The 57,104-nt window shown below is 71.3% G+C and carries 60 protein-coding genes, 1 pseudogene and 1 CRISPR repeat array (1 of these 62 running past the window's edge); of the genes and pseudogenes, 39 read left to right on the forward strand and 22 right to left on the reverse strand.

The genetic code is table 11. The features are described 5' to 3' along the window. Window positions 1–317 precede the first annotated feature (317 nt). The 5 genes from mobC to ABZX67_RS20065 all read left to right on the forward strand — a co-directional run bounded on the left by mobC (window position 318) and on the right by ABZX67_RS20065 (window position 4,194). The gene (gene mobC / locus ABZX67_RS20045; protein WP_355361949.1) at window positions 318–842 is read left to right on the forward strand and encodes a plasmid mobilization relaxosome protein MobC; all 525 of its coding nucleotides are present in this window, start codon (window positions 318–320) and stop codon (window positions 840–842) included. A 4-nt stretch (window positions 843–846) separates the two neighbouring features. Further along, complete coding sequence (locus ABZX67_RS20050) at window positions 847–2,553, forward strand: mobilization protein (protein WP_355361951.1); 1,707 nt, start codon at window positions 847–849, stop codon at window positions 2,551–2,553. Between the two features lie 464 nt (window positions 2,554–3,017). Next, a complete protein-coding gene (locus ABZX67_RS20055; RefSeq protein ID WP_355361953.1) occupies window positions 3,018–3,440 on the forward strand; it encodes a hypothetical protein in 423 nt (140 codons plus the stop codon). A gap of 83 nt (window positions 3,441–3,523) precedes the next feature. Next, a complete protein-coding gene (locus ABZX67_RS20060) occupies window positions 3,524–3,997 on the forward strand; it encodes a hypothetical protein (RefSeq protein ID WP_355361955.1) in 474 nt (157 codons plus the stop codon). Continuing rightward, entirely contained in the window at window positions 3,973–4,194 is a 222-nt protein-coding gene (locus ABZX67_RS20065) for a hypothetical protein (protein WP_355361957.1), read from the forward strand. The genes ABZX67_RS20060 and ABZX67_RS20065 overlap by 25 nt, the downstream gene beginning before the upstream one ends. A gap of 506 nt (window positions 4,195–4,700) precedes the next feature. On the opposite strand, the gene ABZX67_RS20070 is transcribed toward ABZX67_RS20065, so the two are convergent. The 3 genes from ABZX67_RS20070 to ABZX67_RS20080 form a co-directional block, all read right to left on the reverse strand. After that, window positions 4,701–5,474: a DUF317 domain-containing protein gene (locus ABZX67_RS20070; RefSeq protein ID WP_355361959.1), complete on the reverse strand. Its 774-nt coding sequence runs from the start codon at window positions 5,472–5,474 to the stop codon at window positions 4,701–4,703. A 43-nt stretch (window positions 5,475–5,517) separates the two neighbouring features. Further along, window positions 5,518–5,808 (reverse strand): hypothetical protein, encoded by a 291-nt coding sequence (locus ABZX67_RS20075; RefSeq protein WP_355362136.1) that lies wholly within the window; start codon window positions 5,806–5,808, stop codon window positions 5,518–5,520. A gap of 67 nt (window positions 5,809–5,875) precedes the next feature. Continuing rightward, a complete protein-coding gene (locus ABZX67_RS20080; protein WP_355361961.1) occupies window positions 5,876–6,241 on the reverse strand; it encodes a DUF317 domain-containing protein in 366 nt (121 codons plus the stop codon). Window positions 6,242–6,545: 304 nt separating this feature from the next. On the opposite strand from ABZX67_RS20080, the gene ABZX67_RS20085 reads away from it, so the two are divergent. From ABZX67_RS20085 to cas3, 8 genes are all read left to right on the forward strand, one after another. Continuing rightward, the gene (locus ABZX67_RS20085) at window positions 6,546–7,130 is read left to right on the forward strand and encodes a DinB family protein (RefSeq protein WP_355361963.1); all 585 of its coding nucleotides are present in this window, start codon (window positions 6,546–6,548) and stop codon (window positions 7,128–7,130) included. Window positions 7,131–7,176: 46 nt separating this feature from the next. Further along, on the forward strand, window positions 7,177–7,995 hold the full coding sequence (locus tag ABZX67_RS20090) for an IS5 family transposase (RefSeq protein ID WP_355361965.1): 819 nt from the start codon (window positions 7,177–7,179) through the stop codon (window positions 7,993–7,995). 424 nt (window positions 7,996–8,419) lie between these two features. Next, window positions 8,420–10,399: a CRISPR direct-repeat array (repeat unit 29 nt; unit sequence CGGTTCAGCCCCGCGTGGGCGGGGCGGAC). Window positions 10,400–10,781: 382 nt separating this feature from the next. Next, window positions 10,782–12,326: a type I-E CRISPR-associated protein Cse1/CasA gene (gene casA / locus ABZX67_RS20095; RefSeq protein ID WP_355361967.1), complete on the forward strand. Its 1,545-nt coding sequence runs from the start codon at window positions 10,782–10,784 to the stop codon at window positions 12,324–12,326. A 78-nt stretch (window positions 12,327–12,404) separates the two neighbouring features. Continuing rightward, entirely contained in the window at window positions 12,405–13,022 is a 618-nt protein-coding gene (gene casB, locus ABZX67_RS20100; protein ID WP_355361969.1) for a type I-E CRISPR-associated protein Cse2/CasB, read from the forward strand. Further along, entirely contained in the window at window positions 13,019–14,326 is a 1,308-nt protein-coding gene (locus ABZX67_RS20105; RefSeq protein WP_355361971.1) for a type I-E CRISPR-associated protein Cas7/Cse4/CasC, read from the forward strand. Before casB ends, ABZX67_RS20105 begins: the two co-directional genes overlap by 4 nt. Further along, the gene (cas5e, locus tag ABZX67_RS20110; protein ID WP_355361973.1) at window positions 14,323–15,069 is read left to right on the forward strand and encodes a type I-E CRISPR-associated protein Cas5/CasD; all 747 of its coding nucleotides are present in this window, start codon (window positions 14,323–14,325) and stop codon (window positions 15,067–15,069) included. Before ABZX67_RS20105 ends, cas5e begins: the two co-directional genes overlap by 4 nt. Next, window positions 15,066–15,851: a type I-E CRISPR-associated protein Cas6/Cse3/CasE gene (gene cas6e, locus ABZX67_RS20115; RefSeq protein WP_355361975.1), complete on the forward strand. Its 786-nt coding sequence runs from the start codon at window positions 15,066–15,068 to the stop codon at window positions 15,849–15,851. Before cas5e ends, cas6e begins: the two co-directional genes overlap by 4 nt. 579 nt (window positions 15,852–16,430) lie before the next feature. Continuing rightward, entirely contained in the window at window positions 16,431–19,202 is a 2,772-nt protein-coding gene (gene cas3 / locus ABZX67_RS20120; RefSeq protein ID WP_355361977.1) for a CRISPR-associated helicase Cas3', read from the forward strand. 144 nt (window positions 19,203–19,346) lie between these two features. On the opposite strand, the gene ABZX67_RS20125 is transcribed toward cas3, so the two are convergent. From ABZX67_RS20125 to ABZX67_RS20205, 17 genes are all read right to left on the reverse strand, one after another. Further along, on the reverse strand, window positions 19,347–20,384 hold the full coding sequence (locus ABZX67_RS20125) for a SpaA isopeptide-forming pilin-related protein (RefSeq protein WP_355361979.1): 1,038 nt from the start codon (window positions 20,382–20,384) through the stop codon (window positions 19,347–19,349). A gap of 43 nt (window positions 20,385–20,427) precedes the next feature. Next, window positions 20,428–21,261: a hypothetical protein gene (locus tag ABZX67_RS20130; protein WP_355361981.1), complete on the reverse strand. Its 834-nt coding sequence runs from the start codon at window positions 21,259–21,261 to the stop codon at window positions 20,428–20,430. A 13-nt stretch (window positions 21,262–21,274) separates the two neighbouring features. Beyond that, window positions 21,275–22,111, reverse strand: a complete 837-nt coding sequence (locus ABZX67_RS20135; protein WP_355361983.1) for a DUF317 domain-containing protein — start codon at window positions 22,109–22,111, stop codon at window positions 21,275–21,277. Window positions 22,112–22,127: 16 nt separating this feature from the next. Further along, window positions 22,128–23,327 (reverse strand): hypothetical protein, encoded by a 1,200-nt coding sequence (locus tag ABZX67_RS20140; protein WP_355361985.1) that lies wholly within the window; start codon window positions 23,325–23,327, stop codon window positions 22,128–22,130. Between the two features lie 45 nt (window positions 23,328–23,372). Further along, the gene (locus ABZX67_RS20145; protein ID WP_355361987.1) at window positions 23,373–24,635 is read right to left on the reverse strand and encodes an MFS transporter; all 1,263 of its coding nucleotides are present in this window, start codon (window positions 24,633–24,635) and stop codon (window positions 23,373–23,375) included. 31 nt (window positions 24,636–24,666) lie between these two features. After that, window positions 24,667–25,083: a hypothetical protein gene (locus tag ABZX67_RS20150; RefSeq protein ID WP_355361989.1), complete on the reverse strand. Its 417-nt coding sequence runs from the start codon at window positions 25,081–25,083 to the stop codon at window positions 24,667–24,669. Continuing rightward, entirely contained in the window at window positions 25,080–25,982 is a 903-nt protein-coding gene (locus ABZX67_RS20155; RefSeq protein ID WP_355361991.1) for a helix-turn-helix domain-containing protein, read from the reverse strand. The genes ABZX67_RS20150 and ABZX67_RS20155 overlap by 4 nt, the downstream gene beginning before the upstream one ends. Before the next feature lie 47 nt (window positions 25,983–26,029). Beyond that, complete coding sequence (locus tag ABZX67_RS20160) at window positions 26,030–26,446, reverse strand: hypothetical protein (RefSeq protein WP_355361993.1); 417 nt, start codon at window positions 26,444–26,446, stop codon at window positions 26,030–26,032. After that, window positions 26,447–26,872, reverse strand: a complete 426-nt coding sequence (locus ABZX67_RS20165; protein WP_355361995.1) for a hypothetical protein — start codon at window positions 26,870–26,872, stop codon at window positions 26,447–26,449. Beyond that, window positions 26,869–27,312: a hypothetical protein gene (locus ABZX67_RS20170; RefSeq protein ID WP_355361997.1), complete on the reverse strand. Its 444-nt coding sequence runs from the start codon at window positions 27,310–27,312 to the stop codon at window positions 26,869–26,871. Before ABZX67_RS20170 ends, ABZX67_RS20165 begins: the two co-directional genes overlap by 4 nt. Window positions 27,313–27,399: 87 nt before the next feature. After that, window positions 27,400–27,591: a hypothetical protein gene (locus ABZX67_RS20175; protein WP_355361999.1), complete on the reverse strand. Its 192-nt coding sequence runs from the start codon at window positions 27,589–27,591 to the stop codon at window positions 27,400–27,402. 179 nt (window positions 27,592–27,770) lie between these two features. Further along, complete coding sequence (locus tag ABZX67_RS20180; protein ID WP_355362001.1) at window positions 27,771–28,469, reverse strand: hypothetical protein; 699 nt, start codon at window positions 28,467–28,469, stop codon at window positions 27,771–27,773. Window positions 28,470–28,606: 137 nt separating this feature from the next. Beyond that, entirely contained in the window at window positions 28,607–28,948 is a 342-nt protein-coding gene (locus tag ABZX67_RS20185; protein WP_058942148.1) for an SH3 domain-containing protein, read from the reverse strand. Between the two features lie 122 nt (window positions 28,949–29,070). Further along, window positions 29,071–29,751: a hypothetical protein gene (locus tag ABZX67_RS20190; protein WP_355362004.1), complete on the reverse strand. Its 681-nt coding sequence runs from the start codon at window positions 29,749–29,751 to the stop codon at window positions 29,071–29,073. A gap of 11 nt (window positions 29,752–29,762) precedes the next feature. Beyond that, complete coding sequence (locus ABZX67_RS20195) at window positions 29,763–30,416, reverse strand: DUF3631 domain-containing protein (RefSeq protein WP_355362006.1); 654 nt, start codon at window positions 30,414–30,416, stop codon at window positions 29,763–29,765. A gap of 496 nt (window positions 30,417–30,912) precedes the next feature. Continuing rightward, window positions 30,913–31,548 (reverse strand): DUF4913 domain-containing protein, encoded by a 636-nt coding sequence (locus tag ABZX67_RS20200; protein WP_355362138.1) that lies wholly within the window; start codon window positions 31,546–31,548, stop codon window positions 30,913–30,915. A 174-nt stretch (window positions 31,549–31,722) separates the two neighbouring features. After that, window positions 31,723–32,478, reverse strand: a complete 756-nt coding sequence (locus tag ABZX67_RS20205) for a site-specific DNA-methyltransferase (RefSeq protein ID WP_355362008.1) — start codon at window positions 32,476–32,478, stop codon at window positions 31,723–31,725. Window positions 32,479–33,186: 708 nt separating this feature from the next. Here ABZX67_RS20205 and ABZX67_RS20210 point away from each other — a divergent pair. From ABZX67_RS20210 to ABZX67_RS20250, 9 genes are all read left to right on the forward strand, one after another. Continuing rightward, complete coding sequence (locus tag ABZX67_RS20210; protein ID WP_355362010.1) at window positions 33,187–34,293, forward strand: C40 family peptidase; 1,107 nt, start codon at window positions 33,187–33,189, stop codon at window positions 34,291–34,293. A 138-nt stretch (window positions 34,294–34,431) separates the two neighbouring features. Continuing rightward, window positions 34,432–34,758 carry a DUF6112 family protein gene (locus ABZX67_RS20215; protein ID WP_355107238.1) on the forward strand — a complete coding sequence of 109 codons (327 nt, stop codon included), beginning with the start codon at window positions 34,432–34,434 and terminating at the stop codon, window positions 34,756–34,758. A 59-nt stretch (window positions 34,759–34,817) separates the two neighbouring features. Then, window positions 34,818–35,441: a hypothetical protein gene (locus tag ABZX67_RS20220; protein WP_355362012.1), complete on the forward strand. Its 624-nt coding sequence runs from the start codon at window positions 34,818–34,820 to the stop codon at window positions 35,439–35,441. A gap of 32 nt (window positions 35,442–35,473) precedes the next feature. Beyond that, window positions 35,474–36,811: an ATP-binding protein gene (locus ABZX67_RS20225; protein WP_355362014.1), complete on the forward strand. Its 1,338-nt coding sequence runs from the start codon at window positions 35,474–35,476 to the stop codon at window positions 36,809–36,811. 85 nt (window positions 36,812–36,896) lie between these two features. Then, window positions 36,897–38,357 (forward strand): SCO6880 family protein, encoded by a 1,461-nt coding sequence (locus tag ABZX67_RS20230; RefSeq protein ID WP_355362016.1) that lies wholly within the window; start codon window positions 36,897–36,899, stop codon window positions 38,355–38,357. 42 nt (window positions 38,358–38,399) lie between these two features. After that, on the forward strand, window positions 38,400–38,837 hold the full coding sequence (locus tag ABZX67_RS20235; protein ID WP_355362018.1) for a DUF6238 family protein: 438 nt from the start codon (window positions 38,400–38,402) through the stop codon (window positions 38,835–38,837). 21 nt (window positions 38,838–38,858) lie between these two features. Next, window positions 38,859–40,349: an ATP-binding protein gene (locus ABZX67_RS20240; RefSeq protein ID WP_355362020.1), complete on the forward strand. Its 1,491-nt coding sequence runs from the start codon at window positions 38,859–38,861 to the stop codon at window positions 40,347–40,349. 48 nt (window positions 40,350–40,397) lie between these two features. Next, window positions 40,398–40,985, forward strand: a complete 588-nt coding sequence (locus ABZX67_RS20245; protein ID WP_355362022.1) for a hypothetical protein — start codon at window positions 40,398–40,400, stop codon at window positions 40,983–40,985. Window positions 40,986–41,080: 95 nt separating this feature from the next. Next, on the forward strand, window positions 41,081–41,755 hold the full coding sequence (locus tag ABZX67_RS20250; protein WP_355362024.1) for a glycosyltransferase: 675 nt from the start codon (window positions 41,081–41,083) through the stop codon (window positions 41,753–41,755). Here ABZX67_RS20250 and ABZX67_RS20255 read toward each other — a convergent pair. Then, complete coding sequence (locus ABZX67_RS20255) at window positions 41,736–42,230, reverse strand: hypothetical protein (RefSeq protein WP_355362026.1); 495 nt, start codon at window positions 42,228–42,230, stop codon at window positions 41,736–41,738. The genes ABZX67_RS20250 and ABZX67_RS20255 overlap by 20 nt on opposite strands. Before the next feature lie 125 nt (window positions 42,231–42,355). Between ABZX67_RS20255 and ABZX67_RS20260 the strand changes: the two genes are divergently transcribed. Beyond that, window positions 42,356–42,856, forward strand: a complete 501-nt coding sequence (locus ABZX67_RS20260; protein ID WP_355362028.1) for a hypothetical protein — start codon at window positions 42,356–42,358, stop codon at window positions 42,854–42,856. A gap of 1,212 nt (window positions 42,857–44,068) precedes the next feature. On the opposite strand, the gene ABZX67_RS20265 is transcribed toward ABZX67_RS20260, so the two are convergent. Beyond that, window positions 44,069–44,794 carry a hypothetical protein gene (locus ABZX67_RS20265; RefSeq protein WP_355362030.1) on the reverse strand — a complete coding sequence of 242 codons (726 nt, stop codon included), beginning with the start codon at window positions 44,792–44,794 and terminating at the stop codon, window positions 44,069–44,071. Window positions 44,795–45,668: 874 nt separating this feature from the next. Between ABZX67_RS20265 and ABZX67_RS20270 the strand changes: the two genes are divergently transcribed. The 16 genes and pseudogenes from ABZX67_RS20270 to ABZX67_RS20345 form a co-directional block, all read left to right on the forward strand. Continuing rightward, window positions 45,669–46,166 (forward strand): hypothetical protein, encoded by a 498-nt coding sequence (locus ABZX67_RS20270; protein ID WP_355107025.1) that lies wholly within the window; start codon window positions 45,669–45,671, stop codon window positions 46,164–46,166. A 105-nt stretch (window positions 46,167–46,271) separates the two neighbouring features. Next, a complete protein-coding gene (locus ABZX67_RS20275) occupies window positions 46,272–46,682 on the forward strand; it encodes a hypothetical protein (protein WP_355362032.1) in 411 nt (136 codons plus the stop codon). An 89-nt stretch (window positions 46,683–46,771) separates the two neighbouring features. Beyond that, the gene (locus tag ABZX67_RS20280; protein WP_355362034.1) at window positions 46,772–47,644 is read left to right on the forward strand and encodes a relaxase/mobilization nuclease; all 873 of its coding nucleotides are present in this window, start codon (window positions 46,772–46,774) and stop codon (window positions 47,642–47,644) included. Between the two features lie 29 nt (window positions 47,645–47,673). After that, window positions 47,674–48,291: a hypothetical protein gene (locus ABZX67_RS20285; RefSeq protein ID WP_355362036.1), complete on the forward strand. Its 618-nt coding sequence runs from the start codon at window positions 47,674–47,676 to the stop codon at window positions 48,289–48,291. 28 nt (window positions 48,292–48,319) lie between these two features. Beyond that, the gene (locus tag ABZX67_RS20290; RefSeq protein ID WP_355362038.1) at window positions 48,320–49,087 is read left to right on the forward strand and encodes a hypothetical protein; all 768 of its coding nucleotides are present in this window, start codon (window positions 48,320–48,322) and stop codon (window positions 49,085–49,087) included. 230 nt (window positions 49,088–49,317) lie between these two features. Next, window positions 49,318–49,701, forward strand: a complete 384-nt coding sequence (locus tag ABZX67_RS20295; protein WP_355362040.1) for a hypothetical protein — start codon at window positions 49,318–49,320, stop codon at window positions 49,699–49,701. After that, complete coding sequence (locus tag ABZX67_RS20300; RefSeq protein WP_355362042.1) at window positions 49,698–50,474, forward strand: DUF317 domain-containing protein; 777 nt, start codon at window positions 49,698–49,700, stop codon at window positions 50,472–50,474. Before ABZX67_RS20295 ends, ABZX67_RS20300 begins: the two co-directional genes overlap by 4 nt. Window positions 50,475–50,592: 118 nt before the next feature. Then, the gene (locus ABZX67_RS20305; protein WP_355362044.1) at window positions 50,593–51,399 is read left to right on the forward strand and encodes a DUF317 domain-containing protein; all 807 of its coding nucleotides are present in this window, start codon (window positions 50,593–50,595) and stop codon (window positions 51,397–51,399) included. A 17-nt stretch (window positions 51,400–51,416) separates the two neighbouring features. Next, the gene (locus ABZX67_RS20310; RefSeq protein ID WP_355362046.1) at window positions 51,417–52,010 is read left to right on the forward strand and encodes a hypothetical protein; all 594 of its coding nucleotides are present in this window, start codon (window positions 51,417–51,419) and stop codon (window positions 52,008–52,010) included. A gap of 115 nt (window positions 52,011–52,125) precedes the next feature. Beyond that, window positions 52,126–52,743, forward strand: coding sequence for a hypothetical protein (locus ABZX67_RS20315; protein WP_355362048.1), 618 nt, complete (start codon window positions 52,126–52,128; stop codon window positions 52,741–52,743). 8 nt (window positions 52,744–52,751) lie between these two features. Beyond that, window positions 52,752–52,976: pseudogene (locus tag ABZX67_RS20320) on the forward strand (hypothetical protein); the annotation flags it as partial. A gap of 2 nt (window positions 52,977–52,978) precedes the next feature. After that, window positions 52,979–53,494 (forward strand): DUF317 domain-containing protein, encoded by a 516-nt coding sequence (locus ABZX67_RS20325; RefSeq protein WP_355362050.1) that lies wholly within the window; start codon window positions 52,979–52,981, stop codon window positions 53,492–53,494. 45 nt (window positions 53,495–53,539) lie between these two features. Continuing rightward, the gene (locus ABZX67_RS20330; protein ID WP_355362052.1) at window positions 53,540–55,333 is read left to right on the forward strand and encodes a TraM recognition domain-containing protein; all 1,794 of its coding nucleotides are present in this window, start codon (window positions 53,540–53,542) and stop codon (window positions 55,331–55,333) included. Window positions 55,334–55,554: 221 nt separating this feature from the next. Beyond that, complete coding sequence (locus tag ABZX67_RS20335) at window positions 55,555–55,782, forward strand: hypothetical protein (RefSeq protein WP_355362054.1); 228 nt, start codon at window positions 55,555–55,557, stop codon at window positions 55,780–55,782. A gap of 596 nt (window positions 55,783–56,378) precedes the next feature. Further along, the gene (locus tag ABZX67_RS20340; protein ID WP_355362056.1) at window positions 56,379–56,849 is read left to right on the forward strand and encodes a hypothetical protein; all 471 of its coding nucleotides are present in this window, start codon (window positions 56,379–56,381) and stop codon (window positions 56,847–56,849) included. Window positions 56,850–56,938: 89 nt separating this feature from the next. Continuing rightward, window positions 56,939–57,104, forward strand: the start of a protein-coding gene (locus ABZX67_RS20345) for a hypothetical protein (RefSeq protein WP_355362058.1). The gene runs 593 nt beyond the window's last position; 166 of the gene's 759 nt are visible here — the first part of the coding sequence; the start codon lies at window positions 56,939–56,941; the stop codon falls past the right edge of the window.

A 57,104-nucleotide genomic window follows, 5' to 3' on the forward strand; every position in this document is an offset into this window, starting at 1 on the left:
CTAAGCTGTTTCTCTTCCTCCGGCGGGGCTCCCATCCCAAACACTCCCCCCGGTGTTGTTTTTAGTTCCCGCCCCCCCCCCCGGGGGGGGGGCCCCCCCCCCCCCCCCCCCCACCACCCCGTTCCCCGGGCTTCCGGGCTGAAAAGGAACCGATCGCCCTCATGTCCTCCGCCACTTCCATCCCCGAACCGGACCAGAGCCTGCCCAGCACGTCGGCCGGTTCCCATGTCGACGACGGCCGTGAGCAGAGCCGCAACTCGGTGCCAGGCGGAGCAAGTTATCGGCCAAGACACTCTTCCCCGTCGGGGAAGCGCGTCATGGCCAATCCCGCCCCGGAGGTGGCGGGAGCGGTCCAGCACCGGGGGGTGCTGGACCGTGAGGCAGCGACCGAGGGCGGATCGCAGCCGGTGAAGCTCTCGACCCGCCGCAAGCGCCGTACCGCGAAGACCACTTCGCGCAAGCGCTCGCCGAAGACCGACGCCGACAAGCGCGTCCACGTGTGCAGCGTCCGTCTCAACGACGACGAGAAGCAACGCCTCACCGAAGCTGCCGCCGCGGCCCGTACCAGCCTGCCGGCCTTCCTCGCTCGCAGCGGCCTCGCCGCCGCCCGCGACGCCGACGGTGCCGCCGGCGCCATCGCCGGCGGGCGACAGCTGATCTCCGAGATGTTCGCCGCCCGCCGGCACCTCGGGCACGTCGGCAACAACCTCAACCAGGTGGCGCGGGCCATCAACTCCGGCGACCGCCCCACTGACGCGCACCTCGACGCCGTGCTCGCCGCCGTACGGCGTGCGACCGAGCGGGTCCAGGCCGCCACCGACAAGCTCCTCGAACACCGCTAGGAACATGGTCCCGAAGATCCACAAGCGCGGGAAGCGCACCATCGGCCTGCTGTACTACCTGTACGGTCCTGACAAGGCCGAGGAACACATCGACCCGCACCTCGTGGCCTCTTGGGACCACGCCGCCCCCGACCCCGGGCGCGACCCCGAGGCCACGTACAAGCAGCTCCAGCAGCTCCTCGACCAGCCCCTGGCTCTCCTCGACGAGAAGCAGCGGGCGAAGAAGCACGTATGGCACCTGTCCGTGCGCAACGGCCCGACCGACCGGATCCTGTCCGACGCCGAATGGGGCGACGTCGCCCGCCGAATGGTGGCCGCCGCCGGGATCGACGACCCCGACCAGGGCACCGGCTGCCGCTGGGTCGCCGTACGGCACGCCGACGACCACATCCACATCCTCGCCACCCTCGCCCGCGAAGACGGCTACCGGCCCGACCTCGACCACGACGCCACCCGCGTCCAGGCCGAAGCCCGCCTCCTGGAGCAGGAACTCGGACTGCGCCGTCTCAAGCCCGGCGACGGCACCGCTGCTCAGCGCCCCACCACCGCCGAGCGGCACAAGGCGGCTCGCCAGGGCCGCGAGCGCACCGCTCGCGAGGAACTCCGTGAGACCGTCCGGCGGGCCGTGGCCGGCGCCCAGGGCGAGGAGGAGTTCTTCGGCCGCCTGGCCGCCGCCGGCCTTCTGGTGCAGAAGCGCGTCGCACCCTCCGGCGACCTCCTCGGCTACAAGGTCGCCCTACCCGACGACCGCAACAAGGACGGCCAACCCGTGTACTACCCCGGCGCCCGCCTCGCCCCCGACCTGTCGCTGCCGCGCATCCGCGAACGCTGGGCCGGCGACGGCATCCAAGAGGGAGCCATCCTCGAGTCTCCGAAGGTGGTCTCGACAGCTCCCTCTGCCGCGCGCCGGCGGACGGCCGCAGCGACCTGGGAGGCGATCCTCGTCATCGAGCACGGCGAGGACGCCGTGGCCGCCGCGCACATCGCCGCGGCCGGCGAGGTCCTCGACGCGCTCGCCAAGACCTCGGCCGCCCACACCCGCTACGAACTGAGAGAAGCCGCCTCGGCGTTCGAGCGGGCCTCCCGCTCGCACGTACGTGCCGTACGCGGGCACGACCGGGCCCTACGACGGGCAGCCCGTGACCTTGTCCATGGCGGGCCGGCGCTCGGCCGCGGCGAGGACGGCGCGACCACAGCCATGGCCATCGACATGCTGTTCTTCCTGATCGTCGCCGCCGCACACTGGCACGCGAAGAAGGACCACGCACAGCAGGCCGAAGCAGCCCGCCGCGCCGCCGAGCACCTGCGCCTCGCCTACCGCGCCGCCGCCGAACAACCGCTCGCGGTACTCCACCAGCGTGGCTTGCACCTCGCCCGCCCCCTGCTGCAGCGACAGGCCGACACCGTGCGCGCGGCGATCCCCAAGCTGGCCGCGCAGGTCCTGGCCGAGCCCGGGTGGCCGGCCCTCGCCGCAACGCTCGCCGATGCCGAGGCCGCCGGCCACGACCCCGCCGCCCTGCTCGCCGACGCCGCCGAGCGCCGGGAACTGGGCACAGCCGAGTCGATCAGCGACGTCCTCGTGTGGCGTCTGCGCCGCGCGGCAGACCTCCCCGCCGACGCGACCAGTACGCCCTCCGCAGCCCGGCCCGGCACCACGCCCTCGACCACGAGGGCCTCCGGACGGAGTCGTCCCCGTCACCGTCGCCGGTAGACCCCTCACCCCCTTGTCGCCGCCACCACAGACGGCCCGGCCGCAGAGCTCAGCCGGGCCGCCAGTGGACGCTCGGACAGCGGGCAGCACCATACGGGAGAAAGAACTCATGTTCAGTCCAGCGTTTCTCGGCACCATCGCCGTGGCATTCCTCGTCCTTGCGAGCCTCGCGGAACTCGCAGCGCGTGCGGTTCGCGGCCAGACCTCCGACCCCGTCGGCCACGCATGCCTCGTGGTGGCCCTCTCCCTGGGGGCTGGCGCAGGCATTACCTACGTCACCGGGTGACGCAGATCCGCCCCTGTACGCCCGCCCAACCCGCTCGCACGGTCGCGGCGACTGATCCCCTCGTGCCCGTGACGGCGGTCGTGAGCTTCATGATTTTCAGAGTTGCCGCAGGTGGGGGCGGTGGGGCACCCTTCTTCGTCCGCCCACAAGGCGGGCAGCCGACGAAAGGGGAGGCCATATGTTCGGTCGGAGGAAGGCGAAGAAGGACCAGTCCCAGCTCGGGCCGGCCGGAGTGCCGTGGCTGAACCACCCGGCGCCGCAGTGGCCGGGCGAGCAGCAGCCCGCCCCGGAGGAGACCGGCTCGAAGACGGCGGTCGACGACCTTCCGCCGGCCGACCTGCGGCTCGATCTCGACCGAAACCGGTTCATGATCTGGCGGCGTCCGCTCGTGATCGACGGTGAGGTCCGCGCCTGCCCGACCTGCGAGTCGTACCGCGACTGGGCCATCCTCGCGACCCAGGGACGGGTCTGGCTGCGCTGCTCGGCCGGCCACGTCACGCCGGAGCCGCGCCTCGACATCGCCTGGTACAACCGCCACTGCGGCCCGACCAACGCGACCTTCGAAACCCTGGAAGAAGGGCTCTCCGAGTACGGCCTCTGACGGAGCGCTTCCCACCACGCTCGCAATACCGCCTCGGACGTAGGCGGCCCCGGTCAACCAGTCCGTACGCACCAGGGAGCTGCATGCCCGTCCGTTCCACCGCCCTGCTCACTGCCAGCGCGCTCACCCTGCTGAGCCTGGCCGCCTGCACCTCGCCGTCGGGCACCACGAACCCTCCGGACACGGTTCCCTCCGTCGCCCCGTCGAAGCGCACCTCGCCTGATGGAGGGGTGCTGTCGTCGGCGGAGCTCCGGGAACGGCTGCTGTCGGCAGCTGACCTGGGCTCCGGCTACACCGCCCGCCGCACTGCCTCCGCAGCCGCCTCGCCCAAGGCGTCCGTCCTGGGCTGCGAGCCGCTGGAGCGCCTGGGCGACGATCCGTACGCTTCCTTCCCCGCTCGTGCGAAAGTCGTTCTGCACGGGGCGAACGGCAAGGTGACCGAGGAGTTGTACGCCGCTCCGCCCGCGGAACTGTCCGCCGGCATCCGCGAGATCATGAGCGCGAGACCGCATGCCCGACCTACCGACTCACCATGGAGACCACCGTGGTGGAGGTAAAGACGCGAACCGTGCCCGCTCCGCGCCGTGGCGAGGAACAATGGGCCCAGCTCGTCACCGTCCGCACGGGCAGCCGGTCCTCCACGGTGCAGCAGCTCGTGATCCGTGACGGCTCCGTGCTCCTCGTGCTCTCGGGCTCCCCCACCCAGGTCGCCCTCTCTGCCGACACTGCCCTGGCGAAGGCCAAGGCCCGATGACCGCCGACCCACTCGCTTGGAGGCCCCGTTGCCCGAAGATCCCACCGACGGCCATCCCGCTCAGGGGGGCGGCGATCCCCGCGCCCGGCTGATCCAGGCGCTCCTCGCACTCGGATTCGACCGCGACCAGATCCGCAACGCCCGCTTCGCTGGGCGGGGAAAGATCCGGATTCCTGAGAGCGCGGCGGCCACCGAGGCGCTCCAGGAACTGGCGTCCGTGCTGGGTGACGAGAACGCCCAGGCAGTGCGAGAGGCCGGGGCCCGCGCCAGGGCCTCACACCACGGTGACGCCTTCGCCGCGAGGAACGGGCTCGTGTTCCCCGCCCGTCCACGCCCTGGCGACCCGCCGGCGCCTGAACACCCAGGCGTAGCCGCTGACCTGCGGCCGACAGAAATGCCCCGGGGCCAGGTCCGTAGACCTGGCCCCGGGCCATGGCTGTACTGGGGTCGTCTCCGAGCGGCAAGGCGAAGCAACCGCGAACGCCCCGGAAGACGAGGCGGTGACGTCAGACGGTGGGCCGTACCAGCAGCTGTCCATCGCTGACCTGGGGCAGGGTGTGGCGCAGGACCGGGTCGGCGGAGGCCAAGGAGCCAGCGAACGCGGCGACGAGGTCGTGCGGCGTACTGGCGGAGAAGACCGCCGCCCACAGAAAGCCCCCGCCGATCCTCGGTTCGCACCACGCCTGCCATCCGGTCGGGTCGACGACGGGATCGAGAGCCAGCGGGTCACCGTCCTGGATGCCGTCCTCGGGCAGGAGGTTCAGCGCCATGCCCGCGGTAAGCCGCGGGTCGGAGATGACCGATCCGTTGTCGATGTCCCGGACCCAGCCGTGTTCCGCCAGCGCGTCGAAGACCACGTTCGGCCCGGCGAAGCCGTACGCGGGGTCCGGGCGGCACTCCAAGGCGAGCAGGAAGTCGGCGACCGCCTCGGGCGGCACCCCGGTGGAGAAGTAGGCCGTCCACTCCGCGAGGCCGGCCTCACTGGCTCGGGCGGACGCCGTCCAGGCAACCGGCACGTCGCCGAGTAGGATCGGCTCGTCGGCCAGAACCCACTGGGCCCACCGAAGTCCATCCGGCGCGACGTACAGGACGGTGCTGCGTACCACCTGCCGGGCCTCCTCTGGTTCGTCGGGCTCACGGCGGCCCCGTACGAGGGTGAGGCTGGTCCAGCCGGCGCCCGTCAGGTGCGAGGCGACGTGGTCGGCGAGAGCACCGTCGTCGCCGGCGAGATGGCGCGGGGTGACCCACCAGGCGGGCAGGGCAGGGAAGTCGGATGACACGGCAGGACCGGGCGGAATCAGAAGCGCTCCTTGTCGTCAGAGGTCACGGGGAGACGGCGCGCAACCGTCGGCGAGGCCCCCTGGGCGGATCGACCGGAGGCATCCAGGCCAGGGCCTCGGCGACCGGACGCGGAAGGTACCCGTACTGCACTGCCTCCCGGTCTTCGGCGAGGTAGACCGTCGGCCGTCCGTCCTGATCCTCGCCGAGGAGGACAGCAGCGAACCGGTGCGCCATGGGGTGAAAGGGGTTGATCGCGAGCCGGACGGGGATGTCGGGGTCGAGGTCGGACAGGCGGCTGATCAGTTGGCGGACGGTGAGGTCGGGCTGCGGAATGCTCACTCCTCGCTGGACGGGTGCCGTGGGACGCGGGGCAACAGCAGGGCTCGATCGGCTGGGGCGTTCAGAGCCGCACAGCGGTGGCGAGGACCTCGGAGACCGTCGCCGCCACCAACCGCGCCGGAGTCTCCGGGCAGAAAGCGATCTTGTAGCCGGGAGTGCGAGCGGTGCCGGTGACGGCGAGGACCCAGCCCTCGTGCTCGACACCTGGCCGGCCGCTAGGGAACCATCCGAGATAGAAGCGGCCGTCGGCGGAGGCGATGTGGGTGTCGGCTCGGTCGTCGACGACGAACTTGAAGTCGCCGTTCGCGGCGGGGAAGGTGTCGATGACCTCGGTCGGCTGCCCCGGCCCGAGAAGCCAGTTGTGCAGCCTGAGGTCCTCAGCTGTGGTGCGGAAGCCAGGGGCTCGGAGCTCCACTGTCACGGGCATCACCTCTCTGACCTGCAAAGTTCCGGGATCTCCGGAAAGGTCGTCTAGGTTGACATGCTCCTGAAGTGTCCACCAGTCCTTTCGGGATCTTTCCTGTCTGCCCCTCGCGAACCTCTGTTCGCGCCTCGCCAGGTGTAGCGTCCAGGATTCGCGGCACAGCCTTAGACGTTGTCTGACGTGGCAAGTTCCTCGGTCTTGTGGCAGCTCAGGGCACTGGCCATGGCCAGACTTCGGCTCTTCCGGTCGTTGCAGTCCACGCACGGGATCTTGAGGCCGCGAGTAGCCCATGGCAGGCTCATGCCGCATGATCGATGAATTCGCGAAGGACAACCTGCACGGGAGACTGCGGCGGGACCGCGAGGCGCTGCTCTGGAAGCTCGACGGCTTGTCCGAATACGACGCCCGCCGACCGTTGACAGTGACCGGGAGCAACCTCCTCGGCCTGGTCAAACACGTGGCCAGCGTCGAGGTCAGGTACTTTGGCGAGGTCTTCGACCGCCCTTTCCCGGAACCGCTGCCCCGGTGGCAGGACCACGACGGCAGCGATTTGTGGGCGACTGAGGGCGAGACCCGCGATCAGATCATCGAGTTCTACCGGCGCACTTGGGAACACTCGGAGGCGACGATCAACGAGCTTCCCCTCGATGCCCCCGGCCACGTGCCTTGGTGGCCGGACCCCTATTCCAACACGAACCTGTTCGCCGTCATGGTCCACGTCCTCGGCGAGACCAACCGGCATGCCGGGCACGCCGACATCCTGCGCGAAGGCGTCGACGGCCGAACCGGGATGCGCCCCGAACATGAGATGCAGATCGATGAGGAAGCCCGCACCGCCTACTACGCGAAGATCGAGCAGGCCGCCAGATCGGCCGCATCGGCCAGAGCGTAGAGGTCTGTGCCACGTGACTTGAGGTTCGAGCGGCATGATGGCGGCCGTGAGGGCTGATCTGTCGAAGCGTCTGGTTCCTGATGAGCTCTGGGAGCTGGTCGCCCCGCTACTGCCGTCGTTCGCGGCTCGACCGCAAGGTGGCGGGACCGCTCCGCGGGACGAGCGGGCGGTGTTCACGGCTGTGGCGTACATACGGACGAGTGGGTGTGCGTGGCGGTATCTGCCGGAGTCGTTCGGTGTATCGCCGGCCACCGCGCACCGTCGGTTCAGCGTGTGGACGGAGGCCGGGCTGTGGCGCAGACTGCACCGGGCGGTGCTGGACGAACTCGGCGCCAGGGGTGAGTTGGACTGGTCGTCCGTGATCGTCGATGCCGCGTCGGTGCGGGCAAAAAAGGGGGGCTCGTTGAGCGGGCCTAATCCGGTCGATCGCGGTAAGAAGGGCAGCAAATTACACGTGCTGTCGGAGGGGCAGGGCCTGCCGCTGGTCGTGGCGGTGTCGGGTGCGAACCTGCACGACAGCCACGCGTTCAAGCCGCTCATCCTGGGGATACCGGCCGTCCGCTCCCGGCGCGGACCCAGCCGCAGCCGACCGGTGAAGGTCCGCGCGGATAAGGCGTACTACTCCGCGGAACACCTGCGCTGGCTCCGCGATCGCCGTCTCGGTCCTCGGATCGCCCGGCCCGGCATCGAGTCCGGTGAGCGCCTTGGCCGGCACCGCTGGAAGATCGAGCGGTCGATCGCCTGGCTCTTTGGCTACCGCCGCCTCACTGTCCGGTACGATCGAAAAGGCAGCCACTTCCTCGCCTTCCTCGGCCTTGCCGCAGCCCTCACCTGCTACAAGAGACTAGCCAAAGGCACCACGTGAGACATCCTCTAAGGCCCTTCACTGAACGACGGACTGTTTCCCCTTGAAGCCGTTTCACCCTTTGCCAGTTCATCCGGTCGATCATGTGTCGAGCCAGATGAGAGTGCCGGCGGGGTGACGACAGCGAGGTAGCGGTCGGGGACGCTTGTTGTAGCGGGTGACAATGCCGCGCCATTGCTTGAGCCGGTGAAAGCAGCATTTGAGCATGTTGCACCGCCGGTAGGCGGCCTTGTCGGAGATGCAGGGTCGTTCACGACGTCGTCTGCGACCGGCCAGCAGGTCGACGCGTGCGGGGCTCGTGGACTTGTTTCCTCGCCAGCGCAGGTAAGCCCGGAAACTGCGGGCCGATTAACCCTTGGCCGCCACAACGTGGTCTCGGACGAAGGCGGACGGCTACGGAGGATGGCAGTCGGAGCGTTCCGGCGGTTCAGCCCCCGCCCGGGCGGGGCGAACTCGGTCGCCAGCCGGATTCCGACGAAGCCCCACGGTTCAGCCCCGCAGGGGCGGGGCGGACGTTGCGGCGGACGTGATCATGCTCCGGATGGTCGGTTCAGTCCCGCGTGGGCGGAGCGGACTTCAGGTGCTGCGGCTTGAACGTGGACCCGAACGGTTCAGCCCCGCGTGGGCGGAGCGGACACTCCGGTAGCGGCGGTGGCCTGCTCGGCGGGCGGTTCAGCCCCGCGTGGGCGGAGCGGACATCAACAACCCTGCCGTCTCCGCCCCGGCCGCCGGTTCAGCCCCGCGCGGGCGGAGCGGACGACCCGCACGTCGTCGCCTCGATACTGGCCGGCGGTTCAGCCCCGCGTGGGCGGGGCGGACGCACACGTCCGCACAAGCAGCCGCTGCCGCTCCGGTTCAGCCCCGCGTGGGCGGGGCGGACCTCCAGCGGCCCCTCGTCGCCCGGCTCTACGGCGGTTCAGCCCCGCGTGGGCGGGGCGGACGGCCGTCACACGGTCGGAGTGGATGCGGTGGGCCGGTTCAGCCCCGCGTGGGCGGGGCGGACTGGCTGACCCGCCCGAACCGACCCGTCACCGCCGGTTCAGCCCCGCGTGGGCTGGGCGGACGGGCAGACGCAGATCGACATGGCCGCGCTGCCCGGTTCAGCCCCGCGTGGGCGGGGCGGACATCGAGTGGCTGTTCCCGCCGGAGCGCGACACCGGTTCAGCCCCGCGTGGGCGGGGCGGACGGCGTGTGTAAGCAGGTCTCCGTGGAGACCGCCGGTTCAGCCCCGCGTGGGCGGGGGACGTCGAGTCGGCCATGATGGACTCGATGTCGTCCGGTTCAGCCCCGCGTGGGCGGGGCGGACTTCATGGCGTCGCCCACGCCGGCCAGCCCGAGCGGTTCAGCCCCGCGTGGGCGGGGCGGACGGCTTGATCGACGGTGAGGGGTGGCGTGGTGGCGGTTCAGCCCCGCGTGGGCGGGGCGGACGGCAGCCACCGGTCGGGGTCGAAGTGGTCCGGGGGTTCAGCCCCGCGTGGGCGGGGCGGACTCGCACGGCAGTCAGGACGGGGTGACCATCACCGGTTCAGCCCCGCGTGGGCGGGGCGGACTCGGCGCCGCCGTCGTCCGCCGGGGGCACGAGCGGTTCAGCCCCGCGTGGGCGGGGCGGACACGCCCTTGCTCCGCATCAGGTCGATCGCTTGCGGTTCAGCCCCGCGTGGGCGGGGCGGACCTCCAGCGGCCCCTCGTCGCCCGGCTCTACGGCGGTTCAGCCCCGCGTGGGCGGGGCGGACGTCGTGTTCGTGCAGGCGCACCGCGAGGACATCGGTTCAGCCCCGCGTGGGCGGGGCGGACCTGGATCGTGCGGGTAGTGCGGGTAGTGCGATCGGTTCAGCCCCGCGTGGGCGGGGCGGACTAGGCGGTGCCCGCGGGGGCGATCGCGGAGACCGGTTCAGCCCCGCGTGGGCGGGGCGGACCTGCCCCAAGCGCGCCAAGGCCGCGCGCACGACGGTTCAGCCCCGCGTGGGCGGGGCGGACCTCAACCAGGGGTGGGCCGGAGTCGGCTACAACGGTTCAGCCCCGCGTGGGCGGGGCGGACTAGTTCTGGATGGCGCCCTTGAGCTTCTGGAACGGTTCAGCCCCGCGTGGGCGGGGCGGACCGGGATCGAATCCCGCCCGGGGCACTCCGAGACGGTTCAGCCCCGCGTGGGCGGGGCGGACTTCAGCGCGGGCACGCTCGCGGCCGTCGCGGCCGGTTCAGCCCCGCGTGGGCGGGGCGGACCGCGGGAGGTCCATGTGGAAGGTCTCGGACGCCGGTTCAGCCCCGCGTGGGCGGGGCGGACAAGGGCGCCCAGACCAAGTCGTTCGCCCGGGACGGTTCAGCCCCGCGTGGGCGGGGCGGACCGCGGGCGTCTGTGGTGGTGGTCATCGTGTTGAGGTTCAGCCCCGCGTGGGCGGGGCGGACACTTCGCTACCTGCGGGTTTCTAGGCGCTTTGCGAGTTCTTTGCCTAGGCCGAGGGCGAGTAGCGAGGGTGCTCGTAGCATCACGTTACCTGCATGCCGCTTGTCCGGGGCTGGTCATCGCGGGCGTGCCGAGCCGAGGGGCCTGGGGGCAGCGAGCCGGGGATTGTCAGACCCCTCTCCTAGGGTGGGCCGAGCGACGGTGATCCCGTCGCATCGACTGTTGGCCATCGGTTGGCTTATCACCGGACGACGTCCTAGTCTCCGGGCGATCGGCAAGCCGGATCGTTGAACAGGACTTCAGGTGTGCTCTTTTGACGCTCTTTTAGTTGAAGGTGGGGAGAGTTGTGCCAAGGCTGAGGACATCTGTTGCCCGCAGGTACGGGTGCGAGTCCGGTCCGATGCCGATCCCGTCGCGCTCGCCGAGCTGATCCCCGGCACGGCGCCGGGGGCCACGGTGACGGTGCCTTTACCGGAACTCGTCGCGGGGCTGCACCTGCTCGATACGTACGTGCCGGCCAATGTGGCGGCCGAGGCGGCGATCCGGCGCCTGGTGGCTGCGTTCGTCGCCCGGATCGGGGGCCTGGATCACGGCACGCAGGAGGAGTGGGAGGACCGGCTCGATGAACTGCTGGGTGCCGGCCGTCTCGATCCGGCCGCAGTGCAGGGCTACTTCAGCCGGTTTGTCTTCGATCTCGCCGACCCGGTACGACCGTTCCTGCAGCATCCCGCGCTGGCCACGGAGTGTTCGAAGTCGGCGTCGCCCGGGAAGTTGCATTTCGATCGGGCGGCGGGGAACAACGCTCCGTGGTGGGATCGCACCCCGCAGGACGTGCCTATGGACTTGGTCACCGCCTTCGAGGGGATCGTGCTGTGGCGGGGGTACGGGTCCTGCGGCACCGGCGCGCAGCGCAATCACCGTGGGAAGAACACCAAGACGATGAAGGCCGGTCCCTACCGGAGTCTGGTCTCGTATTTCCCCGAGTGCCGAAACCTGTTCCTGTCGGCGCTGCTGTCGTGCCCGCCTCCGGCTGTGTGGCCGACGGGCGCTGGGGAGGACTTGGCGCCGTGGGAGGCGGACGCGCCGACCGATCCGATGGCCCCGATGGTTCCGGCCGGCCCGGTCGGACTGCTCACCGGCCGCGCCGCGCACCACATCCTAGTCAACGTCGCAGACGGCCAGGTCTCGGAGTGCTGGGTGGCCTGGGGCACGCTCGCTGATCTGCCGCCTGCCCGCGACCCGTTCGTCCTCGACCGGGAGAAAGGCGGAGCGGTCCGCGGCAGTCACCGGCGCGGGCTGCTGCGGGACTTCGACGCACTGATCGCAGCCAGTGACCCATCGGTGAAGGCCCCCGCAGGTGTGCACCGGCCCGCGTGGATCGACGTCTACGCTCAGCTGCCCGCCGAACAGCTGGAGAGTCTGGGGCCGGTGCGGGTACGTGCTGTCGGCTATGACCAGGACAAGCGCGAGATGGGCGACTCGATCGCCTACACCGCCACCACCCCGGAGACCCTGGCGGCCTGTCTGCCTGGCCTTCAGCCGCAGCGGGCCCGGATCGTCGCGGTCGGCCGTCAGGACTGCGAACGCGCCGAACAGCACCTCACGGAGCAACTGCGCAGGGCATGGCGCAAGCTGGACCCCGGCGCGAAGTCCTCCCCGTGGGCGGAGCAGGCGCAGACCCAGTTCTGGGACCGTGCCGACCGGGTTTTCTGGGAGGGGGTGCGTACCGTCACCGACCCGGCCGGGGCACTGGCCAGGATGGCGCTGGACGTCTACGACGAGGTGACCGCCGACCTGGCGACCAGTCCCGAGGGGTTTCTGCCCGTGGCCGAGCATCGCCAGTGGCTGCGCATCAGCCTCGTTCCACGCAACGGCCGTATCCCGGAGGTGTCCAAGGGCCGGGGCAGAGGGGCAGCGAGCGGATCTTGAACCGGTAATCGCCCCGCTGAGTCCCCTTCTCTCGACCAACCTCCGGCGGGCCCGTCGCCGAACTTCGAAGGAATCTTGATGACCACCACCACGCCCGCGACCGATAGCGAGCAGGAGCCCGGCCGCAGCTCATTCATGCGTGTCGTACGGACCGCCTGCGCCTCTCCGGCCGGGCGCGCTGACCTGCGCCGAGGCCTGAATATCGTCCTGGCCGACCTCGAGCACCCCACAGGTGAGAGCGGTGAGTCCCGCTGGCCTCTCTACAACCACCTCATGGCGGCTGGCTACCGGCCGCCTGCCACCGCCGCCGCAGAGATCCCTCATCTGCTCGTCGCCGCGCTCTACGCCACCCACGATGCACCCAACCCTCGTACGACCGAGACGTCCGCACCACCGCCGTACGCGCCGTTCAAGCCCTGGCACAACCTCGGCTGGTCGTTCGCGACCGCCTGCCACCGGGGCGTCATGACCCGCGACAACGCAGCCGGCGCCCTCGGCTACCTTGCCGAGCTCGACCAGACCACCCTCATGCGGGAGATCCCTCCCGTGGTGGGACGCCTGCGGTCCGCGCAGGTCCGCATCGCCTGGCCCCTGCTCTTGGCGGACTTCCTGCGCTGGCCCCAGCAGCCCGCGCAGGTCCGCCTCGATTGGGCCCGCAGCTTCCACAGCACCAACAGCGAGGAGACCCCCCAGTGACCGGCATCAGCCTGCCCCGCGCCATCCACCTGGACCTCATGCAGATCCAGTCGACCCCGTACGCGTCCACCAACCGTGACCGCAACGGCTCCCCCAAGAGTGCCCTGTACGGCGGCGTGCTGCGTGGCCGCGAGTCGGCGCAGCACCAGAAGTACCACCAGCGCGACATCGTTCAGGACATGCTCGGGGTCAAGGCCTTTCGGACCCGGGCGACCACCCTGACCGCGACGGACCAGCTCACCGGCCGCGGCTGGGACCGGGCCGAGGCCCTCACCGCCGTCCAGATGCTGCTGCTGTCCACCCAGGTCAAGGGTCTCGGCATCGCCGACAACGGTGGCACGAACGTGCTGCTGTTCCTGCCGGAGACGGCGATCACCGAGCTCGTCGAGCTCGTCGACCGCAACCGGGATACTTTCGCCCCGTTCATCGCGCAGGCCCACGCCGACCTCGACAAGGAAGCAAAGAAGAAGGCCACCACATCCCGGAAGGCGAAGACCGCCACGGACACGGCCGACACCGACCCGACGCCCGAAGACGAGGGCGAGGCGGAGGACAAGAACCGCACGGCGATCCTCACCGCGAAGGCAAAGAAGATCATCGACAAGAAGGACGGCTTCCTCACCAAGGACGACGTCCTGTCCCTCCTGCGGAGCCGCAACGCGATCGTCGCCGCATACGGACGGATGCTCGCCAACGAGCCCGGCTCGATCGTCGAGGCTGCCATCCAGACCGCACACGCCCTGTCCACGCATGCGATCACCACCCAGATCGACTCCTTTACCGCCGTGGACGACATGCTGAAGGAACTCGGCGAGGAATCAGGCGCCGGCCACCTCGGCGAGCAGCGGTACAACAGCGCGACCCTCTTCAAGTACTCCACCCTCAACATCACCAAGCTGACCGGAAACCTCGACGGCGACCACGCCACCGTCCGCGACGTCACCGAGGCGTTCCTCCGTGCGGCCGGCGCACACCGCAACGTCGGCAAGGTCTCCGGCACTGCCCCGCACACACTTCCCCACCTGCTGTATGCGGCGGTGCGCACCGACCGGCCCGTGAACCTGGCCGGGGCGTTCGAGGAGCCGGTAGCCGCAACGGCGGCCGGCGGCTACCTCACGGCGAGCATGAGCCGCCTCGACGCACACGCCGGTGCCCACCACCGCTTCCTCGGCCTCGACCGGCTCGCCGGACACACCCACGTAACCCTCTCCGACCAGGAGTTCACCCACCTCGGCGAGCGGACCGACAGCCTGGACGAGTTCGTGGCCACCACCCTCTCCGTGATCGACAAGGCCCTCGGATGAGCGACGGTCTGATCCTCCACCTGTCCGGGGCGCTGCAGGCGTGGGGCGGCCCCGCCCAGGCGAACGTCCGCCCCACCTACCGGCTGCCGACCCGCTCCGCGCTCACCGGCCTGATCGCCTGCTGCCTCGGCCGGGAACGCGACGCCGACAACACCGACCTCGACCAGTTGTCCTACACCATCCGTGTCGACCGGCCCGGAAGCGTCCTGTCCGACTTCCACACCGTCGGCGGCAACCACGACCCCCTGTTCGGACTGGCCACGGCGGACGGCGGCACCCGCGACGCCCCGATCACGTCCACCCGCTACTACCTCGCGGACGCCGCGTTCACCGTCGCTGTCACCGGCCCCTCCACCGTTCTCGACCACGCCGCAGAGGCCCTCACCAACCCGGTATGGGCCCCCTACCTCGGGCGCCGGTCCTGCCCCCCGGACACCCCCGTGCTGCTGACCCGCAGCCCCAGCGCCATCGACGATCTCGACCACGTCCCTTTGCACCGGCCCATCCACCACACCGGACCCATCACGTTCGCCTACGACCGCGAACCCACCCCCGGTGCTCCGGACAGCGGCCGGCACAACGACCGGCCCATACGGGGCCACCGCAGGGCCTGGACGCCCCGCCCCGTCTGGGAACAGCGGCGTGCCATCCCCGCCCGCAACGGCGGTCTCGGCACCGTCTGGCTCACCGCCCTCGCCGACCACCTCGGCATCCCCGCCAGCGTCCAGGAGAACCCGCGATGACCACCAGTATCGGTACCGGAACCGGCCAGCTCTCCCTCGCCCGGATCCAGCTCAATCCCGCCTCCCGCGCCGTCCACCGCGACCTCGCCGACCCCGGCAACATGCACCGCACCGTGATGAACCTGATCGACCGCGACCGAGACAACCCCACCGCACGGCGCGACGCCAACCTGCTCTACCGCACCGAACGCAACCCGGCTGGCGCGGCCCTCCTCGTCCAGGCCACCGTCCCCCTCCACCTCGACCGCCTCCCCGACGGCTACGCCCTCACCTGCGCCCAGCGCGACGCCACGCCCGTCCTCCACTGGATCACCGCCGGCCGAACCGTCCGCTACCGCATCCACGGCAACCCCGACACCTGCGTCCGTGACCCCAAAGCCCTCCAGAAGGAAGCCGACCGCCGAGCCGAATCCGCGGTCAAAGCCGGTAAGTCGTACGCAGAAGCCACCAAGATCAGGGACGAGTTCCTGGCGCGCGTCGCCCGGAATGCCGCCAAGCGGCGCGGCATCACTCTGCCTGCCACCAGCGACAACATCAACGCCTGGTGGACACAGACCGCCGAAGCCAACGGACTCCGCCTTGAACTCGTCATCGACTCCCCGCTCCCCAGGATCAACGCCGCCCGCAGCAGCGGGCGCGCCGTCACTCTCGGCGCGACTGCGTTCGACGGCATCGCCACCATCGCCGACCCCGATGCCGTCCGCGCCGCCGTCACCAACGGCATCGGCAAGGGCCAGGCCTACGGCCTCGGACTCCTCTCGCTCGCACCCCACACGGGGTAAAGAGAAAACAGATCCACCAGAACCCGGCAGTTCAGGAAGGGTGCGCTCCGCCTACGCGGAGCTGAACCGGTGTGGGTCTGCAGGTAGGCCGTGGTGACGGCGTGCGCTCCGCCCGCGCGGAGCTGAACCGCCGCAGACCCGTCCGTTCGCGGCCTCGTACTCGTGCGCTCCGCCCACGCGGGGCTGAGCCGCTCGGCTACGTCCTGACGAACCAGGACATGACGTGTGCTCCGCCCACGCGGGGCTGAACCGGGGGAGCGGATCGACCCGGCCGAGTACTACTGGTGCGCTCCGCCCCTGCGGGGCTGAACCGATGTGGCGCGACGACTGGACTGGCCATACGAGGTGCGCTCCGCCCACGCGGGGCTGAACCACAGAATGGGGTGCCCTTGAAGAAGTCGGTGTAGCAAGCTCCGCCTTGCGGAGCTGACCCTCCGGGGGTGTCAACGATGATGCGGCGACAGTCGCGTGCTCTGCCTACGCGGAGCTGAACTGCCATACGCGACAAGAACATCGTTGCTCCACTGGTGCACTTGGCCCACACGAAGCTCGCGTTTGACGTCTGTGAGGAGTTGCTCGTTGACGCATCTGGATCCCCGGTTGTGGGGGAAAGAGCGGGGGCTGGACAGGCCGTATCCAGTGGGCTGTCACAGCATCGACACCGCTGCGGTGCTGGAGGTGCTCTGGGAGCGGTACCTGAGTGCCCGGCAACGTCGGATGCTGGCCGAGGGGTGGGGCCTGTCCGAGGAACAGGCACGTCTGTTGCACGTGTGGCTGGGGTTTCTCCATGATCTGGCGAAGATCAGCCCGGTGTTCCAGCAGCAGGAGCCGGGAGCGGATGAGGTGTCCGGAACAGCCGGGTACCCGGTGACGGTGGAGCGGACGCCCTATCACGACCATGGCGTGCACCTGGCGCTGCCCGAACTTCTCCATCGGATTCACGGCCTGCCGCTGGACGGCCGACCGGCACGCCTCATCGCGGAGCAGTTGGGGCAGATCCTCGGTGGTCACCATGGCCGGTACGGAGAGCCGCTCAGTCACAGTGACGGGTCGCTGACGTGTCCGATCGTCGCGGCCCCGGGTCTTGGTGGTGAGGGGTGGGACGAGCAGCGTGAGGCGTTGGTGCGGCTGGCGGGTGAGCTGTTTGGGGTTCCGGTGTGGCCGACGCGGCGGGCGCAGGCGCCGGTGGCGGCGGTGACGACGGGGCTGGTGTCGCTCGCGGACTGGCTGGTGTCGCAGGTGTGGTGGCTGAAAGCGCGGCAGCGTCAGCATCGTAAGAGCAGGTGGGTGGCCGGGGACTGGGCGGGGCATCTGCTGATGGCCCGACGGGCTGCCGTGCGGGTGCCGGCCCGCGCGCAGCTGCTCGCGCCGACGTGGCGTGCGACCCGTTCGTTCGCCGGAATGTTCCCGGGCCTGTCCGACCCGTATCCGTTGCAGGCCAGTATCGAGCGGGAGTTCCCCGGTCTGGTCAACGGGCCGGGCATGCTGCTGGTGACCGCAGCGCCCGGGGACGGGAAGACGGAGATCGCTCTGTTCGCCGAGCGTGTCCTCGGGCAGGCCTCGGGGACGAGCGGACTGGCGATGCTGCTGCCGACGATGGCGACCACCGACGCCATGCACCGTCGGCTGGTGCGGCACGCAGGACACAACTGCCGGGGAAAGGCACCCGTCGCCCGCCTGCACTCCTTGGCCTGGCTCGACGCCGACTACACCCCAGAAGACCTGACCCCCAGCCTGGACAGCCCGGCGCTGGTATCGGAGTGGCTGCGCGGTGCGCATCGCGGGCTGCTGACCGGGATCGCCATCGGCACGTGGGACCAGGCCGTGCGGGCCGTGCTGCCGCACAAGTACATGGCGATGCGCTGGCTGGGCCTGTCGGGGAAGACGGTCATCATCGACGAGGCGCACGCCTACGACGCGCACGGACACCAACTGACTGTGATTCTGCTGGAGTGGCTGGGGCGGCTCGGCGTGCCCGTGGTGGTGTTGTCCGCGACGCTGACGAGCCGGATCGCGACGAGCCTCTTGAACGCCTACCGGCACGGTGCCGGGCATCCGCCGCTTAAGGAGGTCACGCCGACCTACCCGGGATGGACGTTCACCGACCATGCGACCGGTGAGACGACGAGCCGCGGCCCCTACCCGTCCCCGCGCGCCACCCGGCTGGACATCCGCACCCACCCCTACACGCCCACCCGCCAGGTCGCCGGGGACGGCCAGCGTTCCCGCCGGATCCTCAACATCCTCCAGCCCCTGCACTCCAGTCCCGAGACCCCCGGGGCGGCGCTCATCGTGTGCAACACCGTCGCCGAGGCCCAGGCAACCGAGAGCGCCCTCCAGAATGCGTACAAGGACAGCAGCACCCTCGTGCGGATCCTCCACGCCCGCATGCCGGTCCATCAGCGGCACGGCGTCACCCGCCGCCTCGAACGCTGGACCGGCCCCGTCCGCCCCGCCCACCGCCGCCCTGACGGCGTCTGGATCGCGCCGACCGGCAAGCGCCCCGCCCGGCCCCTGGTCGTCATCACCACCCAGGTTGCCGAGCAGTCCCTGGACGTCGACTTCGACCTCGTCATCAGCGATCTCGCCCCGTTCGCGCTGCTCGCGCAGCGCGCCGGCCGCGGCCACCGGCACCAGGGCCGCACCCGACCCCCGTACGCGCAGCAGCCGACCCTTCACGTGCTGACCCCGGTCACTCAGCAGGGCAAACCGACGGTGCCCGTGTACTGGGGAGAGGTGTACGACGCCAGCCTGCTGCGCCGTACCCACGAACACTTGGGCACCCTGACCAGGCCGGTTGCTGTGCCCGAAGATCTCCAGCATCACGTCGATGCCGTCTACAGCGACACCTACACCGCCGACGACGACCTGCGGCGCTTGGCTGACGACAACGCCAAGCAGGCCATGGCCGACCTTGCCGCCATACGCCGGCACCGGACCGTAACAGACCTGCACCCGCTGACGAACTCGACGCTCAGCAGCGAGTTCCTGAGCACTCGTCTCGGCGACCCCAGCATCCGCGTACTACCCATATGGACCGACCCGGACGGCAGCCGCTGGCTCCACCCGTCCCAGCGTACGAACCGCACCCGGCTTCCCCGGCGCGTGAAGCCGGGCGACCGGGACACAATCCGTCGGCTCATGCAACGCACCATCCCCATCCGGCAGCAGTGGATCACCACAGACGGCTCATCGGTCATCGACCCCACCACTGAGATCCCGACCGGCTGGGAAAAGACCCCAGCCCTCCGAGACACCGCGCTCCTACCCCACGCCGCGACGACCGGTACATACGCGAACGGTCGGAGAATCACCTATCTCGATCCCACTACCGGACTCACCAGGACCTAGGGGCGCCTTGCCGACCATGATCGTCCTCACCGATAACCGCTGTCTATATTCCCCGAGGCCGGATGACACGTCGAGTCGCAACCTGACTGGAAGCGGGCGGTCCCACTAGTCAATCGAGGTGGAGCGTCACTTTCGATACACGGCCTAGGTGCGCTTGCCGATGCCGGGGCTCGCGCCTTGACGTCTGGCCGTTCCCTCAGGTCGGCCGGCGGTCGGGGTCTCCGCCTCGTCCTCCGTCTTCTTCCGTCGTGCCGCGATCAGGCCTCCGCCGCCGACCGCGATCAGCAGGCCGCCGGCCGCGAGGAGCCAGGTGTTGGAGTCGGCCCCGGTGTGCGCGAGGGAGCCCTTGGAGGGCGGGGTGCTCGGGGTGTTCGTCGGGGGCACCGGTGCGGTGGAGGTGGACTGGCTCGGGGTCGGGGTGGCCGGCGGGGTCGTCGCAGGAGCGGTGGGCGGGGTCGTCGGGATGACCGGCAACGGCATGGTGGGCGGGGTCGTCGGAGGCGTGGTGGGCGGGGTGGTGTCCTTCTTGGTGTTGGTGAAGGTGGCGGTGGTCTTCTCGGCGGGCTTCGCGGTGATCTTGGCCGGGGTGGTGTCGAGCTCGTAGCCGGCGGGGGCCTTGGTCTCGGTTCCGGTGTAGGCGGTGCCCTTACGGGAGGAGACGGGGAGCTTGGTGATGGCGGTGCCGTCCTTGCCGGTGGTCAGGGTGATCACATTGCCCGTACCGGTGGCGAGGGTGATGTTGATGACGGCGCCGGCCAGGGGCCTGCCGGTCTTCCTGTCGGTCTTCTTCACCAGCAGCTCGGCGGGCTTGAAGGCGTCGATGATCGTGACCTTCGCGGTGTGCTCGGGGGTGACGATGACGTCCTGGTCGGGGGCCAGGTCGTGCAGGGGGCTGCCGGAGTCGGTCTCCTTGAGGCGGTAGGTGCCGGGGTGGACGTTTTCGAAGCGCAGGATGCCGTCGGCGTTCGTCTTGCCGGTCAGGGCCTTGCTGCCGTTGAGGGTGTCGAGGAGGGAGAACGCGGCGCCGGCGAGGAGGGCGCCGTCCGGGTCCTTCTTGGTGATCTCGACGGCGCCCGGCGGGATTTCGGGTGCGTTGGCGAAGGCGGTCGGGGCCCAGATCAGGGAGCTGGTCGCCAGGGTGGTCGCGGCGACGGTGGCCGCGGTGCGGCGGGTGGCACGCATGAAGAAGGAGTTCTCCTCGGTCAGGTGTGGCAGTGGGCGGAGGTCAGTGGGAGCGGGCAGCCGGTGCCTGGCTGGGAGCCGGCACGAGGCGTGCGGGAGGCGTACTCATCCGCAGCGGTGTGGGGGTGGCCGCGTGCCGCCGGGAGGCGGCTTGGACGCGGGCGCGCTGCTTGTCCATCGGCATGCTGGCGATGCGTTCGAGGGCGCCGGCGGTATCGGGACCGAGGCTGCGGCCGGTGAGCTGGGTGACAGCGGCGGCTTCGGCAAGCATGCCCTGGCCCAGTGGGAGGCCGAGCATGTCCATCACGTAGTAGCGGGAGTTGCGCAGGGTCTCGGTGATGGGCCTGCCGTCGTAGGTGCCGCTCTCGGCCAGGTCGAGCACGGCCTGGGTCGCTTCGTGGAGGCGGGTGAGTACGACGGTGTCGGTCGCCCAGAGCGTCTCGTGCCAGCGATCGGCCCATGAGCCGGGTGCGGCGAAGCTCCGGGGCGCGGTGAGGGCGGGGCACGAGACCTGGACGAAGTCGAGGATCGCGATGCGCAGGCCGGTGAGGTCGGCGCCGGCCCAGGGGGGCAGGCCGTCCTGATGCCAGTCGCGTACGACGCCGTGGCCGGCGCCGGGCCCGAGTCTGGCGTCGCGGCAGGTGAACGTTCCGTGCTCGGCGAAGCGGAGGTGGACGGTGTCGAGGGTGCCGCGCTCGGCGTGGATGACGGCCAGGCGCAGGCCGTCGTACTCGCGGTCCATGATCGTGCGTGCGAACTCGATGCGCAGGCGGATCGGTGAGTCGGTCGGGGTTGCGTAATAGACATCGCCGACGACGGTGCCGAAGGGAAGCGGGAGGTCGAGCCTGTCGAAGAACTCCTTGGCGTGCAGAGACACGAGACTCCTTCGGTCAGCGACGGGCCGAGCGGCCGGCGGGAGGTGCGGCAGTCGTCGGCCGCGGGGTGGCGGTGCTCCAGCGCGGGACACTGCCGACAGGGGCCGGCGGGCGGACGGCGATCCGGGGCCGGAGGTCGCGGGGTGTCGGGGCCGGGGTCTTGAGCGGCTCGACTGGGGTGAGCGTGGCGTGGGTGGCCAAGCGAGGGTTGAGGGTCTCCCGCCAGCGCGGTACGGGTTCCGGGTCGGTGAACGCCCTGGCGGTGGCGGCGATCAGGTGGGCCGGTGTCCGGGAGCTGAAGACGATCTCGGCGCGTGTGCCCCAGCCGGCGGGGCCGGCCCACAGCGTGATCGCCTCGTGGGCGTGCGGGTTGACGACGTCGACGGTCGCCCCGGCGTGCCCGTCGGGGGCGTTGATGCGGAAGCGCCCGCGGACCAGGCCGCCGAGCGTCCAGCCGGCGGCGATCAGCGGTTCGACGGCTTCGGATGGGCGGCCGGCGGCGTCGAGGAACCGGTCGCTGTCCTCTGCCCAGTCGTTCACGAGCGCGGTGGTCAGGGCGCCGACCAGTTCTGCGGGCGTGTTCTGGTTGGCAGTTGCCATCCATCGCGGCGCGGACATCGCGTCGGGTGCGGCGCTGATGGTCCACAGGTCGTAGTCGTCTCCGGCCCATCCGATCCGGATGCGGTGGTCCGGGCTGGTGACGACGAGCTGGTGGGGGCCTTCGTCGAGGTGGTGGTGGGGCCAGTGGGCGACGGGCGCGAAGCCGGCGTCGCCGTCGCCGGAGGATCCGGCCAGGTAGCGAGGGGTGACGTAGACGTCGCCGTCCACGGGCAGCGGGGAGGACAAGAACATCTCCGGGAGGGATGGGTCAGCGGACGGCGGTAGCAGGGAACGCGGTGCGCACGGGCGGCGCCGGAGGCAGTGCGGTGTCCAGCGGTCGGGGTGTCTGTGCGGCGGAGCGGGCCTCGGCAACCAGTCGCCGCTTGAGGTCGGCCCGGTCCCGGGGGGACAGCTCGATCAGGCCGTCGCCGGTGATGTGCGGGCACAGTCCGGTCAGGACACGAGCGGCGGCAGCCGGCTGCTCGTTGACGAGCCGGTCGATGGCCGCCCCGACGGCGCGGCGGCGCAGGTCCTCTTCCGGAGCGGTCCGGCGGGCTTCGGTGACGGCGGAGGCGTACTGGTGGAGCTGACGCTTGTGCTCGGCCTGGCGCTGCCACACGGCGGTGAGGAACCGGCGGGCGTTGAAGATCCTGTACGCGTCGATCTCGGGCATGTCGTAGACGCCATCGGGAAGCGGTCCCAGAGCGGAGTTGCTGGAGGCGCGGGCCACGGGCACCGTCAGGTCGGTGAGTTCGGCCAGTGCCTGCGTCCAGCGCCGCTGGAGGAGCGGGTGGCGCAGCGCGGCCACGCGTGCGCTCTGGGCCCGGGCGTCGTCGGCGACCAGGCCGCGGAAGGCGACGGGGCCCTTGGCGAGCAGCTCGTCGACCTGCGGTGTACGCGGTGCCGTGAGGTGGCCGTCGCGCCACCCCTCCTCGACCGTGTCGAAGACGTCGACAGCAGCCGCGCGAGAAGGGAGCCCCGCGTCCGCGAGCGTCTGGGCGAGGTGCCGGTGGAAGTGGTCGGGAAGAGCGTCCACGAGCCAGCTGCGGGCCGTGACGATCACGTCCGTGACCGGCGGTTCGGCGCCGGCCTCCCGCCGTCGCGCTTCTGCATGCCGGGCGGCGGCGGCTTCACGGTTGACCTCGTGCAGGGCGGTGCGGACCCGACGTAGGAGGCGGGCGGTCCGCGCGGCACGAGCGTCGTGCTGGTAGGTCATCCGTTCGACGCCCACCTGGAGGTCGCCCTCGGCGAACGTGAGGGCGTCGCGTAGCTGCTGGAGGCGTTCGGGGGCGCGGAGGACGGTGTGCTGAGCGGGACGGAGCCGGCCGTCGGCGTCGGCTATCGCGGCCGTGACCAGCTGGTCGAACCGCTCCCCTATATAGAGGGCGAAGGAGCGGTCGTCGAGGGCAGCGACGTCACGTAGGCGCAGACGCTGTCCGTGCCGTATCTCGTCGGTCGGCGGAGTCATGGAGGGGGTTCCTTCTGCGGGCGGTGTGAGAGGGACCGGCGAGCGTCACGCGGTCACGGGGCGGCGTGCGGCGGGGTGGGTGCGGAGCTTGGCGAAGGAGACGGCGAGCCCGAGGGCCTGCAGGACGGCGCAGGCGGTGATGGCGTGGCCGAGCAGGGCGGCCGGGGTGAGGGCGACCAGGGCTCCGGCGATCGGGAAGGGCGCCAGGAGGAGCAGGATGATCAGGCTCAGGGTGCTGCCGAAGACCTCGGCGGGGACCAGGCGGGCGCGCAGAGTGCGCAACACGAGGCTCATTCCGGCCTCGCCGGCCATCAGCAGGGCGACCAGGACCAGGAAGACGGTGTAGGTGTCCGCGGCGGCCAGGACGAGGCAGGCGGCGGAGGCGAGGGCGGCGGCTGCGGCGCCGACCGGCCACAGTCCGACACGGTCGATGGCGAGGCGGGCGAGGGCGACCATCGCGAGGGAGGCGACCGCTGCGGCCGACCAGACGAGTCCGACCTGGCTGCTGGTGCCGCCGAGCTGCTGGATGACCAGCACGGGGCCGGCGGCCTGGACGAGGCCGATCGCCGTGTTCGACAGCAGCAGGCCGACGCACAGCCAGCCCAGGGCGGGCAGCGAACGCAGAGTCCTCCAGCCGGTCTTCATGCCCTGGACGACCGGGATGGGTGCCTCCTGCGGCCAGTTTGGTCGCTGGCGCGGGGCGAGCACGGCGCCGAGGACGGAGCAGGCGGCGATCGTCAGGAGCATGCCGGTCGCGCCGACGTACTCCAGCAGGACGCCGGCCAGAGCCGGGCCGGCGAGCGTGGCGCCTTGGTCGATGCCGAGCAGCACCGCTTGGACACGGTGAGCGTGTTCGCCTGCGTCCCGGCTGGCGGCGCCGCCGGCGGTCTCGGCCGCGATGTACGAGAACTCGGTGAGAACGCCGGTGACGGCGGCCAGGGTCATGACGGTGACCACGGCACCGGCGCCGTCGCCCACGGCGGGCAGGAGGGCGGCAGCGGCGAGGACGACCAGGGCGCGCAGGACCGAGGCGATGCGCAGCACCCGAGTGCTGCCGACCCGGTCAACGGCGGCGCCCGCGAGCGCGAACGCCGACAGGCGGGGGAGCCATTCGAGCACGAACGCCAGACCGGTCAGGGCCGCGGAGTCGGTCACCGCGAGCACGAGCAGCGGGATGCCGTAGGTGCTCATCGCGAAGGCGCCGGCGTCCGCGGTGCGCGGCACGTAGACGCCGCGTACGGGGCCGAAGGCCGGGGTGCGGGCGTGGCGGCCGACCGGTGGCCTGGGTTTGGCGTGCGTGCGGGGCATCGGGCGTTTCCGGTGGAAGGGTTCGGTATGTTCAGCGGCCGGCGGGGCGGCGGACCGGGGCGCGGCTCACGGCCGGGGCGGGCGCGGTGGCGGTCTGGGACACGGCCTTGAAGGCGGTGCAGAGGCCGGTCAGGTGGCGTACGGCGTCGCCGCGGCGGGCGAGGAGCATGTCGATCTGCGGGCCGGTGAGCTGCAGGACGCCGTCGGTGGAGCGGTGGCGGTACTGGTCGCGACCGTCGACGACACGGCTGAGCTGCTCGATGGCGTACTCGGCCTGGGCCTGGAGTCGCTCGTCGATGCCGTCGAGCACATCGGCCTCCTCGCGGATGAGGCGACCGAGGAGAGCTGCCGCCTGTCCACTGGCGGGATCCCGGACCGGGATTCCGCCCAGCAGGGAGCGGACGGTGGCTTCACCGAGTCGGGGCGACGGCCGTCGTGCTCCGGTCACCGGCACGGGCCTGTCGTCGGCGACGAGAACAGGTCAGCCGGCCGCCAGTTCTTCTCGGGGGCCGGGGCATGCGGCTGGGCGACGGGCACGGCGGTGCGCATCGTGTGCCGGGCCTGGTGAGCGGCCCACTGCCCAGATCGCGCGGCGGCCGGAAGGCGGTTTGCACCCCAGAGCGGGTGGCTGCCGGCATCCGTGTGCGGTCGGCCGGTCGCCCAGGCAGCCACGGTCCGGTAGACCGGCGCGAGGGAGCGGGCAGCGGCCGTCAGGCTGATCCGGGCCGTGTTGAGCGTGTCCTTGTCCGCCCCTGCCTGGGGGGTGATGGTGACGAGGCGGTCCTCGCTCAACTTGTACACCGGGTGGTAGACGGCGGCGACGCTAAGGTCGGGCATCGTCTCTTGGTGGAGGGCCGCCATGGTCGAGGGGCCGCGCTCCTTGAGCGCCCACAGCAACGGGGTGGCGTGCTTGTACGAGATCAGCGCGAGGGCGTCTTCGGCGTTCTGCGCGGCCGGTATCCGCTCCGGCAGCATCTCCACCTGCGTCGTGCCGTTCTTGGTCACCTTCGTCTCGACGAGCTGCTTGTCGAGGTGCTGGTCGCCGTAGGCGGCCATTGCCTCCAGGGTCGGCAGCAGGGCCCGGCCCCGGTCGGTGAGCCCGTACGTGACGTGCTTGCGGGAGAAGGCGGTGCGCTCGATCAGGCCGGCATTGGACAGCGCGCGAAGGCGGGGCGTGAGCTGGCCGTCCACCAGCCACGGCAGGCGGGCGTTGACCTCGCTGTAGCGCATCGGCTGGGTCTCGGCGGCGAGCGTCATGAGCACCCACACGCTCCAGCGCGGCGCGATCATCTCCAGCGTCTCGACGACGCGGGGCAGGTCGGTGGACGGGACTCGGGCAGCGGCCACGGGAGAACTCCAGACGGGGCGGAGGTACGAGGGAGAAGAGGAGGGGGTTACCGCGAGCGGGCGGATACCGGCGCGGGCGCCGCCGGCAGGGCCGCGGTGGGTTCGCAGACCTTCGGGAGGTCGGGCGCGCCGTCGGGGACGCGGTGCAGGCTCTGCAGGACGTCACCGAGGACCTGCGCGTGGGAGTCGCGGGTGGTGACGGCGTGGGCGAGGCGACGGGCGGCGTCGATGATGTGGCCGACGTCCACGGCCTCGATGGTGCGCTCGGGCGCGGTCAGGCGGTGAAGCTGCTCGGTGTGGAAGACGACGCCGCGATCGGCGTACTGGAGGGCGTCGAAGCTGTTGAGGAGGGCGTAGCGCATGCTGCCTGGCTCGGCACCGGCGGCGAGTTCGGCGATCGGGCGGCCGTAGAGGGCCTCGATTCGCTCCCCGGCGCTACGGGAGGCGGCGTACGGATCGGGCACTCAGCGGCCCCGGGCCAGCGCCCCCGACTCCACAGACGTGGCAGGTCGAGCAGGAGGAAGGCTGGTGGCCAGCGCGGTTACCGGCCGGGCCGTCGGAGGCGGCATGGCGGACAGCAGTGAGTCCAGCGCACGGCGATAACCCCGCCGGCCGTCCAGCGCGGCCTCCAACCAGTGCGCATCGGACTGCAGGACCTCGGCGGACAGCAGGTCCAGATCGCCGTCCGGCGCCATGCTCACGTGAACGCGGTCGCGGACACGGACGACCTGCTCCTCGGCCAGGGCGAGGAAGGACCTCAACTCCAGGGCCCGGACGAGCGCGGGCGAGGCGCCCGGGCGCACGGCCTGCTCGTACAGATCGGCCAGCGGGGCGCCGAAGATGCCCTCTAGAGCGTCGTCCTGGCTGCTCGGCTTCCGGGTGCTGGTCATCGTGCGACCCCCGAGATCCGGGCGGGCTGGGCCGGAGCCGCAGCCGGGAGGGTGGTGGTCAGGCGAGGCGCCGGACGTGTCCGCATCTCCGGCTTCCCGGTCGGCACGTCGAGGAGGAACCGCAGTCGCTCCGCGCGGGCATCGCGAAGTTCGACGGCTTCGTTCACCTGCTGGGCCAAGCCCATGACCGGGTCGTCGAGGATCTCGCCCACGGCGGTCTCCAGTGCAGCGAGGAGTGCGTCCTCGGTCTTCTCCACCGCGGACTGGGCCTGGGTGAGCAGGCCGTAGGCGTGGACGACGTTGGTAGCGCCGGCGTGGGCGTGCGGTGCGGCCTTCACGGCCCGGGCGAGCTCGGGCAGCGTCATGGTGAAGTGCGTCTCGATCTGCTCGGCGAGCACGGCCACGATCTCGCCGTCGAGGAAGTCGGGGGTCTCGGACACGGAATGGTGCTCCAGGGGAAGAAGACGGTGCAAAGCACGAAGGCTGCTTCGGGCGCAGGTGCTTCGGCGGAGCTGCCAGCGGCGACGTCAGCCGGGGATGCCGGATGCAGGGGTGACGTGCCGCCAGTCGCGGCCCGGCGCGGCGTGGATGGCGACGGCGAGGGGCGACACGATCCACGGCGCCGGACAGCTCGCGGGCACCGGATCCGCGCGGGGAGAGACTGCCGCGGGGTCACCGACGAGGGCGGTGGCGGTGATGGCGGCGGGCGAGTAGCACACGACGAAGGACTCCAGACCAGGCAGAACAGGAAGAAAACCGTCTCCACGGACGTGGCGGCGACAGAGGCAAGGGTCCGGAGGATCCCCGGTTTCCGAAACCGGGGATCGCCCGATATATTGCGCCCCCTTCCTCCCGCCGCGTACGCCTCCTGCGCCAACTCGGGCCCCTGACAGGGGCCTTACCGGCACCTGCCCTGAAGGCCCGTTGATGCCGGCCGAACCGGCGCTGCGGAGCTGGCTCCTCGACGAGGGGCAGGCACGGGAGGGCGCAGCGGCGGCGGATCGCCTTGCTGCCAGGCGGTCCACCAGGCGCGTGCCTCGTCGATCGTGGTGAAGCCGCCTTCGCGAAGGGTGTGGGCACCGGACACCACGTCGTAGCGCTCCCACAGAATCCGGAACGCCGGTCCGGATTCCTGGCCGGGCGAGCGAAGCATCACAACGACCTGCGGTGATACGCCGTCGTCCGTGTAGCTGTCGAGCATGGTGAAGCGGACGGCGTCACGACGGACCCGGGTCTCCAGGGCGCGGGTGAGGGCGTCGGCGGCCACGTGCACGTCGGGAGGCTCGATGGCATCAGGTGGACAGCGCCGGTCGAGGAGCCACGACTCCGCCATGGCGAACAGCGGGAACTCCTGCATGGCCACTTCGAAGGTGCGAGCGTCCAGATCCCGCGAAAGGTGCACAGCTCGAAGCTGAGGCGCGCCGGGGACACCCCACGTAGCGGCCTGGTCATGAAGGATGAAGTAGCTGTTGACAGGCGTGTGGTGTTCGGCCAGGACCCTGAGTTCCGGCGCGTCGACGCCATAGAGGAGATTCCGGTGGCTGTCGTCGGCCGGCTCGAAGCCGTCAATTCCATAGTCGGGGCACTGATAGAGCACGGCTGAGGCGCTTTCGCGAGGAGTTGTCGGGCTGGGCAGATCACGGACGGCCCTCGGTGCCGCCGGCTTCTCTCGCGCGGAGAGAGGTCGGCGAGAGGGGGCACCGTGCGCCGTGGGCGGCGACACGGGCGTGGAGGTCAGTCGAGGCACATGTACACGTCGCGGTAGACGTAGCTGCCGGAGACCCAGCCCTTCACGCCCGTCGTACGGTCCGTGATGTAGTGCCAGCCGCCGCGAGAGGAGTGCACGGTGAACCGGTGGCTGCGGTAGAGGACGCCGACGACAGAGGAGCGGGTCGTGGGGCTCTTGCGGATATTGACGGCGCTGGTGCCGATGGTCCACGGCCCGGGCCGGTCGCAGTCCCGCACGAGCGGGAGGGACGCCGGTGCGGCGGTGGCAGCGGCGGCGACGGTGGTGGTGGCGGGGATCGCGACGCTGGCGAGAGCGACAGCGCACAGGGCGGTACGGGCGAAACGCAAGGGGAACTCCTGAGGGTGGGAGGACACAGGGAAGGGAAGGTGCGCTGGCAGTGGGGCAGCGGTGCCCGCCGGGGGCGAAGCCCCGGATGACTCGTTCGGGCCCGAGCCAGCGGGCAGGGTGGTCAGCGGCTCCGGGCCCGGGCCGGCCAGGCACCGACCGGGCGGGCTGGCGCGGGGGGCTGGGAAGCCGCGGGGCGGCGGGAGCCGAGGAGCGCGGATCGGCCGGCGTCCGTGAGGGTGACGGGCTGCCCCGCGATCAGGCTGCGGGAGGTGTCGCGGACGACCAGGCCATGATTTTCAAGGCGCTGGAAGGCGGCGAAATCCACGAGTCGTCCGTGGGCGGTCCGTACGGACAGGCGGTGGGTGTGCAGGTGCTCCCGCACGGTGCCGCCCGAGGCCAGCGAGAGCAGAGCGGCAAGATCGTGCGGGGTCAGCTCGTTGTGTGCCGGAACGGCAACGGGGGAAGCCGCGCGGACCATGTCGAGCGCGCTGGCGGCGCGGTGCTGGCCCTCGTCGCGTTCGGCGGCGGCGTGAGCAAGGTTGGTCAGTGTCCGGCGCATCCGGTCGAGCAGGGCGGCATCGACGGGGTGGGTGCCGGAGGAGAGCTTCATCAGCACGTTCAGGTGGTATGCGACGGCTGTCTCCGCGAGCCCGAGGTCGCGGTGCGCTGCGGCCAGCGCCGCGCGCTCGGGGGTGAGCAGTCCGGCCTGGTGATCGTGGTGAAGGGCAGCGAGGTCTCCGACGGTTTGCTCGATCTGCCCGTCCAGGGCGGTCGGCGCCGCCGAGGAGGTCGACGCGGTCATCGGGCCGCCCGTCAGCAGGCGCAGTCGTCAGGGAGAGCGGCCAGGAGGGCGGTGCGCCGGTAGGACTTTCGACGGCGGCCGTCGGGAAGGGTGATGTCTCGGCTGGCGACCTCGTAGGGGCGCAGCAGGGTGGCGAGGCGGGCCTGGGTGAGTTCGGCGTAGGGCCAGCGGCCTTCGGCGGTGCCGTGCATGGTGCGCAGGGCGGCGACGAGGTCGGCCGAGGCAAGGGCGTCCGGGCAGCCGTAGTCGTCGAAGACGGACAGGCAGGCGGAGACGATGCAGGGGCCGTTGACGTGCGGCACACGGCGGGCTCCGTCCCCGGTCGCGGCCAAACCTTCGGAGATGTGGACCGGTTCCTCCTCGTCAGACGCCATGCCGGTGCAGCAGGTGTCGTCGCCGAGCAGGAGGCCCAGGTCGCGAGCGACGTCGAGCCTGTCGATGAGCAGGTTCACGATGTCGTCCAGCTCGGCTTCCGCCTCGGCGTGGCTCCTCGGCTCGGGCCGGGCCAGTACGGCGCGCAGTTCCTTGTCGAGTTCGGCCTGTCGGTCCTTCACCTGCAGCAGCGTCTGGTGGTGCGGATGCGGCGCGGGGACGGGATAGAGGGCGTCGGTCAGCAGGCGCCCGATGAGGTCGGGCAGGGCGCTGGTGCGCAGGGGGGCGGTCAACGTCGGTTCCCCTTCGGGTCGGTGTCGGGCGCAGGCGAGGTGAACAGGTCCGCAGGCCGCCAAGCCGCGGGCGCCATTGCCGTAGAGGCGTCGGGCCTGGCGGACGGTGGTGTACGGCCCTGCATCTGGGGCGGGAGGGTGCGAGCCGCATGGGCGCGGGGGCCGGCCGCGGGGCGTGGACGGTTCACACGGGCGCGGACGGTGTCGTAGATGTCGTGCCGGGATCGAGGCCGGACGGCGACCACGTGCGCCTCGTGGTGGTGATGGGACCCGGGCGGGGCGTTTTGGAGGCGGTAGACGATCCGCCACTCGGACCTCTCGCCCAGGTAGAGCTTCCGGTATTCGCGCAGCTCGCCGGTGAGCGAGCCGCCCGTGACGCGGGCCCGGACGACATCCTCGATGAGGCCCAGGGCCCGGTCCCGGATGTCTCGTGGGAGTGCCCGCAAGTCAGTTAGAGCCTCGGGGTTGAAAGACAGCCCGTACGCCGGCGGCGGCGTCACGGCGCGAGCCCGATGTCGTCCTGCGGGGAGGCGTCGCCGTCCTGCTGCGCCTCGGCCTCGCGGGCGATGGACCGCGTGGAGGGGCCGGGGGCGCGCAGAAGGCGGTGCTCGGGTCGGTCGGGGTCGGTCTGGCAGGCGCTGAGCGGCCCGCCGGCCCCGCGGACATGGGCCATGGCATGGGTGAGGAAGTCGCGGTGCCAGACGAACATCCCACTGGGCCCGGCCTCGGGGTCCTTGTGCTGCTGGTAGGCCATCCACAGGGCGTGCAGCCAGGCCACGACGTCGAGGTGCTCCTGCCACTGCGGGCACCAGGGCGCGGCGGTGGTGATCTCGGCGCCGTAGACGTCCATGAGGTGGTCGTCGACCCAGTCGGTCAGGGCGGCCAACTCGTCCTCGAACTCCTCGCCCTCCAGCTCCAGGATGGGCTTGGGCTCGGGCGGCGGGGCCGGCGGGGTGAAGGCCGGCATGCCGGGAAACCCGGCGTACGGCATGCCCGCAGTCCGCGGATCGGCTGAAGGCGCGGCGGCCAGGCTGTCGATCATGCGGGCCTGTTCGGCAGACCGGTCCAGAAGTTTCCGCACGGACGCCTCGATGGATTCGAGGTCGGCGTCGGGAAGACGGACCGGTTCCATTTCCCCGCCGGCGCGGGTCTGGGGGGATTCGGACACGAAAAGGGGTCTCCTTGCAGCGGGAGCCGGTAGTTCAGCAACCCCGATGGTCCGGAGAATCCCCGGTTTCGGAAACCGGGAATCCGCCGCTATATTGCGCCCGCCGTCGAAGGACTACTGGCCGGCGACCGTGCCGGTTCAGGCGGTGAGGGCGAAGTCGTCCTGCGACGTGGTCTGCCGGACGGTGTCGGTCAGCCGATCGGCGGCGACCGCGGCGTACTCCTTGGTCTTCTCGATGCCGACGAACTGCCGTCCTTCGAGGAGAGCGGCCACTCCGGTGGAGCCGGATCCGGCACAGAAGTCCAGGACCGTCCCTCCCGGCGGGCAGATCTTGACGAGCTCGCGCATCACGGAGACCGGCTTCTGGGTGATGTGCCGACGCTCCTTGCCCGAGGGCTGCGAGGCGCTGTAGAGGCCAGGCAGGTAGACCGGGTTGGCGGCGGCGTCGATCCTGCCCTTCGCGCCCCAGACGATGAACTCACAGTCCTGCCGGAACTTGCCCTTCTGCGGGCGGGCCTGCGGCTTGTGCCAGGTCAGGACGCCGAGCCACAGCCAGCCGGCGGCCTGGAGGGCATCCGTGGTCGCCGGGAGCTGGCGCCAGTCGGTGAACAGCAGCGCCGTGCCACCGGTCTTCGTGGCGCGGTGTGCCTCGGTCATGATCTGCGTCAGCCAGAGCGTGTACGAGCGCTGGTCCATGTTCTCGCCGGTGAAGTCCGGCAGCGCGTGCTGGGCGTCTGCCGAGACGTACTTCTGCCGGGCTGAGCGGCCGGTGCGCTCCTTCGCGGTCCGGCCGCCCGAGTTGTACGGCGGGTCGGTGATGACGGAGTCAGCACAGCCGTCGGGCAGGGTCGTCAGGACGCTCAGGGCGTCGCCCTGGTGAAGGGAGAACGACAAAAGGGGCCCCATTCGGGAGAGGGATACGGAAGGAAGGGCTCCAGACCGCGCCGTGGCTCACAGGGGAAGGATGGTGAGCGCGCGGGGAGGCCAAAACTGTAGAGCACGATCCCCGGTTGGGCAGCATCGCCGCCGAAGTTGCGCGCAGTTCTCGGGAGTTCCGGCGGCGATTTCGGTGACCGGGGATTCGGGCTTACTGTCTTGTCACTGCCCGGCGGATACCGCTGATGGCGCCACTCTCCCCCCTTCCTTGTCCTGCCCAGGAGGCCCCTGTGTTCCGTCCGTGACCCCGCGCGCGCTCCGCCGCGCCGCCCCGTGTCCTCTCCCGATCGCCGCAGACCGGAGGCACGTCCATGTACCGCCCCTGACGCCCAGCCGCTCTCCGCACCGTCGCCGCTCCCGCCGCACCAGGAGGTCCCGCTGATGTTCCGCCCGTAGCACTCCCCGCACGCTGTCCCGCCCATTCGGGTTCCACCCGCGACCGAGGAGGCCCGCCGATGTTCCGCCCGTAACTCCCCTGGCCCGGCTCGGTGCGTGAGGCAACACGCACCCGGCCCCGGGCCCGCCCGGATCCACCCCTCCGGCCGTACGGCCCTTCCTCCCGCACACCGTGCGGCCGGAGGCCCACCCCCGAGGACTCCCCGTGACCCGTCCCGCTCCCATCCCAGGTGACCGCTCCGCTGCCCGCCGGCCGGAGGCCGCCCGCGAGTGAAGGGCATCGCCGCCGCGATCGGTGTGCTCTGCCTGTCCCCACTACTCCTTGCCGGCACGGCCGTCGTCGCCGCGGCCGGCGACTCCTCGGCCACCACCACAGCCTCGTGCGACGCCGGCCCCGTCGACACCGCCGCTGTCCAGCAGCAGGTCGCCGCCGTACTCGGCGGCTCCGGCGCCAAGGACCTGCGCATCGAGGGCCTCGAACTGCCCAACGAGCAGATCCCCCACGCCCGCACCATCGTCGCCACCGGCATCACCCTCGGCGTCCCCGAACGCGGCCAAGTCGTCGCGCTGGCCACCGCGATCCAGGAATCCCGCCTGCGCAACCTCGCCTACGGCGACCGCGACTCGCTCGGCCTGTTCCAGCAACGGCCCAGCCAGGGCTGGGGCTCCCCCGCCCAGATCCGGGACCCCGTGTACGCCAGCACGAAGTTCTACAAGGGCCTGCTGAAGGTCGCCGGCTGGCAGCAGATGACGATCACCCAGGCCGCGCAGGCCGTCCAGCTCTCTGGCTTCCCCGACGCCTACGCGCAGTGGGAGACGCTCGCCCGGGCCCTGCAGAAGGCCATCGTCCCCACCCTCAAAACGCCCGGTCGCCCCGCGGGCGACGGGCCGGATCGGCCGGCCGACTCCTGCTCCCCGCTCGACGACGGCAACGCGATCGGCCCGATCCCCGAAGGCGCCATCCCCAAGAGCTACGCGATCCCCAGCGACACCGACCCCCGCGCGAAGAGGGCCCTCACCTGGGCGATGCACCAGCTCGGCACCCTCTACCAGTGGGGCGGCACCTGCCGCGCCCCCCACGGGCCGGACCCGATGGGCCGCTGCGACTGCAGCTCACTGACCCAGCAGGCGTACAAGGCCGCCGGGATCACCTTGACCCGTACCACGTACACGCAGATCGGCGAGGGCCGTGCCGTCCCGCTGAACCAACTGCGCCCCGGTGACCTGGTGTTCAGCCGCGGTACCCCGGCACGCCCTGAGCACGTCGGCCTCTACGCCGGTCACGGCCTCGTCATCGAGGCCCCGCGCACCGGCAAGCCGGTCCGGTTCACGGCGCTCGCCGACTACGCCGGACACAGCGCGCGCCGGGTCCTGTGACACCGGTCCACCCGACGAGCCCATGAGGCGCCGGGTGGACCGGCCCACCTCCCGCGCCGCAGAGCGCCCCCTCACTCTCCTTCCTTCCCGTTCCCGGCACGGGCCACCGAGCCGTGCCCGCACAAGGAGCGCACCACCATCTCCCCCGTCTCCCTCACCGCACTTCCGTACGACCATCTCCTGCTCGCCTTCGACCCCGGAGTTTCACCGAAGGGCGGCGGTCTGCCGGGCCTCGAAGTCCTGCGCACCGTCGTGAACAGCATCAATCTGTTCGGCATCGTGGCCGTGGTCGGCGCGCTCGCCGTCAGCCTCGGTGTGTGGGCGTGGGGCCACCACACCGGTGGTCACCAGGCCGAGGCCAACGGGAAGAAGGGCGCGATCGTCAGCGCCGGCGCCGCCCTCGGGCTGGGCGCGGCCAACGGGATCGTGGCCTTCTTCTCCGCCCTCGGTTCGCAGGTCCGATGAGGAAACGTTCCCTCGATGCAATCGGTATCGGCTGGCGGCCTTCTCGCCGTCTGCTCGTCGTGATCGGTGCTCTGGCCGTCCTGCTCGTTCTGGCCGGAGCGGTCGCGTGGTGGACCGGCAACGGCAAGCACGCCGGTGCCACGCCGCCGAAGCCGGCTCCGGCCGCCTCGGACTCGCCCGGCGGCGTTTCGCCCACCTCACCGACCGCGGGTACCGGCCGGTCAGCCGTACCGGCGCCGCCGCCGGTCGCCGACCCGCTCGCCTTCGCCCGGGCGAGCGCGGTGATGCTGTGGACCTTCGACGCCCGCACCACCAGCCACGCCGAGCAGCTCGCCGGCATGCGGGCCTGGATGACTCCGGAGTCCACGTACGCCGACTGGGACTCCGTCCAGGCCCAGGTCCCCGACCCGGTGCTGTGGTCGCGGCTGAAGGACAACGGCCAGCACGCCAGCGCGACCGTCTCCGAGGCGCACTTCCCGTCCGCGTTCAAGCAGGCCCTCGCCGACGACCCGGCCGCGATCACCCAGGCGTACATCTACGCCGTCACGGTCCGCGGCAAGACGCAGCTCGCCTGGACGGGCGGCGGGTCCGGGGCTGAGGACAGGCAGATCACCCTCGCCATCCAGTGCCGTCCCAGCACGGACTGCCGCCTGGTCGCCGTCGCCCCGCGCGTCGCCCCGTAGCCCCTCTCCTACCTCCCGAAAGGACGCCCGACGTGGGCTTCTGTGACCTGCCCCTCGCCGGTTCCGTCTGTGACGTCGGCGACGCGATCGACTTCGCTTCTGATCCCGTCGGCGCGATCGGAGACTGGATGGTCCAGAGCGCCGGCGACGTCGCCGCCGCGGCGGCCGACCTGGCTGCCAAGGCCATCGACCGCACCACCAGCATCGACCTCGGTGCGGCCTGGTTCCGCGACAACTACGAGACGATCCTGCCCATCGGCCTCGTCGTGCTCGTCGCCACCTTCTGCGCCCAGCTCGTCAGAGCCGCCGTGAAACGCGACGGTCAAGCCCTCGTCCAGGCGCTGACCGGCACCGCCTCGGGCGTTCTGTTCGCCTTCTGCGCGATCACCTTCACCACGGTGGCCATCGAGGTCGTCGACGCCCTCTCCGACGGGCTGTTCGCCGCAGCCGGCACCGATATCTCCTCCGCAGTGCGCCGGATCGTCAAGGTCTCCCAGATCGGCGCGGTCGCCGGACTCGGCTGGCTCGTCGCCGTCGTCGCTGCCCTCGCCTCGGCCGTGGGAGCGTTCCTGTTCTGGTGCGTGATGATGGTCCGCAAGGTCGGCATCCTCATCCTGGTCACGCTCGCGGTCTTCGCGGGAGCGGGCGGCGGCTGGGAGGTCGCCCGACGCTGGCGCCGCGGCTGGATCGAGGCCACCGCCACCCTCGTCGTCTCCAAGCTGCTGATGACGATCATCTTCGTGCTCGGCATCTCCGCGCTCGGCAACGCCGACAGCAAGGACGGAGTGGCCGCCCTCGCGGATGTCGCGGCGGGGATGGTGATCATGCTGCTCGTCCTGCTCTGCCCCTACATGGTCTTCAAGTTCGTGCACTGGGCGTCTGAGGGAACCGACGGCGAGGCGATCCACCGCGCCGGTGGCGCCGGAGCGTCGATGGCCCGCCAGCACGCCGAGAACGCCGGACGCAAGGCCGCAGCGGCAGCCGCGACCGCCGGAACCGGGGGCGCGGCGGCTGGAGCCGGAGCGGCTGGTGGCGCCCAGGCCGCCGGCGGTAGCGGATTCCCCGGCGACATCGCCGCGAACCCGACGGGCGGGATGAGCATGGACAAGGGCGACTCGGACGACTCCTCCGGCGGTGGTCTGCAGGATCTGCTGCAGCAGGCCGCGCCTCCGCAGGCCCAGAACGCTTCCCCGGCCACCGGCCAGGACGGCGGCGTGCCGAGCTGGAGCGGAGGCGGCGCCGACTCCGCCGTCGGCGGGCAGCAGACCGGCTGGGACCACGGTGTCCCCTCGGACCCGATGCCTCCGGCCCACGGCTCGTCGTCCACGAGCGACGGTGCCGCCCAGTCCGGCTCACCCGCCGGCCTGTAGCCCCCCGCCCGCACCCGTCCCGGGCAGGGCCCGCCGACCCGTACGGCGCGCCCTGCCCCGGACCTGACCCGTCCCGGAAGCGATCGTGTCCTCCGAAGTCCTCCCGCTCACCGTGAAGTTCCCCGCCCGCTCCCGGCGGGGCATCCTGCTCGGCCTGACCCTCCCCCAGCTGGTCCTCGTCTCCTCGGCGCTCACCCTGCTCCTGGTCACCGTCGTGACCGCCGGCCTGGTCGGCGCCATCACCCTGGCGCCCCTTTGGATCGCCACCGCGGTCCTGGTCGGCGTACGGCGCGAAGGCCGGTCTCTGATCGACTGGGCCCCGCTCGTCACCCGCTACACCCACCGCCGCCGCACCGGACAGACCATGTGGCGGGCCCGCCCCGCTTCCCGCCCGAAGGTCGAAGGGCTCCTGCACCTGCCCGGCGCGACCGCCTCGCTGCGCGTCGCCACCGCCGACTCCGGCGCCGCCGCCGTCCACGACCCCCACGGCCAGACCCTGACCGCCGTCGCCCGCCTCAGTTCCCGCGCCTTCGCGCTGCTCGACCCGGCCACCCAGAATTCCAACGTCGCCGCATGGGGCCGGGCCCTGGCCGGCATCGCCCGCACCGGGCACGTCGCCACCGTCCAGGTACTGGAGCGCACGGTGCCGGATTCCGGCGACAGCCTCGCTCGTCACTGGGCCGAGCACGGCAAGCCCGAGGCTCCCGTCGCAGGGCAGATCTACTCCGCGCTCGTCGACTCCGCAGGCCCGGCCGCCGCTCCGCACGAGGCGTACCTGGCCATCGCGCTGGACCTGAAGGCTGCCAAACGGCTGATCAGCCAGGCCGGTGGTGGTCTCGGCGGGGCCTTCACCGTCATGGAGCAGACCACCGCCGCCATCGCCCAGGCCGCCCGCAGCGCCGGCCTCACCGTCACCGGGTGGCTCGGCGCCCGCGAGATCGCCGCCGTGCTGCGCACCGCCTACGACCCGGCGGCCACCGCCCGCCTGCAGCAGTGGTCCTCCAGCGGCCGGGGCGAGGCCGATCCGGCCGCCGCCGGCCCCGTCGCCCAGGTCGAGGAGCCGGACCGGCTGATCACCGACAGCGCCCGGCACGCCACGTACTGGATCGAGAACTGGCCTCGCACCGAGACGAACGCCGGGTTCCTGCACGGGCTGATGTTCAGCACGGGCGTCCGCCGCGTCTTCTCCCTCATATACGCGCCCCAGGGCATCGAGTCCGCCCTGCGGGACGTGCAGCGCCGCAAGGCCGCGATCATCGCGGACGCCTCCGAGCGCCAGCGCCGCGGCCAGGTCGACTCCGAGGCCGACAGCGTCGAGTACGCGGACGTCAAGATCCGCGAGAAGCAGCTCATCTCCGGACACGCCGATGTCGCTCTGACCGGACTGCTCACCGTCTCCTCCGACACCGACCAGGCCCTCGACGCCGCCTGCGCCCAGATCGAGACCGCCGCCGCCGGCGCCCAAGTCGACCTCCGACGGCTCACGTTCCAGCAGGCCGACGCCTTCACCGCCAGCGCTCTCCCGCTCGCCCGCAACACCCTCTGACCGGCCCCGCCGCCCCGGCGGCCCCCTCCCAGTGAGAAGACGATGTCCCCCGACGACCGCCCCGGTGGCCCGGCCGCCGGCGACGCGCACCCGTTCCTGCGGGCAGCCACCGCCGGCCTGCGCCACCACACCCGCGCCCAGACGCCGGACGAGGCCGCCCGGCCGACCGACCGGCCCCACCTCGACACCCTCCACGCCCACCTCACCACCCTGCACCGCCTGGTCGACCAGCTCGCCGAGCACACCCGACCCGAACGGCCCGCCGCCGGACGGCACCTGGCCACCGCGCACACCCGCCTGTGGCAGGCCGCCGAATCCGTCCACGCCGCGTTCCACCTGCTGCCCGCCCCCGTCGGCGACGGCGACTGCCACCCCGAGCGGCTCCCCGAGGGACCGCCGGTCCTGACCATCTGCCAGCGCCACCTCGCCGCCGTCCACGCCGTACGGCGCAAGACCACCGCCGCCGACCTCGCGTCCTGACCTCCCGACCGGAAGCGAACCGTGTCCCACCGCCGCGCCAGCGCGACCCCCCTGTTCACCCCGCACGGCATCGACCGTGCCCAGCGCCGCGCACTGCGCAAGCAGACCGCCCGCGCCGAAGCCCGCGCCCGAAGCGCCGCCGGCACCGCCGCCGACCAGCAGCCCGTCGAAGCTCCCTTCCCCGAGGCCGTCTACCCGCCCACCGGGCGGCCCGGGCCCGCCTCCGCCCGCGGCAGCCGCCTCAAGCTCCCGGCCCACCGCATGACCACCGCCGTCGCCTCCGCCGCCTACCCCTTTCTCGCCGAAGGCGGACTCGGCGCCGACGGCATCTACATCGGCCGCGACCTCCACGCCGAGGGCAGCTTCACCTTCGACCCCTTCTCCCTGTACGGCCGCGTCGAAGGGTTCACCAACCCCAACGTGCTGCTCGCCGGGGTGATCGGACAGGGCAAGTCGGCGCTCGCCAAGAGCCTGGCCCTGCGCTCGGTCGCCTTCGGCTACCGGGTGTACGTGCCGTGCGACCCGAAGGGCGAGTGGACGGCCGTCGCCCAGGCACTCGGCGGCGACTCCATCGCCCTGGGCCCGGGCTTGCCCGGCAGGCTCAATCCGCTGGACGCGGCACCGAGGCCGACGTCGGTGCCGGAGGCGGAGTGGGGAGGCGAGGTCCGAAAGCGCCGACTGCTGCTCCTCGGCTCCCTCGCCCGCACCGTCCTCGGCCGCGACCTGCTGCCCATGGAGCACACCGTCCTCGACGTCGCACTCGACGCCGCGGTCACCCGTGCGACCGCCTCCGGCCGCCCGCCGCTGCTCGGCGACGTCGCCCACGCGCTCGCCGACGGCCCCGGCCTAGAACTGGCCGGCGGACTGCTGGCCGGACGCCTCGGCGATGCCGCCCGCGACCTCGCCCACGCCATGCGCCGCCTGGTCTTCGGCGACCTGGCCGGCATGTTCGACGCCCCGTCCACCACGGTCTTCGACCCGTACCGGCCGATGCTGTCCATCGACCTCTCACGCCTCGGCGGCACCGACGACGCCGCACTCGTCCTGGCCATGACCTGCGCCTCGGCCTGGATGGAAGCCGCCCTCACAGACCCCCACGGCGGCCGACGGTGGGTCGTCTACGACGAGGCGTGGCGACTGATGCGCCACCCCGCCCTCCTCATGCGCATGCAGGCCCAGTGGAAGCTCTCGCGCGGCCTGGGCATCGCCAACCTGATGGTCATCCACCGCCTGTCCGACCTGCTCTCCGCCGGCGACGCCGGCAGCCAGAGCCGCGCGCTGGCCGAGGGCCTGCTCGCCGACTGCAGCACCCGCGTGATCTACCGCCAGGAGACCGACCAGCTCACAGCAGCCGCCGGACTCCTCGGCCTGACCTCCGTCGAGACCGGCGCTCTGTCCCACCTCACCCGCGGGCGCGGCCTGTGGAAGGTCGCCGGCCGCTCGTTCGTCGTCCAGCACCAGCTCCACCCGGCCGAACTCCAGCTGTTCGACACCGACGCCCGCATGCACTGAAGCCGCGCGCCACCGGGCCACACTCACCGAGACCATTCAAGGAGCCCCATGGGCACCCCCAGCTTCATCGCCCGCCCCACCGATCCATCAACTGGCAGCCGTTTCCGAGGGGTCTATTGCCTCTTCGACGGGTACCCGGACCACCAGCTGCCGCTCCTGCTCGGGGCTCTGCGCTACCGGTTCGCCGGTGATCTCCATGCCCTGCGCCAGCATCTGCTCGACGCCCCACACGACTGGCAGGGCCTCGGGGTCGACCTTCTCGAAGGTGCGCCAGACCATGTGCTGGAGCAGCTCGACCCCCACACGGAGCGCTTCCCGAGCATGCCCCTCACCGACGTTTTCACGCCGAGTGGGGAGCCCGCCGAGCCCATCCCGATCACGGAGCGGAGCACCGGCGGCGACCTGGAGTGGGGCTACGTCCTGCACGACCAGGGCATCGAGGTCATCTCCCTGCCCTGGTACGACCGCGGTCCGCTCGTCAGCTGGAGCACCTCGCCGCTCGCCCGGATTCACCGCGCGCCGCTGCGGTGGGCCCCGGACAAGCCCGCTCCCGTCCAAGCCCCGCGCACGGGGCTGACGCTCGTCATGCCGCCCGGCCCGGCCCCCGCGTCACCCGCGCCGCGGCCCATCCGCTGACCACCCCGACCACAGGAGATTCCCTGTCCGCCCCGCAGGTCACCGTCGTCATCGCCACCCAACTTCGCCCCGACCGACTGCCCTACCTGCAGCAGATGCACGCGAGCCTCACGCGCCAGACCGTGCCGTGGGAAGCGGTTCTCGTCCTGGACGGGGCTGAACCCGGCCGGCTGCCTCCCACGATCGCCGCTGACCGGCGGGTTCGAGTCCTGGCCCTGCCCCGTCCGGTCGGTGCCGCCTGCGCCCGCAACCTCGGCCTGAGCGAAGTACGGACCGAGTTCGTGAACTGGGCCGACGATGACGATGTCTTCCCCGACTGGAGCCTGGGCGTACGGCTGGACGCATTCACCGAGCGGCTCGGGTGGGTCGCCGGGTACAGCGAGGACCTCCTGCCGGACGGCACCACCCGCCTCTGGGAATGCCCGACGCCGCCCGGCTTCCACGACGCCGGCGATGTCGTCACCTACTGGCCACGCCCGCAGGACACCATCCCGATCGGACCCACCACCATCCTGGCCCGCACCCGTCTGATGCGCGCGGCCGGCGGCATGGGCGGCCTCGTCCAGGGCGAGGACTACATGGCAGCCGTCGGCGTCACCGCCCTGGCCCCCGGCGTCCTTCTGCCCCTGCCCGTCTACAAGTACCGCAAGCACGAAGGACAGATGACGCGGGGCGCGCGATATGACGAGCTGGAGCTCGCCGCCCGGCGCCACGCCCACGCCTTCGGACACGCCCTGCGCAACACCTTCGTCACGGCACGGGCCGCTTGACCATGTCCGACCGTACGCAGGCCCACCGGCGTCCCGACGCCGAGATCATCCTCTGCACCAGCGCGTCCGCCGGCTCGTCGCCATCCCGGTCGGCGAGCAGTACACGTGGGCGGACACGGCCCTGCTCGTCACCGAAGGTTTCCAGCGGCACAAGAAGGGCGTCCACGTGCTGCGCGATCTCAAGGCGATGCCGAAGGTGATGCCCGCCCTCGCCCACGCCGCACGACAACACCGCGTCGTCCTGACCGCGAGTCCGCGCCCCTACCTCGGGGACTACGCGCGCGAGCTGGCCACCCATCTCCCCGGAACCTGGACGGCGAAGGTCGAGGTCTACGCCCATCCCGTGTGGCAGGAGGACTGGATGCCCCTGCTGTGGGACAGCGGTGAGCTGGCCGAGGCGATGGAGCACCGCCGGATCCCGTACGGAGCCGTCCTCAGCGACGGTGCCGGAACGGAACTGCTCCTGATCGAGCACCCCGGCAGCGCCCGCGCGTACCTGCTCGGGGCCTGCGCGACCAGCACCTTCGACGACAACTACCAGAACCCCTACGCACCCGAGTCCGCCACACTGCCGCGTTCGCCCGTCTGGCGGCCTCCCAGGTGGCGACGGAGTTCCTCCCTGCGTACGAGCGGGCCCTGCACGAGCGCCTGCTGGCCGCGGTCGAAGCCGGGCACGCACGACTCGAAGAGATCCGGGCTTCCGGCGGGAGCGACCTCGCCAGGCACTACGCCGAGGAGTCCACGACCATCTTCCGGCGGCTGCGCCCCCACGCCGCGGAGCTCCTCGCCCGAACCCGCAGCGCCGTCGTCGCGGGCCCCGAGGACTCCGTGGTCCTGGACCGGCTGCACGGCCTGCTCAACCCAGCGGGGACGACCGGCGATCCGCGGGCTTCGGTGTTCATCCCTCCCCGGCCACTCATGCCAGCCTCGGCCGACGAGGTCGGCCAGTGGCTCGCCGACGGCCCCTTGCTCCTGAAGCATGCCCGGACCGCTCGGCCATCAGCGCCGGTGTCCGGACCGCGCCCTGCGCTCGCTCCGCCTTCGCGCTCCCTCGCCGCTCCAGCTGCCCCGGTGACCGTCCGACGCCTCCCTCGCACCTGAGGACCAACATGCCCCCGCACTTCCACTTCGGGCTTCACCCCGAGCACGGTGTCGTTGCCCGCCCGACATCCGCGATCACGCCGCATCTGGCCAACTGGTTCCTGGTTCAGGAGCAGTTCGAGCCGGTCCCCGGCAGGACGGAGCTGTACCGGCTCACCAGCCCGGACCAGGACCCGCGACGACGCGGCCGACAGGCTGTCCACGACCTCCGCCGGCGTGGGTTCACCGTTCAGGCCGACATCAGCCTCGACCCGGCGCAGTCCGCCCCACCGCCCGCTCCTGCGCGGAGGAACGGCCTGGCCGAACGCCGGACCCGCATCGCCCAGGCGGCAGCGGGCCGTTCCACTCAGCGCCACGCCGGCACCACACCCTCAATCACCGCGCAGTCGCCCGTCGCTGGCCCCCCCCCGCCCGTGGCCGCGGCCAGCCGGAGGCGATGACCGTGGCCGAGGACCCGATAGGAGCTCGTCGCCCCGACCCCGTTGCCGGTGCCGAGCGCGCCGTCCGCACAGTGCAGCGGCTCCTTCCTTCGGGACTGGTTGAGCTTGCCGGGCGCGCGCCGCCTGACCGCAGCCAGCGGAGACGTCGGCCGGTATGAGCCGGGGGTCAGCCGCGCGACGGTCATTGACCTCGGTGACGAGGGCACCGGTTCAGACGTGCACGCTCTGGGGGCACCTGGTCACGCACATCCCAGTCCTGGGGACGGCAGCGCAGATGTACTGGTTCACGCGGACGCACTCGGGCCGCCCTGGTGCCCGTGGCCCCAACGATCCGAGGCTCAGCCGCCCCCTGGCCAGCAGCAGACGCAGAGGGCGACGGGTGACACCCTTGCTCGCTCGATGCAGCCCATGTTCACTGGCGACTGGTGCGAGGACGACAATCTGCGTGCGTTCCTCCTCGGTCTGCTAGCCAGCCGACAGGACAGGGAACGATGCTGGTCGCCGGTCGCTTTGAGGACGGGTTCGCCTACCAGGTGCGGGCCAGCGGAAACGCGGAGCAGCCGGTGCTCGGCTCCGTGCGCGCGGCCGCGCTAGTCGATCTACGCATGGGTGAGTCGATTCCGTTGACGCCGACGGGCTCGCTGCGTGTAGTAGCTAGAGGACGACGAAGAGGCGGCACTCGCATGCTGCGTCGATACACCGACGTCATCGAGGAAGACGCTGGGGCACATCGGCGGGCGCAGGCACATCGGGAATGATCGACCCCACTGCATCAGGCCTTCAATTCCGAATCGGGCGGCAGGCCATAAGCCTCTCGCCACTCCTTCATGAACTTATCAACCGACTTGGCATTTCCCTGTGACAGGTTGCCATAAAGGTCCACCAAACGGTCTAGGGATTCAATGGACCCATCCGGTGACGAAGTCGGAATTCTAAGCTCCTCCCCGTTAGGCAATCGACGCATGAAAAGCCCAATGACGTCATCCGACGTCACAGGATGCACCAATTCATCTACGAAGGTACGCCAGTCGACCAAGTAGACGCCCTTCTTCCTCCCGCGGTCCGAGGCCAGGTAGAAATCCTGTAGCCGCAACCCCGTGTGCGCCGACTCGTCGAAGCGGGGAACGAGCACATACGAGTGCACAATCGCGTGACAGAGAAGCAGAACAGGCAATCGTTCAGGGCGCGCCGCTTCGGTGTCATAAAACTTCTCGACGTGATGTTGATCTATAGCACCAGGGAAGAAGTCTTTGCGTACAGGCAGGAACGTGACACTAATAGGGCGTTCTTGAACCTCAACAGAGAGCTTCGCAGCCTCAATTAGCTTTCGCACGCCGAGACCAACCCGAAAAAGCGTGTCCTCAAAACGGACACGCCAGTACGCAACCCAGTCGTCACTTGCACGCGTGGGGGGCCAAGGCCACTCCCGCAGGTCATGTTCGAAGCGCTTCACCGCTCTATACAAGAGGAGTTTGTACGCCGGACCATCGTCAATCACTCGTTCATCTTAGTTTGGCGCGCAAGCCGGCGGGGGCATTTACCCACACCCCGGCGGGAGACAGGCGCGGCTGAGACACCCGCCGACGCGACGAACCCAAGTGCTGCGTTCGCCGCGTACGAAGGTCTGGCGGCGAGGAGACATCGCTTGATCAGGCTCCGAACGGGATCGCTCACCCAGACGGCACCTCCGCGCGGGACCTGCACGACACGCTGGCCTACCTCGGCGACGCCGAGCGTCTTCCCGGCCACCCTGACGACCTCGCCGATCTCGTGACCGCAGCCCTTCAAGGCCGCGAGCCTTGTGGAGGGGAGGATCGCAGGGATCGGCCGCTTCCCAGACGCGGGCGACGGAGAGCCGGCCTTCGTGGCGGTCGACGTGCCAGGGCTGACGGAGCTGCGTCAGCGGATCGTGGACGCGCTCGAGTCGTCCCCCGTTCACCTCCGCGCTGAACCTCGACCACGGCTTCACGCCCCCCATCACGCTCGTGTACGGCCTGCCGCTGGACACCGCTCCCACGCCGCCCATCCCGGTCGCCTTCGACACCGTGCACATCGTACGAGGACCGGACTCGACCCCAATCCGCCTGCCCGGCCCTCTCGCGGCCGATGAGGAGACCAACCGGCAGAGACAGCACCACGACACCCTTCTCTGGCCGCAGCGGAGAAGAAGTCCGCGCACCAGGCCGTCCGCCAGGCCCTGGCCGCGCCGCGCTGGGTTCGAGCGAGCTCCCGCGCAGTCGTCCTCGAAGACAAGTTCCCCGCCGGATCTACGTGCCCGGGCCCCCGTCCGGCGGGGCCGGCACCGCCGTGTACCGGCCCACGCTGCCCGGCCGGCCTGACCACCACCCCGCCTCTCAAACAAGGAGACCTTCATGGCTGTCCCCACCACGTTCGAGATCGTCCACAGCTGTGGACACACCGTCACCCATGACCTGGCGAGCCGCTCGGCCGACCAGCGGGCCGGTTACGCCCGATGGCTCGCGGCCCGTCAGTGCACCGACTGCTGGCGTGCCGCCCACCAGGCGGACGCCGTCAGCACGAAGGAGTGGCTCGCGCAGAAGCGCGCCGAGGAGGAGGCCGCCGCCGCGCACTGGGCGGCACAGTTCGACATGCCGCCCCTGGAGGGCCCCGAGACGATTCTGAGCTGGGGCTCGCGCAGCCGGCATCAGCTCGTGACCCGCGCCTACACCGAACTCGTCACCGAAGGAACGTGGGACGAAGCCGACTGGGCAGAGCTGGAGGAGCAGATCCGGCTGGTGACGCGAGCCGGATGGTGGGTCGACCAGCGCGACGCCGAGGGCGCCGATCTGCCCGAACTACTGGACGCCGCCAGCGACCGGGACCGGCCCACGGAGAACCCGTTCCGGTAGGGGCGCGGCGCGCAATATAGCGGCGAAGTCCCGGTTTCCGAAACCGGGGATTGTCCGGACCCTTTGTCTTCCACCGCCGCCCCGCGCCCATGTGGAAGGACCTCCGTGCCCGAGACCCGCCCCGTGTACCTGCCGCCCGACCCGATCACTCCGGAGCGGGACATCACCCACGCCCACTTCCGGCCCGGCGAGCACGTCGTGATCCTCAAGGGCGCGGCAGAGGGGCAGTTGTGGGGCGACGCGATGAAGGTCGTCGCACCGTCGTGGCATACGCCGACCGACGAGGACGGCTGGCGGCTGCTCGACCCGGACGGCGGCGACCGCTCCTACATCACCGCCCATCCTCGCTACATGGTGCACCTGTCCACCCGCTGCCCGGAGTGCCTGGTCCACCAGCAGGCGCTGCGCGAGTACCTGGTGGCGCGCGTCGGAACCGCCGAGGAGCCGGTCGACTGCCGCTGGTACTCCCTGACCGCGCTCAACCAGCTCGCCCACGTCGCCGACTCCGGCCGATAGCGCGGGCCGCCGGCTCACACGCGGCGGCAACAGGCGCCTTTCCCTCCCACTTCTTCATCCGGGCCTCCGGTCCGGCAGCGAGCGAGAGCATGATCATTCACGTCAACCGGCGCGGCATCAACGCCGTCGACGCCCTCGCCGACGCGCTCGGCCGTCCCCTCAGCCAGGACGAGGGCCTCACCACCGAGCCCGGCGGCAGCGTGGTGGCCCACTGGGATCAGCTGGACCTGTACACCGACGAAAACCGGACATGGACCACGTCGGACTGGGCCCAGCACCTCGCCGAACCACTGCGGGAGCGCCCCTTCGCCGCTCACCGGCACGCGATCCTCCACCTGTCAGTGAGACTGCACCCGCTCGACCGGAAGCTCTCACCCGCCGAGTGGTCTGAGATCGCGCACCGTCTGGCGCGTACAGCAGGTCTCGCTCCGCCGGGCGACGACCGGGCCTGTCGTTGGATCGCCGTACGGGACGAGCCGACCCGCATGGATCTGATCGGCAACCTCATCCGCCTGGACGGCGACTGGGCAGCCACTCCCCGCCGCCTGGCCCACGTCCTGGAGACCGAGGCGCGGCGGATCGAGACCGACCTCCTCCTTCACACCCGGCATCCCTCCGCGGAGGAGAGTGCCGCCGCACCGCAGGGTGCGTTCCCGCCGGCCCTGGTGCCGACCGCGACCAGCCCGCTCGCCGGCATCCTGAACCAGTTGGCAGCCGAGCAGACCGGGCCGATCGCGACGGTGCGGCAGCTGATCGAGGAGGCCGGACGCCAGGCCGCCGCCCTGCCCGGGCACGAGGCCGCCGCTGCCGGCCGGGACCTGTTCTGGGCGGCCCGCCGACTCCATGGTGTGCAGGAGCAGTTGGGCGAGATCGCTGCCCGTCTCGCCCCCGCTCCACCGGACTCGAGCCCGGCAATCTTCCCGCCGAGAGCCCCTGCCACCTCCACAGCGGTGAAGCGGTGAGCCGGGTGGAGACGGGCGCCGGTCAGACCGTGACCATCGCACGCGATCCGGCGAACGGCCTGATCACCGCGAGAGGTGGGGACGGCTTGGCCCACGGCATCCTGGAGCGCAGCTTCTTCTTGCAGGAGCGGCACGGAGTCACATGGCACCGGCTGTCCCCCACCGTCTCCCCCGAGGATGAACGGACCGTCACCCGCGTGGCCGTGGCGCGCCTCCAAGCCGCCGGATACCGGGTGCTCGCCGACGCGGAGTTCGCCTGGGACGGCACCGAAGCCCGCTACGTGACGACGGGCCGTGCGATCGAGAACCTCGCCGGCCGGATCCGCGAGTCCACCTCCGTGGACGAGCTCACCTACGATCTGGCGGAACTCACCGCCACGCACGACGGGATCGTCGCCTCTCTCGGTCATGTCCTGCATGCGCTCGCGGATGTCTATGACCGGCTCAGCGGACCGACCGATCCACGCTGGGGCACCCAACTGCGCAGCTCCGCCGAGCACGAACTTCGCCTCCTCGCGGCGCAGCTGCAGAGCGTGCGCACCAACCTCGCCGACCGCAGCGCGCCCCCCGACCGACGCGGACCTCACGCTCCGCCACCCGCGCCGCCGGCCCCTTCGAGCTCTACCGCCTCCGGACGGACCCGATGACCTTCCCCGCCCCCTCATCGAGGAGCCCATGCCCACCCCCCGATCCCTTCCCGCATACGACAACCGCGACCTGGAGTCGTTCGCCGCCGTCATCGCCGACACCCTGCCCGGCACCTGGACGGTCGAGTACCACCAGCACCGGCGCTACGACGATCAGTTCAAGCACGCCGAAGACGTCTGGGACCTCAACCTCGTCAGCGGCGCCATCGCCGAGTTCGTCCTGGGCGAGGATGCCCACCTCATCCGACACGACGGCACCCGGTTGTACGTCACGATCCGTCCACTGCACGAAGACGAGTTCCTCGTCGCGGCCATCGCCCCCACCCGAGACGTCGCTGCCGAGGCGTTCGAGGGGGTCCGCGAGCCCGAGGGGATCGCTGTGCCGGCCGACCCCGAGCTCGCCGCCCACGCCATCGACGCCGACCTCCTCCCCCGCTACGACATCGCCCTCGCCCAAGTCCGCCACGCCGCCATGAACCCGCCGCAGCCTGCCCCGCGCCCGGACACGATGGTCGTGATGACCTGGCGGGACGACGGCTCCCTGGCCGCCACGACGACAACCCGGCCCGCCGCCGAAGTGCTGCTCGCCGAGGGCTTCGTGTGGGAGACCGCCTCGAACGCGTACGTGCTGAGCGGGGACGACACCCGCGCCCAGGGCCACGCCGTCCAGGCCGCCGGTGCCCGCCTCGCCCGCCTCGGCATCGGCACCGCCCTGCGCACCGCACCCCGCTCCCCGGCCGACATCGCCCTGCCGGCGCCGCAGCCGGGCGCCCGGTCCGCCACCCGCACCCGGTGACGCCGGCCCCGCGCACCCGCTCGTCCGTCCCTCCGCTCGACGCCGCCCGCCATCCACGCCTCGCCGTCTTGCTCCTGCGGCGCTACCTGCGCGCAGCGGTCATCAAGGCCGGCGGTGGGCCCGACCGCTCCCCTGCGGCGCCGGTCGCGTCCGCAGGGCCGCCCGCTCCCGTCCACCGCCGCAGCCGCTGACCACCGTCGCGGGCTGCGGACCAACGCCTCGGATCGCCCATGAACCCGCCTGTCACCGACGACGCCCTCCGCACCGCCATCACCCAGCACCTCGACCAGCTCACCGCCCGCCTGCTGCGGGCAGACGCACAGCAAGCCGCACAGATCCTGGCCCGTGCCGTCGACATGGAACGCGGCATCCTCGGCAAGGTCCACGACCTCGTCAGTGCCGGCAGCCGGGCCTCCCGGAACCACGCCGCAGACGGAGCCTTCCCGGCGGAGGCGTGGCTGGCGCTCGGACGTGCCGCCAACACCCTGGCCAACCTCACCATCGACCTCGAACAGCACCAGGAAGTCTTCGAGAAGATCGGCAAGCAGCCACCGGCCCCGGCCACCGCGCCGCCGAAGGCCACCGCCTTCGTGGCCAGAGGACGGCACCGGTGAGCAAACGGCAACGGCAGTGGCCCGGCTGGGGCAGCCAGCAGGCCGCGCAACAGCACTACCTGATCGAGCCCCGCTACCTAGCCGGCGGCGGCGACCTGCGGCACGTCACCGAGTACCTGCGCGCCTCCGGCTGGACGGACAACACTCCCCGGTCATCCGCCGCCCTCGTCTTCGACTCCCCGGACAAGGCGGTCCGTGTCGCCTACCAGCCGCCGGGCGGCTGGCAGATCCACGGCGCCGCCCAGAGCCAGCAGCCGGCCTGGCAGGTGACGCTCTCCGCGCAGGCCCCGGTCGAGATCGTCGCCGGCCTCACCGACGCGCTGACCAAGGCCCGCTCCGCGCACGCCCCGAACGTGTGGGCACCGCTCTCCGAGCGAGGGTGGTCCACCAACACCGGCCAGGAGCACACCGCCGTCAGCCCCAACCGGGACGCCTTCGTCCAGTACGTCACCACCGGGCCGCAGCACTGGTGGATCGGCGCCCGAAACGAGCACGGGCCCGTCTGGAACCTCCAGGCGACCTCGACCACCCCCCTGTACCTGCTGCAGGGCCTGACCGAGGCCCTGGCCGATCCCGATCCGGTCATGCGCCCCCGCGGCCACGTCCCGCCGAGCAACCGCATCCGCGCGACCTCCGTCTCCGTGCTCCCCGACCAGCTCCGCGCCTGGCAGCAGGCCCGCATCACCGCGGCCCGCGCCGCCACCTGGGGCCGGAACTGGGTCGCGTCCCGGACCCGGACCCCCGCCTCCGCCCGCGTCGCCCGCAGCCGATGACGGCGACCGTCGTCCCGGAGCCCTTCATGCCCCGCCCCATCACGTGCCGACCTATCACCCGGGTGACCGAGGGACGTGCTGCCTGGGCTCGTGTCCCTGCACCTGCCGGAGCGGTCACATGGCCGTAAGCCACGCCCAGTGGGCGTCATACGCCGATGACCACCGCTCGAAGATCCCCTTCCACACCTCTCCCCGGCACCTCGCCGGACCCGGCGACCCCAGGCACGTCACCCACGCCCTGCTCGCCGCCGGCTGGAGGATCGCCTCCGCCCCCGGCGACCCCCGCACCGTACTGACCGGCCCCGACAACTCCCCCCACCAGCTCGTGCTCGATCCGTTCGCAAGCTCGTGCTGGCGGATCCAGCCCGCCGACTGGTCGTGGTACGCCTCCTTCGACCGCATGGTGCCCGCCGAGATCATCGCCGGATTCACCGACCGCCTCATCGACACGCCGCGCCAGACCGACACCGACCCATGGCAGCTGATGGAGAAGGCGGGATGGACCGTCGAGCAACGGCCCGATGGAACGCGCGAAGCCGTCTCACCTGACCCCCACCCGCTGCTGGCCGAGCTCGTTCCCATCGGCAAGGCCACCCTCGAACAGCCGGCCTGGCGCATCGAAGCCCAGCCCCAGTACGGCGGCGCGCGTCTGTGGCACATCTGGATCAGCGGCACCGTCTCCGACCACCTCATGACCGGCCTCGTCGAGCAGCTCGTCTCCACCGCACCCGTCATACGCGGCATGCACGACACCGACAGCCACGGTGCCCGGCAGGAGCCGAGCGGCTTGTCCCCCGAGCAGGTCCTCGAAGCGCACTTCACCCGGCTCGAGGCCGTCACCCGCGCCCAGCGCCGCACGCGCCTCGCGACATCTCTGCCGAAGCCTCTGCCGAGCGCGGCACCGCGGTCCGTATCCCCCCGCTGAACTCCCGAAAGAACTCCGTGCCCCGATCCCCTTCACCCGAGACAGCCGCCTCCGACCAGCGGCCTTCGCTCACGCGCCTGTCCGGCTTCCTGCCCCGGGCGGAGGACGAGACCGCCGCCTGGGAGCGGTACGCCGACGAGCACACCGACCTCGATGGCTGGCCGTACGACCAGGACGCCTTCGACAGACGCATGGCCGCCCGGGATGCGGCGCTCTGGCGTCTGTTCTCCCCGGTGCGAGACGAGGCAGCTCATCTCCTGGACACAGCCGACGCCATGATCGACCAGCTCGCCGGGAAGTCCGTTCAGACCCGATGGGTATGGCAACTCGACCAGCTACGCGGCGCCTTGGAACGGATCGACGCCGCTCAGACCGCCTTCACGGACTGGCAGGACACCTACCCGCACATGAGCGACGAGCTCGTCCACCGCGCGAGGGCGGCCCGGGAGAAGCGAGCCTGGGAGGGCCTGAACGACTGGATCACCCACGGCCGCGCCGTGCTGGAGATCCACGCCACAGCCCTGCGGGCCGGCCGCCCCGGTATTCGGCGCCCACTCCCGGCCCCGGCCGCGGTCCACTCCTCAGTCACCGCCCAGGGCCCGCGCCTCTGACCCCTCTCCTTCTCGCCGCCGTGCAGTTTTCGGCGGCGAGGGTGTGGCCTCCGCCCAGCGCTCGCCAGGTGCCGCCGCCGCAGAATCCGGGAGGCCCCCGCCCCCGCCATACCCGGTGATCACCGTCCCGACCGAAGGAATCACCCTGCCCTCTCCGTTCCCCTATCGCGCCGACCAGCACGCCTCCGCGCTCCAGGCACTGACCACGTTCCTGGTGCAGAGCGAGATGATCCTGGCCTCCTGGGATTCCTACTCTGAGAAGCACACCGACGCCGACGGCTGGCCGCACGACGAGGAGTCGTACGGCTGGCGCAAGGTTCAGCGGGACGCGCAGACCTGGCGCGCCTTCGAGCCCGTCCGTCGCGCCGCGCACGAGCTGCTCGCCACCGCCCGGTTCCAGCTACAGCACATCGCCGCCAGCGACGTCGAGCCCCAATGGCCATGGCAGCTGTCCGAGCTCGCCAAGTCCCTCGACCGCCTGGAGGCTCTCCGCTCCGAGTGGGCCGAGGCCCGTGAGGCCCGGCGCATCTCCCGGCCGGCGCACGATCAGCTCGTCGACGCCCTGGCCGAGCGGAATGCCGAGGCGTGGAGCGATCTGGACACGTGGGCCATCCACGGACACGCCATCCTCGACCTGCACTTCGTCGCGCTGAAGGCGCCGCCGCCTGCGCCCGTCGCCGTCGCGGACCCCACACTCCTGCTCACCACCGGCCGCCCGGCGGTGAGACGCTGATGAGCGACATGGTCGACCAGGCGCTCATCTCGCCCAGGTACCTCGCCGGCCCTGGAGACCCGGCATGGGTCACCGTCCCCCTGCACGAAGCTGCCGGCTGGAGCCACGGACACGAGCCACTGCTGCCGCGGGTCGTCCTCTCCAGCCCGGACCAGAAGACGCTCCTGCGGCTCGAACCGAATCCGAGCGATCAGTGGTGGCGGATCACCCACAACGGCGGTAACCCCTCGAACAGTTGGTACGCGTCCTTCGGCGGCCGGACGCCGGTCGAGCTGATCGCCGCGGTCACCGACCCCTCACCGATCCCGCCCACAACGAGCGGGCCGCCGCCGATCCCCTCCGGCCGCTGCGTCGGCAGGGATGGGAGACGGCACCGTCGGGCGAGTTCCGCTCCCCGGACGGCATCGTCAAGGGCGAGCGGATGACCTTCTCCGGCTCGAACGGCTGGTTCATCACCGCCGCGCTCGACGAGGACTACGTGCTGTGGCAGGCGCGCTTCGACAGCCGCACTCCCGCCGGCATCGTGTCGGCCTTCACACAGGCGCTCGCCGATCGCGAGCCGCTGCGGCGCACCCACGAGCAGACCCGTGGCCTCAGCCGGCAGGGCATCAACCTCCACTGGCAGCAGGCCACTGCCGTGAGCGTTGCCTCCGCGCTCCCCGACCGCGTCGAACGCCTCGCCGCCCGCCGTACCGGCACTCCCCCACCCCTGCCGCAGCCGCCGCGGACAGCGCCCCGCCGTACCCGCTGACCCTCACACCGCCCGCCGACCCCGGCGTCCACAAGGAACCCGCCCTTGCCCAACTCCCCCTCCACCAGCTCCGACGGCTACGACATAGCCCTCAAGATCGGCGGCGGCGCCCTCGCGATCGGCTTCCCCCTCGCCTCCTTCGCCTGGCTGTCCGGGAACCTCGCCGCCTGGGCGACCGGGACCGGCCCGTGGGTGCCCTACCGGCCGGCCGACGCTCTCCTCCACCCCGGGCAGCTGTGGCCCAATGCTGGAGAAACGACCCTGCTCGTCGCCACCCGCATCGTGCCCGTCCTGCTGACGCTCCTGATCGCCGCCGGCGCCGCAGGCATCTGGGCCCGGTACAAGAACCGGGCCAGTGGCCGGAAGAAGAAGGTCAAGGGCATGGCGAGCGTCCGCGACATCGAGCCGCTGCTCGCGAAGGCGATCGAGGCCAAGGCCCGCTCGCTGCGCCCGAGCCTGAAGAACGCCAAGCACATCGAGCCTCGCGACACCGGCATCCTCCTCGGCAACCTCCAGGGCACGAAGCACGAGGTCCGCATGGGCTTCGAGGACGTCGCGGTCGCCATCATGGCGCCACGTTCCGGTAAGACCACCTCGCTCGCGATCCCCTCCATCCTCACCGCGCCGGGACCGGTGCTGCTGACCTCCAACAAGGCCGCGGGCGACGCGTACACCGCGTGCTACGACGCCCGCAGCCGAGTCGGTCGGGTGTGGTCGATGGATCCGCAGCAGATCGCCCACGCCGAGCGGACCATGTGGTGGAACCCGCTCACCGACGCGCGCACCCTCGACGGCGCGGGCCGGCTGGCCGGGCACTTTCTCGCCGCCTCCGTCGATGCGAACCAGCAGGGCGACTTCTGGTCCAAGGCCGGCAGCAACATCCTCAGCCAGCTGTTGCTGGCGGCAGCGCTCGACGAGCGGCCGATCACCGACGTCATGCGCTGGCTCGCCTTCCCGTCCGACCGGCGCCCGCTCGACATCCTGCGCGATCACGGATTCTCATCCGTCGCTTCCCAGTTGAAGGGCACTGTCGAGGGCCCGCCGGAGACGAGGGACGGTATCTACGAGACCGCCCGCCAGTACGCCTCCGCCCTGCTCAACTCGGAGATCGCGGCCTGGGTCACCCCGCAGAAGGATGTGCCCGAGTTCCGGCCGACCGACTTCGTGACCTCCTGCGACTCCCTGTTCCTGCTGTCGAAGGACGGCGGCGGTGGCGCCTCGGCGCTGATCGCGGCCTGCGCGGACTCCGTCATGCGGGCCGCGACCGCCCAGGCCGAGCGCGCCGGCGGCCGACTGGACCCGCCGATGCTCGCAATCCTCGACGAGGCCGCCAACGTGTGCAAGATCAGCGACCTGCCGGACCTGTACTCCCACCTGGGCTCGCGCGGGATCATCCCGATCACCATCCTGCAGTCCTACCGCCAGGGGCAGAAGGTGTGGGGGGACGCGGGCATGGACGCGATGTGGTCTGCGGCCACCGTGAAGGTCATCGGCTCGGGCATCGACGACCCCGACTTCGCCGACAAGCTCTCGCGGATGATCGGGGACCACGACGTCGAGACGACTTCCACCTCCGTCTCCGACTCGGGCAAGTCGACCTCGATCAGCATGCGGCAGGAACGGATCCTGCCGGCCGACGCGATCCGCGCCCTGCCCAAGGGCTCCGCGCTGTGCCTGGCCACCGGTATGCGCGTCGCGATGCTCGACCTGCGCCCCTGGTACGCCGAGCCCGGCGCCGACGAGCTCGCCGCCGCGTCCGCCCGCGCGTCGAAGGCCATCACCGCCCGAGCACTCGCCAAGACCAGCCCCCAACGGGCCGATTACGACTCTGCCGCGTGACCGCCCGTGTGCCAGCGTAGGGCGTCCGGCCCTTCCGGCCAGGACGGCATGTCGCGATCGAGTTTGCCGTAGCCGTCGGCGCGCTCGCGCCAGAAAGGAACCCCCATCATCACAGCCTCATCCGCTTCGGATACCGCTGCGCCGTTCGCTGAAATGCACTCCCGCGTCGACTCCTTGGACACGGTCCCGAGGTCCGGCATCTGGGAGCGGGGGCGGCGCCGATGACGTCCGGATCTGTCTCCGGCGCCGCGGTGTCGGCCGAGCTTCTTCCGGCCCGCGTCCTCACCCTGGCCGAGCAGACCACGCGGTTCCGTGACCGACTGGCCACGTTCCAGTTCAACGATCCGCTCGCCCCTGACGAGGCCCTCGCCCACGCCGAGGCCGCCGCCCAGCTCGCCTTCGCCACCAAGGCCGTCGCCAGGGAGGTCGCCGAGTCCGTGTCTACGTAAGCCCTGGCATCCGGGACGCAGTCAGCCGCCTCCAGCTCCTCGCCCGGCAGGCCCAGTTGGCGGACGAGCACCTGACGTGGGTCCGAGTCTATCTCGGCGATCTCCCACCCGAGGAGCGAGCGCAGCGGCCCCATCCGCCCGGCCCGGTCCTTGACACCCTCCTCGAAGCCGGACGGCACGTTCGGGAGGCGGACACGCTGACCGCGCTCGGTGCACCCGAGCTCTGCGCACCGCCGCAGACCTCGCCGCCGCGCTGCGTGCCCAGAAGTTCAGCAGCCGGGCCCATCCCATGTCGCCCGCGCAGTACGCCGCCCTGCACGCCGCCGCCTCCGGATACGTCACCGTCGACAACCTCGGCTCTCAGGAATGGGCCTCGAACCGGCTCGACCGCCTCTCGATGGCCACCGTCCGCTCCCTGGAGTCGCGCGACTGGGTCCACCGCGAGGCGTACCGCCCTGGCCGTCCGCCTTCACCTCACCGAAGCCGGACGTGTCGCTCTCGCCTCCCGGCTCGGCCGCACGCCGGTCGTGACACGCCCGTCCGCTGCCGCGGCACAGCCTGCCCGCACCCGTATCCGCTGATCCAAGGACCCCTCCGTGCATCCCTTCCACCTGTTCGCCGTCGCAGTCGCCCACCGACTCCCCGGCACCTGGACCACCATCCGCCACCGGTACCCGCGCCCCGCGGACCAGTCCGTCGACCTGTGCCGGATCTGGACTCCCTCCGAAGACCGCCCGTCCCCCGCTGGCCGCGAACGCGCCGCGACCCTCCGCCGCGCTGACGGCCTGGCGCTCTACCTCGCCGAACACCGCCAGCGCCGCGTCCTTATCTGCCCCGTCGTCCCCCTCGGCCTGCACGAGGACATCACCGACCGACTCCGCGCCCCGCCGTCGGTCGCCGCTCCGCTCGATCCGGCCCGCGCCGCCTGGCGGATCACGGACCGGGTCCTGCCCCGCTACACCGCCGCCGTGTCCGATGCCCGAGCAGCGGCCCGCGCCCTGACCTTCCAGCGCGCACACCGCTCTCTACCGCGCCGGGCCCCTGCGCCCCACGCCCGCACCCGTTGAAGCCCTCCTCCCCCCGGCAAAAAGTCCCGGAGAACTCGCAGATGCCCGAACAGCGACCCATTGCACCCCACTTCACGGTCTGCGTGCAGATGCTGACGCTAGCGGCCCGGTACGCGCAGTGCTTCGACGCGCTCGACGACCGCACCCTCAGCGCGCCGACGGCGGACGAACGGATCGGCCAGCAGCTCGTCACCGTGAAATCGCTCGCCCAAGACGCGGCTGCCGTAGGCACGGCACACCGGGAACTGCCGATGC

The sequence above is a fragment of the Streptomyces sp. NPDC003036 genome (genome assembly GCF_040611175.1).
Classification (GTDB): Bacteria; Actinomycetota; Actinomycetes; order Streptomycetales; family Streptomycetaceae; genus Streptomyces.

Coding starts and splice junctions, on each gene's coding strand:
- cas5e (WP_355361973.1), top strand. CDS start 14,323: ATGAGCGACGGTCTGATCCTCCACCTGTCCGGGGCGCTGCAGGCGTGG.
- ABZX67_RS20270 (WP_355107025.1), top strand. CDS start 45,669: ATGGCTGTCCCCACCACGTTCGAGATCGTCCACAGCTGTGGACACACC.
- ABZX67_RS20055 (WP_355361953.1), top strand. CDS start 3,018: ATGTTCGGTCGGAGGAAGGCGAAGAAGGACCAGTCCCAGCTCGGGCCG.
- ABZX67_RS20245 (WP_355362022.1), top strand. CDS start 40,398: ATGGGCACCCCCAGCTTCATCGCCCGCCCCACCGATCCATCAACTGGC.
- casB (WP_355361969.1), top strand. CDS start 12,405: ATGACCACCACCACGCCCGCGACCGATAGCGAGCAGGAGCCCGGCCGC.
- ABZX67_RS20165 (WP_355361995.1), bottom strand. CDS start 26,872: ATGACCAGCACCCGGAAGCCGAGCAGCCAGGACGACGCTCTAGAGGGC.
- ABZX67_RS20145 (WP_355361987.1), bottom strand. CDS start 24,635: ATGCCCCGCACGCACGCCAAACCCAGGCCACCGGTCGGCCGCCACGCC.
- ABZX67_RS20235 (WP_355362018.1), top strand. CDS start 38,400: ATGTCCCCCGACGACCGCCCCGGTGGCCCGGCCGCCGGCGACGCGCAC.
- cas6e (WP_355361975.1), top strand. CDS start 15,066: ATGACCACCAGTATCGGTACCGGAACCGGCCAGCTCTCCCTCGCCCGG.
- ABZX67_RS20250 (WP_355362024.1), top strand. CDS start 41,081: ATGCACGCGAGCCTCACGCGCCAGACCGTGCCGTGGGAAGCGGTTCTC.
- mobC (WP_355361949.1), top strand. CDS start 318: ATGGCCAATCCCGCCCCGGAGGTGGCGGGAGCGGTCCAGCACCGGGGG.
- ABZX67_RS20065 (WP_355361957.1), top strand. CDS start 3,973: ATGGAGACCACCGTGGTGGAGGTAAAGACGCGAACCGTGCCCGCTCCG.
- ABZX67_RS20080 (WP_355361961.1), bottom strand. CDS start 6,241: ATGCCCGTGACAGTGGAGCTCCGAGCCCCTGGCTTCCGCACCACAGCT.
- ABZX67_RS20295 (WP_355362040.1), top strand. CDS start 49,318: ATGAACCCGCCTGTCACCGACGACGCCCTCCGCACCGCCATCACCCAG.
- ABZX67_RS20290 (WP_355362038.1), top strand. CDS start 48,320: ATGCCCACCCCCCGATCCCTTCCCGCATACGACAACCGCGACCTGGAG.
- ABZX67_RS20200 (WP_355362138.1), bottom strand. CDS start 31,548: ATGGAACCGGTCCGTCTTCCCGACGCCGACCTCGAATCCATCGAGGCG.
- ABZX67_RS20280 (WP_355362034.1), top strand. CDS start 46,772: ATGATCATTCACGTCAACCGGCGCGGCATCAACGCCGTCGACGCCCTC.
- ABZX67_RS20060 (WP_355361955.1), top strand. CDS start 3,524: ATGCCCGTCCGTTCCACCGCCCTGCTCACTGCCAGCGCGCTCACCCTG.
- ABZX67_RS20335 (WP_355362054.1), top strand. CDS start 55,555: ATGACGTCCGGATCTGTCTCCGGCGCCGCGGTGTCGGCCGAGCTTCTT.
- ABZX67_RS20140 (WP_355361985.1), bottom strand. CDS start 23,327: ATGACTCCGCCGACCGACGAGATACGGCACGGACAGCGTCTGCGCCTA.
- ABZX67_RS20135 (WP_355361983.1), bottom strand. CDS start 22,111: ATGTTCTTGTCCTCCCCGCTGCCCGTGGACGGCGACGTCTACGTCACC.
- ABZX67_RS20050 (WP_355361951.1), top strand. CDS start 847: ATGGTCCCGAAGATCCACAAGCGCGGGAAGCGCACCATCGGCCTGCTG.
- ABZX67_RS20305 (WP_355362044.1), top strand. CDS start 50,593: ATGGCCGTAAGCCACGCCCAGTGGGCGTCATACGCCGATGACCACCGC.
- ABZX67_RS20085 (WP_355361963.1), top strand. CDS start 6,546: ATGATCGATGAATTCGCGAAGGACAACCTGCACGGGAGACTGCGGCGG.
- ABZX67_RS20125 (WP_355361979.1), bottom strand. CDS start 20,384: ATGCGTGCCACCCGCCGCACCGCGGCCACCGTCGCCGCGACCACCCTG.
- ABZX67_RS20190 (WP_355362004.1), bottom strand. CDS start 29,751: ATGACCGCGTCGACCTCCTCGGCGGCGCCGACCGCCCTGGACGGGCAG.